We start from the raw sequence: 56,138 nt of genomic DNA, 5'->3' as shown, positions 1-56,138 counted from the left end.
CGCTACAACAAGGCGATGGTCGCGTTCGGCTTGAAGCCGACCAAGCTGAAAAGCTTCGAGATCGATCGCACTGGCTTCTCGCCGCAAGTCGCCGAGGAATGCGGCGACTACAGCTACCTCGATCCGAACGAGGTCAACCGCCGCTTCATCATCCTGACGCCGTCGCAGATCGACCTGCCGGTGGTGCACACGGCATTCTCCAACACTTCGCTGCTGATGTACGAGTTCATGTCCAAGAACCAGCGCGCCATCGATGCGCTGACGATCAAGGACGTCATCTACGGCGAGATCGAGGATTCGGTCCCCAAGGTCGACGACATCGAGGACCTGCTGTCGATCAATCAGGTCGAGTTCAAGGTGTTGTCGGCGGAGGATGTGCTCGGCAAGGCCGCCGAACTCGGCAAGCTGGTCGACCGGCTGAAGCAGGAGCCGGATGCCTGGCGCGACAACGCCATGCTGGCCCACATGGTCGAGCTGGCGAAGATCTGCGGCGACATCCGCGAGAATGCGCTGGTGCCGGACCAGGTGATCTTCCGCCACAATGCCTATTGGACCAGCCATTTCGGCGGGCTCTATGTGTTTGTCGATCCGGACGTGACGACGGTGATCAGCGACCCGGCAGCGCCGGGCTTTCGCCGCTCGCGGCCATGGCAGGTGAGTTACCTTTCGATCCACGACGCCGACAAGGTGTTCAAGTTCCTCGCCTCGACCGGCCGCATCGAGCTGCCGCGCGCCTCATGGATCGAAACCTCCGGTTATCTCGAGCATCGCGCCGAAATGGTGGTGCGCGCGCTGATCCGCGACGCCGATCCCGACCGCAATCTGACCGACGTCGACAAGGTCTGGCTGCAGACCTGGATCCACGGCCATACCGATCTGATCACCAGGGACGGCAATTTTCCCTTCCTCAACGCCGCCAAGCGCGAGATCGCCCAGCTCGGCCATCTCAAGATCGAGGACGTGTTCCCGCAGCAGCGCTTCCTGGTCATCCGCGCCAAGCCGGACCATCCGGACGCCTGGCTGACCAACCAGCTGATCTCGGACTTCGTGCCGCAGGACTTCGTTTCGCGTTACGTCTTCAACAAGCCGGGCTTCTACAGGGACTATGAAGGCTTCAGCGACGCCTGGCGATCGCATGTTGTGGACGTTCTGAAAACCACATATCTGAAGGACAAGGTGGCGTTTCGCACACGCCTCTACGGCTTGACTGACTGAGGGGGTGACATCGCCATGCTTGATCCGATCGTGAATTTCTTCACCCGGATTTTCCAGTGGATTGGCCGCGGCATCGGCCTGCTCATCGGCGCGATCCTGTGGCCGTTCCTGTGGGCGGGGCGCTGGTACACGCAACGCGGCTGGATCCTGAAGGCGGTGCTCGGCCTGGCTGTCCTCGTGCTGATCGGCCTCTATGTCAATTTCTTCTACGCCACCCAGTGGTGGAACAATTTCGACCCGAATTACGTCGACAAATACACGTTCGAAAAACGCAACAGCTCCGCCGGTGAACAGGTTTCCGCCGGCGCCGGCACCGACACGGCCAAGACCTGCGGAAATTCAGCCATTGCCCAGGTTGCGGCCGACCTGACCGACTTCAACGTCAACCAGAATGCCTGGGTGTCGTCGATGATCCTTTACAAGCTCGGCCTGTTCGGCATCGACTGGGACCACACGCCGTTCATGGACAACAAGGCGTCGTTCCAGCGCGGCATCAACCAGGCGGTGCGGCGCACGGCGACCGAGCTTGCCGACAATCTCGGCCGCGTCCGCACCACCTCGCAGATCGACGCCGACCTGCAGGACGCCCGCGGCAATCTGCAGTTCGATGAGGAAACCTGGTATTTCGGCTTGAACCCGTTCGGGCCCAAGACGCCGACGCCGAGCTACTATCGCGATGCGGTGCGCAAGCTGCGTTCCTTCAACGCCCGCCTCGCAGCCTGCCAGGCGACGTTCGATGCCCGCGCCGACAATCTCAAGCAGTATATCGACCGCATTTCGTCCGATATCGGTTCGACCTCGGCGATCCTCAAGGAGCGTGCCGAAAACCACAATAATGGCTGGTTCGACACACGCGCCGACGACCGCTTCTGGTTCGCCTATGGCCAGCTCTATGCCTATTACGGGCTGATGAAGGGCGCACAGGCCGACTTCGAGGACGTCATCAAGGAAAAGCACCTGCAGAACCTGTGGGATACGATGGACGCGCAATTCGTCTCGGCGCTGCGCATCCAGCCCTTCATCATCGCCAATGGCCGCGAGGACGGCTGGCTATTGCCGACACATCTGACGACGATGGGGTTTTACATACTCAGGGTGCGCTCGAACATGGTCGAGATCAGCAACGTGCTGACGCAGTAGCGGATCGTCCCGCACAGCCGGCGCTGGTGAATTTGCGCCGTTGCTTCTGTCGCTTTTCGCGTATTACGCGGCTGTTTTGAGACGGCGGAACCGCGCCTGCTCTGGCTTCTATACGGCGCGGCAACCGGCGCGAAAAGAACCTGTAGCAGGGCAGCCGGCCGCAGAGGCATTTTCTTCGCAGGAAACATAGTTGCATGAAAGTTGACGCCGCGGCAGCGACAGGGGTAGAACATGCCCGCGCCTGCAATGCCGGGCTATTCGTGCGACCACACTAGTCAAATCCGTCCAATTCAGAGGGAAGTCGTCCATGGCCGAAGTGAAGTCCGACATCGAGATCGCGCGCGGCGCCAGGAAGAAGCAGATCCAGGAGATCGGCCAGAAGATTGGCATTCCGAGCGAACATCTTCTGCCCTACGGCCACGACAAGGCGAAGATCTCGGCCGAGTTCATCAAGTCGGTGAAGGGCAACAAGGATGGCAAGCTGATCCTCGTCACCGCCATCAACCCGACACCGGCCGGCGAAGGCAAGACGACGACGACGGTGGGCTTGGGCGATGGCCTCAACCGCCTCGGCAAGAAGGCCATCGTCTGCATCCGTGAGGCTTCACTCGGACCGAATTTCGGCGTCAAGGGCGGTGCCGCCGGCGGCGGCTACGCGCAGGTTGTGCCGATGGAGGACATGAACCTCCACTTCACCGGCGATTTCCACGCCATCACCACCGCCCATAATCTGCTGTCGGCGCTGATCGACAACCACATCTACTGGGGCAACGAGCTCGGCATCGACACCCGCCGTGTCGTCTGGCGCCGCGTCATGGACATGAACGACCGGTCGCTGCGCGAGATCATCTGTTCGCTCGGCGGCGTCGCCAACGGTTTCCCGCGCGAGGCCGGTTTCGACATCACAGTCGCCTCGGAAGTCATGGCCATCCTGTGCCTGTCGACCGACCTGAAGGACCTGGAAAAGCGCCTCGGCGACATCATCGTCGCCTATCGTCGCGACAAGTCGGCCGTCTATGCCCGCGACCTCAAGGCCGACGGTGCGATGGCCGTACTCTTGAAGGACGCCATGCAGCCCAATCTCGTGCAGACGCTGGAGAACAACCCGGCCTTCGTGCATGGCGGCCCCTTCGCCAACATCGCGCATGGCTGCAACTCCGTCGTTGCCACGACGACGGCGCTGAAGCTTGCCGACTACGTCGTCACCGAAGCCGGTTTCGGCGCCGATCTCGGTGCCGAAAAGTTCTTCGACATCAAATGCCGCAAGGCCGGCCTGAGGCCCGCCGCGGCGGTCATCGTCGCCACGGTTCGCGCCATGAAGATGAATGGCGGCGTCAAGAAGGAGGACCTCGGCAAGGAGAACGTCGAGGCGGTCAAGAAGGGATGTGCGAATCTCGGCCGCCACATCGAGAACATCCGCCAGTTCGGTGTGCCGGCTGTGGTCGCCATCAATCATTTCTACTCCGACACAGAGGCCGAGATCCAGGCGATGAAGGACTACGTCGCCTCGATGGGCGAAGAGGCGATCCTGTGCAAGCACTGGGCCCAGGGATCGGCCGGTATCGAGGAACTGGCCAAAAGAGTCGTGGCATTGGCCGAATCCGGCGCGTCGCAATTCGCCCCGCTGTATCCCGACGCCATGCCGCTGTTCGAGAAGATCAACACCATCGTCCAGCGCATCTATCGCGGTTCCGAAGCGATCGCCGACAAATCGGTGCGCGACCAGCTCCACGCCTGGGAGCACGCCGGCTACGGTCATTTGCCGGTCTGCATGGCCAAGACGCAATATTCCTTCTCCACCGATCCGAATCTGCGCGGCGCGCCGACCGGCCACACCGTACCGGTGCGCGAGGTCAGGCTGTCTGCCGGCGCCGGCTTCGTCGTCATCATCTGCGGCGAGGTGATGACCATGCCCGGCCTGCCCAAAGCGCCATCCTCGGAAAAGATTTTCCTGAACGAAATGGGCCAGATCGAAGGCCTGTTTTAGGGATAATCAACGCTTGAACGGCAAAGGGCGCCGCAACGCTGCGGCGTCCTTCTGCCTGTTCGCAACAGTCTCCTACGCCGCGCTTCGCGCCAGCGCGTGCTGGTTGGAGGCATAGGGTGTGTCGTGCTGGGGTACCACGCCGGTCTTCAGGCAATCGATCCACTCGGCGGTTTTGAGAACGGCCGCGAAGCGCGACTGCAATACGATCGTCACGACGCGATGGATTTCCTCCCCCGAAGCGTAGCCGGCGCTGTTGGCGTACGGCAATGACCCCGTTGCGTCCGACAGGAACTCGACCTCGAAGCCCATATGCACGGCGTGGATGACCGTCGACAGATCGCAATTGTGCGTCATGTAGCCGATGACCGTGATCGTATCGATAGAGTTGGCGCGCAGCCACTCCTCAAGGTCTGTGCCGGTGAAGGCGCTGGGCAAGTTCTTTTCGATGTAGTGGTCACGGTTTCGCCTGGCGATTTCCGGGTGCAACTCGGCGCCATGGCTGCCCTTGGCGAAGACCGGTGAGGTTTCCGGCGCCAACTGTTTGATGACCACCACCTTGACGCCTGCCTCGGTGGCCGCATCCATCGCTCGCGCCACATTGACGACGCTGTCGCGGAAGGGCGGATGCTGGATGGCGAGGTTGCCGCCGTCATAGTCGTTTTGAACATCGATGACGATGAGGGCGCGGCGTGGAGCTTTGCCTTTGGCTGGTTGCGACATGGGGTTTTCCTTTCCCGTTGGACATTGATGGGTGCACGATAACCTCGGCACCGGATTGCAAAAAGTGTCCCGATTGACATTATTCAAAAGAATTGGGACAATCGGCCTCACCCGTTGCTGGAGCTCCCATGACCGATCCTGCCGTTGCCGCCATCGCCTTCGATGGCATCAGCCCGTTTCATCTCTCCGTGCCGTGTCTCGTGTTCGGCGCGGATCGCACGGAGCTCGGCCTGCCGCGCTTCGACTTCCGGGTCTGCGCGATTGAGGACGGGCCGATCCGCACCGATGCCGGGCTGACCATCGGCGTCCCGCACGGGCTTTCCGCGCTCGATGACGCCGACATCGTCATCGTGCCAAGCTGGAAGGATCTCGGGAGCTCGCCTCCAGCCGCATTGATCGACGCGTTGCTTGGCGCGCACGAGCGCGGCGCGCTGATCGTCGGACTGTGCTTGGGAACGTTCGCTGTTGCGGCGACCGGACTGCTTTCGGGGCGGCCAGCGGCGACGCACTGGGCCTACGCGGATCAGCTGCAGGAACTCTATCCCGACATTCTCGTTGAACCGGAAGTGCTCTACATCGACAATGGTGATGTCGTGACATCCGCCGGCGTCGCCGCCGGGCTCGACTGCTGCCTGCACGTCGTACGGGCTCGTTACGGCGCGGAGGCGGCACTTCGCCTTGCCCGGCAGATCGTGCTTTCTCCGCACAGGCAGGGCGGGCAGGCGCAATTCATCGAACGTCCCATCGCCAGGACCGGCAATGCGGACCGCTTCACCCAGGCTCTCGAAGCGGTGCGCAAAACCCTGGGTGAGCCGCACTGTCTGGACAGCGTTGCCGGTCACGCCGGCCTCACCCGCCGGACGTTCACGCGCCGTTTCCAGAAAACGATCGGCACCAGTTTCGGCGACTGGCTGACCGACCAGCGCGTCCAGCTGGCGCAACGGCTGCTGGAAGCAACGGAAAAATCGATGGACACGGTTGCGTTCGAGGCCGGCTTCGGCAGCGCTACCTCGCTGCGCCAGCATTTCGCAGCGCGCCTCAGAACCTCGCCGGCGCAGTACCGGCGCGAATTCTCGAGGAATGCTCAGGAGGAGCGCGTGGCGCACATGCCGAGGTGAAATTCGGCTCGCGCTCGATTCCAGGGCAATCGCTTCAGTGCCGACGTTGGACTGCCAGCTGGCCCGAGTAGGCTATCTTTTCTCTCGAAGCGATTGCCCTGCTCTAGATCCTGTCGTGCTTGAAAGGCTTTGCGTCATCTGTCATATATTAAAGCGACAGATGACGCGAAGAGGGCTCGCCGTAGCGATGGCATTGGAAAAGGCTGCGCCAGCAGCAAAAAACAATGAACTTCAGAAGGTAGCGAAATTGCTAGGCGGCAGCCGCATTCTGGCAAGGCGCCTCAGCAGCGCTTTGGATGCCCACGAGTTGCTTCTGCACGGCCTGCCGGCTTCAGCGCTGGACCATCTTATCGGGCAACTCGTCTTCATCCAGAAGACCGATTCGCTGGAGAAGGCCGTCGGCATGAGCCTGCGCACCTACCAGCGCCGCAAGGATGCTCCGTCCAAGCCTCTCAGTCAGGACAAGAGCGGACGAACCTGGAAGTTCGCGGAGATCCTGTCGAAAGCTACCGACGTGTTCGGTTCGCAGGCGGAGGCAGAGCAATGGCTGGAGCGCCCGGCGATTGGGCTCGACCAGCGTCGTCCAATCGACCTTCTGGCGACGCCGGCGGGGATCGAGCTTGTAGAAGACTATCTGGAACGGCTTGAATATGGCGTTTATGCATGACGCCGCTGCCGGCGGCGCTTGGTGGCTCCGACCTCATCGGATGGCGCCTCGATCAAGCCGCGTTTGCGCCTACATGGGACAGTGGCGAGGGCGCATACAGGGTGGGCGGACGCTGGAACAGCAAGGGCGTGCGCGCCGTCTACTGCTCGATCGATCCGTCGACTGCGATCCTCGAGGTTGCGGTTCATAAGGGCTTCAGGGCGCTCGACACGATAGCGCATGTCATGACGGCAGCGATCGTCAGCGATGTCGCGGATGTGCATATCGTCGACCCCGCCGCCGTGCCCAACCCCAACTGGTTGCGCCCGGGCATTCCGAGCTCCGGGCAACAGGCGTTTGGCGACGATCTTCTGCAACGGCACCGGTTCGTGGTGATTCCGAGCGCGGTATCGCAGCGTAGCTGGAACCTGATCTTCGACGCGAGCCTCGCCAGAGGGGCATACGCCATGAAGACCAGGAGGCGTTTGCGCTCGACACACGGTTGCATCCACCTCCGGCCAAGTGACATAGCCGCCCCCATGTCCATCAGAACGAGGACGTGACCGGCGACAGAAGCACGGTGCTCAGTTGTTGCTGATTACCCGTGCCGGATTGCCGACCACCGTGGTGTTCGCCGCCACGTCGCGCGTCACCACAGCACCGGCGCCGACGATGGCGCCATCGCCGATCCTGACTCCGCCGAGGATGACGGCACTGCCGCCGATCCAGGCATTGTCGCCGATCTCGACCGGCTTGGCGATCTCCAGCCCTGTCCGTCGCCCGGCAGCCTCCTTGTGGTGCTCGGCGCAATAGATCTGCACATTCGGGCCGAGCAGCGTTCCCTTGCCGATGCGCACTGGCGCCGTGTCGAGAATGATGCAGCCGGCATTGAGAAAAACGCGGTCGCCGAGAAAGATGTTGAAGCCATAGGCGCAGTGGAACTGCGCCTCGATCCGGGCGCCCTCGCCCGCAGCGCCGAGCAGCGTCCGCAATCCAGGCCCGATATCGCCACGCTGCCGGGGTGGCAGGCTGTTGTGCTCGAACACCGCGTCTCGCGCCGTGATGCGCAACGCCTCCAGTTCCGGATCGAGGCAGCAATACCACTCGCCCGCCGCCATTTTCATGCGTTCGCTTCCGGCCATGGCTGCAACTCCAGTTTCAACTTTGCCAAAGCACAAGTGGTGAAAAAACGGAAGCGCCGGCGGCGACACCACCTCTGGTCAAATACCGGACCTATGGTAGCTTGCCCTCTCGGACCTGTCCCAAGCCGGCCATCGAGGGGATCAATCATGCTGTACATTTTTGCACTCCTGATTGGCATCGTTGCCGGGCTTCGCGCCATGACCGCGCCCGCCGCCGTCGCCTGGGGCGCCTGGCTTGGCTGGTTGCCGGTCGCGGACACCTGGGCGAGCTTCATGGGCCACTGGATCGCCGTCGGCATCTTCACCATCCTGGCCATCGCCGAACTGGTCACCGACCAGCTGCCCTCGGCGCCGAGCCGCAAGGTGCCGCAGCAATTCGGCACGCGTATCGTCTTGGGCGCTTTCACCGGCGCGGTGATCGGCGCCACCGGTGGCGCCATCATCGGCGGCCTGATCGCCGGCGCCGTTGGCGCGGTGATCGGCACGCTGGGCGGCGCCGAGGCGCGTAAACGCCTGGCCGCCGCCTTCGGCAAGGACCCGCCGGCCGCCTTCATCGAGGACGCTGTGGCGATCGTCGGCGGGCTTCTGATCGTGGCGGCGGTGGCATGACGGCAAAGACATTCGACGCCATTATCGTCGGTGCCGGGCAGGCCGGCCCACCGCTCGCCGGCAGGCTGAATGCGGCCGGCATGAGCGTGGCGCTGATCGAGCGAAAGCTGGTCGGCGGCACTTGCGTCAACACCGGCTGCACGCCGACCAAAACGATGGTGGCAAGCGCTTATGCCGCGCATCTCGCCCGCTCCGCCGCGGATTACGGGGTGACGCTATCCGGTCCCGTCGGCGTAAACTACAAGGCGATCAAGGCGCGCAAGGACAAGGTCTCCAACGACGCCCGCGGCAATCTCGAAGACTGGATTGCCGGCATGGACAAATGCACGCTCTATCGCGGCCATGCGCGCTTCGTAAGCGCCAACACGGTGCGCGTCGGCGACGATCTGCTGAGCGCCGAAAAGATATTCCTCAACACCGGCGGCCGCGCCTCGGTGCCCGACCTGCCCGGCATCGACGGCATTTCTTACCTGACCAATTCCTCGATGATGGATCTCGACGTGCTGCCGCGCCATCTCATCGTTGTCGGCGGCAGCTATGTCTCGCTCGAATTCGCGCAGATGTTCCGCCGCTTCGGTTCCGAAGTCACGGTCATCGAAAAAAGCCCGCGTCTGATCGGTCGCGAGGACGAGGATGTCTCGGACGCCATTTTGTCGATCCTCGAAAACGAAGCCATTGCCGTCCATCTCGGCGCCGACGACATCCGCTTCGCCAGGCGAGGCAACGAAATCGCCGTGACCTTCTCGCCAGGCAAGGCGGCTGCGGTCGGCTCGCATGTGCTGCTGGCGCTCGGCCGCACGCCAAACACCGACGATCTCGGCCTCGACAAAGCCGGCGTCGAGGTCGACAAACGCGGCTTCATCGTCGTCGACGACCAGTTGCGCACCAGCGTGCCCGGCATCTGGGCGATGGGCGACTGCAACGGCAAGGGCGCCTTCACCCACACCTCGTACAACGATTACGAGATCGTCGCCGCCAACCTGCTCGACAACGATCCGCGCAAGGTCAGCGACCGCATCGAGGCCTATGCGCTCTATATCGACCCACCACTCGGCCGCTGCGGCATGACCGAAGCCGCGGTAAGGAAATCCGGCCGCCGCGCCTTGGTCGGCCAGCGGCCAATGACCCGCGTCAGCCGTGCAGTCGAAAAAGGTGAGACGCAAGGCTTCATGAAGATCCTGGTCGATGCCGACACCAACGAGATCCTCGGCTGTTCGGTGCTCGGCCCGGGCGGCGACGAGGCGGTGCACTGCGTGCTCGACCTGATGTATGCCAAGGCGCCGGTCAGCACGCTGGCGCGCGCCGTGCACATCCACCCGAATGTCTCGGAGCTTCTGCCGACCATCGCCCAGGAACTCAAGCCGCTGGTGTGACGGCCGGGTAGAATCGTGCGCCCATGGCGGCGCCGGCTGGACCAATCGACAGCCCAGCGGCAAAAGGGCATGTGTTCCGCCTCTTCTCCCGGAGGCATCCCATGCAGAAGTCCATCGAACGCGTCGCCGGCGACAGCGAAGGCGTTTCCTACGAATTCCCCGTCTTCCGCTTCGCCGGAACGGACAAGACGGCGCCTTCCGTCTATCTGCAGGCGGCACTTCATGCCGGCGAATTGCCGGGCGTCGTCGCCATCGACATGCTGATGCCGATGCTCAGCAAGGCGGAAGCCGAAGGCCGCATCACCGGCAATATGACCATCGTGCCCTGGGCTAATCCGATCGGCCGCGCGCAATATCTTTACGGCGACCATCAGGGCCGCTTTCATCTAGGCACGCGCACCAATTTCAATCGCGGCTTTCCGCGGCTCGCCGCGCCCGACCTCACGCTGCTGCCGGCGCACGGCACGGTCGACCAGCGGCTGAAAACGCGGCTGCTGCAGCTCTCCATCGGCCACGACATCGTGCTCGACCTGCATTGCGACGATGAGGGCCTCGCCTATCTTTACGTCCACACCAGCCTGTGGCCGGCCATGGCGGATTGTGCAGCGGCCATAGGCGTCGATGCGGTGATGCTGTGGGACGAAGACCCCGACGGCACCTTCGAAGGCGCCTCGATCATGCCGTATCAGAACGTTCCCGCCGACGTCGCGTGCCTCGACCGGCGCGTCGCCACCACCGTCGAATATCGCGGCATACTCGATGTCGACGGCGCCCACGCCGGCGCCGATGCCGAAGGGCTCTACCGGCTGCTGGTGGCGCGCGGCGTCATCCAGGACCAGGCGCTGCCCGCGCCTGGCAGCTTCGTTGGGCTCGTCGCGCCGCTCGAAAACATCGAGATGATGCCGGCGCCCCGCTCGGGCGCGATCCTTTACGACGTGAAGCCGGGCGACCGCGTCGCCAAGGGTGCGCGCCTTGCCACCATCGTCCACGCGCCCGGCGAGCCCGACGGCCGCACGGAAGTGTTGGCGCCGCAGGCTGGCCTCATCCTGACGCGGCGTTCCCGCCGCATCATCCGCGCCGGCGAAGACCTCTTGAAGCTGGTCGGCGACGGGACGAGCGCCGATGCAAGGTCGGGAACGCTGGACGACTGACGCACCCCGCCAGGCTACCCCGAAATCGCCTGTCGCGCCTTGGCCTCCAGCCATTCGGCCATCTGCCGGTACGGCACCGGACCATGGCTCACGCGGGCGACGCCGAGTTCGGCAAGCCTCTGGCGCGGCGGCACATGCGCCAGGGCAATGATGTTGACCGGCAATGCCGTTGCCTCGCAGAGCGCCTCGATCAGGCCTTCATCGGCAAGCCCAGGCGCAAAGAAGCCATGCGCTCCGGCCCTTTCGTAGGCGTGCGCCCGCTCGATCGCCTGATCGAGAAGAGCCTTGTCGTGCGCACTCGGTTTAGTCTTCAGGAAAATGTCGGTTCGGGTGTTAATGAAGGCCGGAATACCCGACGTCTTCACCGCCGCTGCAGCCGCTTCGATCCGCCTCACCTGTATGGCGATGTCGTGCAGCCCACTGCCGCCGACGATCTGATCCTCGAAATTAAAGCCGACGGCTCCAGCCTGCACGGCGAGCGTCACGCTGCGGGCGACAACCTCCGGAGCGACCCCGTAACCCCCCTCGAGGTCCATGGTTACCGGCACATCCACCGCCGCAACGATGCGTTTGATGTTTTCGAGCGCCAGTTCCAACGGGATTTTCTCGCCATCGGCGAATCCGAAAGCGGCCGCGACCGGCCAGCTTCCGGTGGCGATGGCCTTGGCCCCTGCTTTCTCGATGATCTTGGCGGAGCCTGGGTCCCAGGCATTGTAGAGGACAATCGGGTTTCCCTTGACATGGAGGGAATGGAACGTCCGTGCGCGGTCGAACTGCTGGGTCATTTGATGTTTTCCCGTCTTCCTGCTGTTTGATGCAGAGTCTAGGCAGGACTGCCGGTCTTGGCCATGTGCCATGGGTTGCGAAAGCGGCAGCCACCCCACAGACTTTCAAACCTGTTGCGCATACCGCTTTTCGCGGCTATGGATTTCGCCATGAATATGCGTTCGATCAAGACCATTTGGTGGTGGGCTCGCTGACAGCGGCCTGTTCGAACGCGTTCGCGTGACAATAGAGGGTGGCCGCAGCGGAATGTCCGGGCGGCCATTTGTTTTTTCAAGCCATTCCCGGGTCCGTTGCCCCAAAGACGCTGATGGAGACGGCAATGACGACGAAAATTCTGGAGAATGGCGCCGAGCGCTTCGTCACGGCGGGTGGCGTGGCGATTACCCGCCAGCGCCATGACCGGCCTTACGAGGGGGCGATCGACGGCTATGTCGATGGCCTGAATTCGCGCCGCGGCGCCGTGTTCTCCTCGAATTACGAATATCCTGGCCGCTATACGCGCTGGGATACCGCCATCATCGATCCGCCGCTGGTGATCTCGGCACGCGGCCGCGCCATGCGCATCGAGGCGCTGAACCGCCGCGGCGAGGTGCTTTTGCCGGTGATCGGCACGGTGCTTGCCGGCCTTGACGATGTCACGATCGCCGAGACGTCGAATAAACTCATCCGCCTCGAGGTCGCCAGGCCCGGCCGTGTCTTCACCGAAGAGGAACGCAGCCGCGTTCCCTCCGTCTTCACCGTGCTGCGCGCCATCACCGCTTTGTTCAAGACCGAGGAAGACGCCAATCTCGGCCTCTATGGCGCCTTCGGCTACGATCTCGCCTTCCAGTTCGATCCGGTCGACTACAAGCTCGAGCGCAAGCCAAGCCAGCGCGACCTCGTGCTGTTCCTGCCCGACGAGATCCTCGTCGTCGACCATTATTCGACCAAGGCCTGGACCGACCGCTACGACTATTCCGGCGATGGCTTCTCGACCGAAGGCCTGCCGCGCGACGAAATCGTCGAGCCGTTCAGGACCGCCGACCGCATCCCGCCGCGCGGCGACCACGAGCCCGGCGAATATGCCAAGCTGGTGCGCAAGGCGATGAAGAGCTTCGAGCGCGGCGACCTGTTCGAAGTGGTGCCGGGGCAGATGTTCTACGAACGCTGCGAAACCCAGCCCTCCGAGATTTCCCGCAAGCTGAAGAGCATCAACCCTTCGCCCTATTCCTTCTTCATCAATCTCGGCGAGGGCGAATATCTGATCGGCGCCTCGCCGGAAATGTTCGTGCGCGTCAACGGCCGCCGCGTCGAGACCTGCCCGATCTCCGGTACCATCAAGCGCGGCGACGACGCCATCTCCGACAGCGAGCAGATCCTGAAGCTGCTCAATTCGAAGAAGGACGAATCCGAACTCACCATGTGCTCGGACGTCGACCGCAACGACAAGTCGAGGGTCTGCGAGCCGGGCTCGGTGCGCGTCATCGGCCGCCGCCAGATCGAAATGTACTCCCGCCTGATCCACACCGTCGACCACATCGAGGGGCGGCTGCGCGAAGGCATGGACGCCTTCGACGCCTTTCTGTCGCATGCCTGGGCGGTCACCGTCACCGGCGCGCCGAAATTATGGGCCATGCGCTTCATCGAGCAGAACGAGAAGAGCCCGCGCGCCTGGTATGGCGGGGCGATCGGCATGGTCAATTTCAACGGTGACATGAACACCGGCCTGACGCTTCGCACCATTCGCATCAAGGACGGCATCGCCGAGGTGCGCGCCGGCGCCACGCTGCTCTTCGACAGCATTCCCGAGGAAGAAGAAGCCGAAACCGAACTGAAGGCATCCGCCATGCTCTCCGCCATCCGCGACGCCAAATCAGGCAATGCCGCCAGCACCGAACGCAGCACCGCGCGTGTCGGCGACGGCGTCAACATCCTGCTGGTCGACCACGAGGACAGTTTCGTCCATACGCTCGCCAACTATTTCCGCCAGACCGGCGCCAACGTCTCGACGGTGCGCACGCCGGTGCCGGACGAGATCTTCGACCGGCTGAAGCCAAACCTGGTCGTGCTGTCGCCCGGCCCCGGCACGCCGAAGGACTTCGACTGCGCCGCCACCATCAAGCGGGCCCGTGCGCGCGACCTGCCGATCTTCGGCGTCTGCCTCGGGCTGCAGGCGCTGGCCGAGGCCTATGGCGGCGAGCTGCGCCAACTGCACATCCCGATGCATGGCAAGCCGTCGCGCATCCGCGTGTCGAAGCCGGGCATCATCTTCTCCGGCCTGCCCAAGGAGGTGACGGTCGGCCGCTATCATTCGATCTTTGCAGATCCGGTGCGGCTGCCCGATGGTTTTGTCGTCACCGCCGAGACCGAGGACGGCATCATCATGGCCTTCGAGCACCGCAAGGAGCCGATCGCCGCAGTGCAGTTCCACCCGGAGTCGATCATGACGCTCGGCCACAATGCCGGCATGCGCATCATCGAGAACATTGTCGCGCACCTGCCGCGCAAGGCCAAGGAAAAGGCCGCTTAATTCGAGGGCTCAGCGTTGGGATCTTTTCCCCAGTGACCGCGGCAGAAATCAAAGCCGCCGCCAGGCAGAAGGTCGCCAGCCTCGCCTTCTGGTCGATCGTCGTCGCCTGCGTCGTGCTCGGCCTGAAGCTGGTGGCCTGGTACGTCACCGGTTCGGTCGCGCTTTATTCGGACGCGCTGGAATCGATCGTCAACGTCATTGCCTCGGCCGCCGCCTATTGGGCGATCCAGGTCAGCTACAAGCCAGCCGACCAGGACCATCCGTTCGGCCACCACAAGGCCGAGTATTTCTCGGCCGTCCTCGAAGGCGTGCTGATCGTGCTTGCCGCCTTGCTGATCCTCAATGAGGTCTGGTGGTCCTGGCAGCATCCTGCGCCGCTGGAACAGCCATGGACCGGCCTTGCCGTCAATGGCGTCGCAACGGTCATCAACGCCGTCTGGGCCTTGACGCTGATCCGCACCGGCCGAAGCGAAAAATCGCCGGCTCTCGTTGCCGACGGCAGGCACATCATGACCGACGTGGCGACCTCGGTCGGTGTGTTCATCGGCCTGGTCGGCGCCGTACTGACCGGCTGGCAGGTTCTCGATCCAGCTCTTGCGGTGATCGTGGCGCTGAACATTCTGTGGCAGGGCTGGCACGTCATCGGCTCGTCGATGAACGGGCTGATGGACCGCGCCGTCGACACCCAGGAACATATCCGCATACGCGACATCATCTCGGCCAATTGCAAGGGCGCGCTCGAGGTCCACGACCTGAAGACGCGCATCGCCGGCCGCGCCACCTTCATCGAGTTCCACCTGGTCGTCGACGCCGACATGTCGGTCGGCGCCAGCCACGTCATCTGCGACCGCATCGAGGACGCGCTGCAGGCAGAGATCCCTTCCGTCCGCGTCATCATCCATGTCGAGCCCGACGACGAGGCGAAACTGCCCAAGGGCACGACGGCCGTGCCCTTTGCGTGAGGTGGCGGCGGGACGCCGCCATCCAAAACCTTGAGATCGGCGGGACAGCACCCCCCTCTGTCCTGCCGGACATCTCCCCCTCAAGGGTGGAGATTGGATGTCGCTTTGGCTTTCGCCAATCTTCAAAGAAGAACGCTGTCGGTGAAGCTGCCGATCTCCCCCCTTGAGGGGGAGATGTCCGGCAGGACAGAGGGGGGTGCTGTCTCGCCGGCATCGCGTCTCTGAACTGCTAAAGCCCGCAGGCAGCCTGCGGCATCGGCTCCAGCCGGTAGACCTTGTCGTCGGAGCTGGTGTCGTCCTCCGCCGAGCACAAATCGATGATCGGCAGGCCGCTGTTCGGGTTGGCCAGCATCATCGTGCCGTTGGCGCCGCGGCGAAGGAAGACCTCCTTTTGCGCGATATCGCAGGAGGCAGCACCCGTCTTCGCGCTCGCCGCGCAGCGCCATTGGTCGCCCTCGCCCTGGCAGTTGTAGACCTGCGTGACCTTGGCCGATTTCTGCCGCGTGGTAACCGAAACGGCGATATCGGCGCCGCTTGGCCAATTGGCCGGATCGCCCTCCTTGGCGAAAGACGCCAGCTCGACCGGTCCGCGGAACACCCTGATCGACTGGGTCAGTTGGTCTGGATGCGAGCCGAGATGCGCGGCGTCGTAGTCGCGTCCGTAGCAGAAGGGCTGGTCCGGCTTCAGCCGCTCGCGCAATGGCGGGCCAAGGGCCGGGTCGATCGGGTCGATGCGCGCGAACTCCGCCTTGCAGGTGGCGGCCGGCATCGGGTCGAGCCTGAAGCCGTTGTCGTCCTTGCCCAGCGCCTGCCTTTCGTACTCCGCCTTGCCGAGCTCGTCTTCCGATCCGGCGTCGAGATAGAGGTCGGGCTGCACGTCCGAGACGATCAGCCGGCCTTTGTCGTCGACCTTCAGCGAAGCCATGGTGCGATCGCAGTCCATGCCGCAGCGGATCGGGCCGGTCTTGCCGTCCTCCGACTCATGACTGCACCAGCCGCCGAGCCATTCAGGCGCCTCGGCGCCGCGCACCGTCGTCGCCATGAAGCCATTGTAGGAGGAATCGATGCCGGCGCTTGGCTCCTCGTTTGGCCGGCTGACCGGATCGCGGCCGTAATAGAAGAAGATGCGCGTCACCTTCTGCTGCGGATGCGACTTGAGATGCGCGGCGTCATAGACGCGGCCGAAGCAAGCGTCCTTGCCGTCGGGGCTGAGCTCGGTGAGTTTGAGCGTGTCGTCGGCGAAAGCAGCACCGGCGACGGCGGCAAGCAAGGCAACCCCAACTCCGGCGCCCATCACGGTCCTTGATATCATGCTGGCTCCCCCTGCCCCGACAAGACGTGGCTTCAATTTATGCTAGGATTGAGGCCGAGGCCACGCAATTTGCGCCGGCCGGATAAATGGGAGATGAAGCCATGCGACGCCGCGATATTTTCCGCGTCGGTCTTGCCGGGGCCGCCGGGCTTTTCGGGCTGCGCCCCATCAAGGCCGCAGCTAGTGAAGTCAAGCCGGCGGCTGCCGAAGAGGAAAGGCAAAAGGTCGCCTATCATCTCAGCGACCTCGACAAGGTCAATTTCGTGCTCGGCAACATCAAGAACCACTTCGAAGGCACCGACGGCAAGGTCGACATCGCGCTTGTCGTGCACGGCCCAGCACTTGCCGCCTTCAAGTCGAAGGGCATATCGGCCGCCATTTCCGGGCGGTTCGCCGGCCTTGTCCAGGATGGGCTTAGCCCGCACGCTTGCGCCAACACCATGCACGGCATGGATATCGGCCTGGCCGACCTGCTCGACGGCTTCCATGCAGCCGACAGGGGCGGCGTCGTCAAGCTCGCCGAATTGCAACGCCAGGGCTACGCCTATCTCAGGCCATAAGGCAATTCCAGGAAAAGTGTGAAACGGTTTTCCGTCCGGAATTGCGTCAAGACAAAGAGGGAGCGGTTCGCCGTTTCCGTGAAACGGTGAACCGCTCTAAACTTTTACGGACTTGAACGCGAGGACTGCGAGGGCCTACGAAGAGCAGGCAGAGTCCCCGGAGGAATAGACGTGCCAGCCACCACCACCCTTGTCAGCCCCTCTCTGGTCATCCCCGACCTTGCCGGAAAGGCGGTCCTGGTCACCGGCGCCTCGACGGGCATCGGCGCGGCGCTCGCACTCGCCTACGCCGCGCAGAAATGCCGCGTCGCGCTGCATTACAATTCGAGCCGCGCGGCTGCCGAAAACCTGGCCGCGACCATTCGCAACGGCGGCGGCGACGTGTTCCTCGCCCAGGGCGATTTCTCGATCCCCGCCGATGTCGAGCGCGTCGTCGAGGACAGTGCGCAACATTTCGGCCGGCTCGACGGCCTCGTCAACAATGCCGGCGGCATGCTCGGCCGCGTGCCCTATGCCGGGCAGACCGAGGCGCATTACGACGCGGTGATGGACCTCAACGCGCGTTCCGTGCTGACAGCTTCGCGCAAAGCAATCCCATGGCTGAAGCGGCAGGGCGGCTTCATCGTCAACACCTCCTCGATCGCCGCGCGCAACGGCGCCGGTGGCGGCGCCGGCCTTTACGGCTCGGCCAAGGCCTTCGTCTCCAACGTCACGCGCGGCATGGCCAAGGAGCTGATCGGTTTCAACATCCGCGTCAACGCGGTGGCGCCCGGCACGATCGCGACACCTTTCCACGAGCGCTACTCGACCGACGACCAGATGAAAGGCATGATCGCCACCATCCCGCAGGGCCGCGCCGGCACCGCCGAGGACTGCGTCGGCGCCTATCTGTTCCTCTCCTCCGATCTGTTGAGCGGCTACATCATCGGCCAGGTGATCGAGGTCAATGGCGGCCAGTTGATGCCGTAGGCGACGAACTGCATACTCCTGGTTGCGTCATCTCAACGGAGCAAAGCGAATGTACGGACTGATCGGCAAGATGCGGGCGATGCGCGGCCAGCGTGACGCAATGATGGATATCCTGCTCGCCAGCACCGGCGCCATGCCCGGCTGCCTGAACTACATCATCGCCACCGACCCGGCCGATGCCGACGCGATCTGGGTGACCGAAGTGTGGACCGACGCCGAAAGCCACAAGGCTTCGCTGCAGCTGCCCGAAGTCCAGGCGGCAATCGCCAAGGCACGGCCGATCATCGCCGGCTTCGAGTTCCAGGTGGAGACGCATCCTGTTGGCGGGTTCGGGTTGCCGGCGGTGAAGGCGGGATAGAGGCAGAGGCCGGCAGGACAGCGCCCCCCTCTGGCCTGCCGGCCATCTCCCCCTCAAGTGGGGAGATTGAATGTCACTTCGGCCTTCGCCAATCTTCAAAGAAGAGCGCTGTCGACGAAGCTGCCAATCTCCCCACTCGAGGGGGAGATGTCCGGCAGGACAGAGGGGGGCGCGAAGGATCGCTACGGATGGTTGGTGCCATTACCACCCAAGCCCTTTTCCGCGCAAAAAGGGGTTCGCATTTTTTCGCCACCGGTCTAAGAGCCCCATCTATGGATTCTTCCCCGAACCCGCCGGCCATCGAGCACCTGGCGCGGATCCACAGGGCCTGGCAGTGGCCGGTCCTGGTGGTGGTCTCGGTGCTGTTTGCCGGCGCGCTGGAACTCGCTGCCCTGCCCGCCGCGCTCTTGATCGGACCGATGCTGGCGGCCATCGCTGCCGGCACCAACGGCGCCACGGTGCGCGTGCCGCGGGTTCTGTTCGGCTCAGCCCAGGCGGTCGTCGGCTGCTTGGTCGCCAGTTCCATCTCGGCCGATATCTTTCCCGTCTTCTACAAGGAATGGCCGCTGTTCCTTGGCGTCGTGATGGCGACGGTCGCGGCATCCAGCCTGCTCGGCTGGCTGATTAGCCGCTGGCGCATCCTGCCCGGCACCACCGCGGTCTGGGGCTCGTCGCCGGGCGCCGCCACCGCCATGGTGCTGATGGCCGGTGCCTTCGGCGCCGACCAGCGCCTCGTCGCCTTCATGCTGTATCTGCGCGTCATCTGCGTCTCGATGACGGCAGCCCTGGTGGCCAAGCTTTGGGTCGACACCTCAGGCATCGAGGTGCCGGCCATCGTCTGGTTCCCGCCGGTCGATCCGCAGAGCTTGGCCGCAACATTCGGCGTGGCGCTGGTCGGCGGCCTCGCCGGAAAGCTTTTCCGGCTGCCGTCGCCGTTTTTCCTCGGCACCTTCATTTTCGGCACCGTGATCCATCTCGGGCTCGGCGTGACCATGCAGTTGCCACCCTGGCTGCTTGCCTTGAGCTATACGATGATCGGCTGGAGCATCGGCCTGAATTTCACCAGGGCCATTTTGCGCCACGCGGCCCGCGCGCTGCCGCAGATCGTCGGCTCGATCATTGCCCTGATCGTCTTTTGCGGCGGCCTCGCCTTCCTGATCAGCCGCCTGCTCGGCATCGATCCGCTGACCGCCTATCTGGCAACCAGTCCCGGCGGCATGGACAGCGTCGCCATCATCGCCGCCGCCGCGCAGCATGTCGACATCTCCTTCGTCATGGCGCTGCAATCGGCACGCTTCCTGATCGTGCTTCTGGTCGGCCCAAGCGTGGCGCGGCTGGTGGCGAGAAGCCTCAAACCATAGCAGCTTGCCTCTGCCTGCTTCGCAGCCGGTTTTCCTGAAACCGGGTCGCACTTTGCTGCCGCCGACCGTATCGGGCCAGCACGCGCACGAGCTCAAAAAATAACTTGACTCAAATACTCAGATTTGAGAGCCCCTTTCGTCAATGTACGGAAGAGTGGAGACGAGTTCATGCGGATACGGACGATGACATGGCTCCTGGGGATATCATTGCCGGGCAGCATGGCCCTGCTCGGCCTGTCCGCGCCGGCTCACGCCCAGGACCAGGGCGGCGTCACCGTTCTCAACAAGATCGAGGTCGATGCCGAGAGCGACGAGATCCTCGTGCAAGACGGCTACGTCGCCAAGAAGGACCGTATCGGCACCAAGACCGACACGCCGATAGTCAAGATTCCGCAAGCGGTTTCGGTTGTGACGCAAAAGCAGATCGAGGACCAGAAGCCACGCACGCTGAACGAATCGCTCGGCTATGTCGCCAGCGCCAATCCGAACAGCTTCGGCTTCGACACCCGCTATGATGCCTTCTTCCTGCGCGGCTTCCAGGCCTTTTACAACGGCATGTTCCGCGACGGGCTGCGCCAGTACAACGGCCCCTCGGCCTGGTTCAAGACCGAGCCCTACGGCATCGAAGGCGTCACCATCCTGAAGGGTCCGGCCTCCTCGCTTTACGGCATCAGCGGTCCGGGCGGCATCGTCAATCTGGTCACCAAGCGCCCCAAGGAAGAACAGTTCCGCGAAGTCGAAATGCTGCTCGGCGCACACAATCGCTTCCAGGCCGCACTCGACGCTTCCGGCCCGGTGAACGAAGACGGCAGCATCCTCTATCGCTTCACCAGCCTCGGCCGCACCAGCGATACCGACCTGCCCGGTTATCCCGACGACAAGATCTATCTGGCGCCGGCAGTCACCTTCAAGCCGGATGAGGACACCAAGCTGACCATCCTCGGCGAATATTCGAAATCCGTCACCGGCGGCACCGCTGCCTTCTACAATTCAGGTGGCGCTCTAACGAACCTCTACGAGGGCGATCCCGCCTGGAACGACTTCGACCAGACCCAGGGCCGTATCGGTTACGAGTTCGAGCACCGTTTCAACGACGTGCTGACCGTCCGGCAGAACCTTCGCTACAGCGCCGTCGACGCCGACATCGAATATAGCGGTCATTACCCGGCCGGCGTGGATCTGAAACGCTATTGGGGCCACTACACCGAGACCATGAAGAACTTCGTCGTCGACAACATGGCGCAGTTCGAATTCGATACCGGCCAGGTCAGGCACACCGCGGTAGCCGGCATCGATTACGCCTGGTCGAACTATGACGCCGGCAGCGGTATCTCCTACGTTTCCGTCGACGACATCAAGGCTGCTCCGGTTCCTTACTCTGGCGGGCAGGAGATGAACCAGCTCGGCGCCTATCTGCATGACCAGATGGAGTGGAACGATTTCACCCTGTTCGCCAGCGGTCGCTACGACTGGGCCGACACCACCTCGACCGCCGCCGACTTCACCAAGTCCAAGCAGGACGACAGTGCCCTTTCCGGGCGGCTCGGCCTGTCTTACCAGACCGAATGGGGCATCACGCCCTATATCAACTATTCGACGTCGTTCTCGCCCAATATCGGCTTCGTCTATGACGATGTCAGCAGCCCTGTCGGTCGCGTCGCCCGTCCGACCATTGCGACGCAGAAGGAAATCGGCGTCAAATACGAATTTGCCGATTACAACGCCGCCGTCAGCGCCGCTCTGTTCGACATCGACCAGAAGGATGGCGTCGTCTTCGACGCCTCGACCGGCATCAACAAGCAGCGCCAGCTCGACCTGAACTCGCGCGGCGTCGAGCTGGAAGCCAGCGCTTCGCTCGACAACGGTCTCAGCATACTCGCCTCCTACACCTATCTGCGCGTGAAAATCGAACGCGGCGCCACGGGAACCGCAGGCAAGGAACTGTCGGCAACGCCAAATCACATCCTGTCGCTCTGGGGCCAATACCAGTTCGAGAGCGGGACGCTGCGGGGGCTCGGGCTAGGCAGCGGCGTTCGCGTTGCCGGCTCGAGCTATGGCGACGACACCAACACCTTCAAGAACGACGCGCGCGCCTTCGTCGACGCCTCGCTCTCCTATGATTTCGGCTACCGCAACCCCAAGCTCGAGGGCGTGAAGCTGCAGGTCAACGCCAAGAACCTGTTCGACACTCAAAAATCCATCTGCTCGGCCGGCTATTGCTACCGCGACGAGGGCCGCTCGCTGTTCGCTAGCCTGCGCTACCGCTTCTGATGTCGATCGCCGTTTCCAGCCGGGCATCGACGCCTGTCGCGATCGTCCTGGCGATCGGCGGGCTCTACGTCGCGCAGAGTGTGATCGGCGGCATCACCTGGGCGGGCCTGCCGGCGGTGATGCGCGACCAGGGCCTGCCGCTCGACCGGATCGGCCTGGTTTCGCTGATCGCGCTGCCATGGGCGCTCAAGTTTCTATGGGCGCCGGCCGTCGAGCGCTATCGGCTGCCGCCGGTCGGCAAGAACCGCACCGGCGCGATCGTCGCCGCCGGTGGGCTCGTGTCCATCGCCGGGCTGTGGGCCGTCGGCGCGCTCGGCCCGGAGGCCTGGTGGCCGGTTCTGGCCTGCCTGACCGTCGTCGCCTTCGCCGCCTCGACCGTCGACATTGCCTGCGATGGTTTCGCCGTGCAGAGCCTGGCGAAGGAAAACTACGGCTGGGGCAATGCCGCGCAGGTCGGCGGCGCCTATCTCGGCTCGGCCATCGGCGCCGGCCTGTTTCTGCTTCTGGTCGACGCTTATGGCTGGCGCATCGCCGTTTGGGCGATGGCCTTGCTGCTCCTGCCGCTCGGCCTTCCCTTCCTGCTTGGCGTGGCCAACCGCGCGCGCGAGGAGACGCGCGAGCATGTTCCCAGCCTTCTCGACGCGTTGAAGCGTCCCGAAATTCGGCGCGGCCTGGCAGCGTCGGCCATCTATGTCCTGGCCCAGAAGGCGGCGCTCGCCATGCTCGGACCATTCCTGATCGACGCCGGGCTCGACCTCTCGATGGTCGGGCTTGTCAACGGCGTCGGCAGCATGTTCGTCGGCCTGGCTGCCGCACTCGCCGGCGGCGCTCTCGTCAAATGGTTCGGCCCGCGCAGCGTGCTCGTCCTGGCGCTTGTCCTGCAGGCCGGATCGCTGTTCTTCTTTTCGGTCTTCGATTTTCTTGGTGGCTTCTCGACCACCGCTTTGATGGTCGTCGCGGTACTCAGCTCGTCCGGTTTCATGGCTATCGGTTTCGTCGCGCTTTACGCGCAGTTCATGCGCTGGTCAGATCCAAGACAGGCGGGCGTCGACTTCACGCTGTTCCAGTGCATGGACGCACTGATGAGCATGGCCGGCGGGATCGCGGCCGGCTACGCAGCGCAGTATTTCGGCTATGGCGCGTTCTTCGCAGGCGCCGGCCTCGTCGCGCTGCTGGCCGCCCCGGCGATCGCCTTCGTATCCGACCGCCGGTGACCCCGCCCGCCCTTGTGCAGCAGGGGAATCGCATATGGAAGTTTGGGGCATTTGCCAGGCCGCGTACCCCCACCCCTAACCCCTCCCCACAAGGGGGTGGGGGACGATGCCGCTGCTGTTTCGGCTAGAATCGTCGAAGTTTGCCGCTGAGTGGCGCTGCCGCAAAAGTTCCCCTCCCCCTTGTGGGGAGGGGTTAGGGGTGGGGGTCTTCTTCGCAAGAATCCATATGCGATCCTCTGCCCCCGAGGGGCGGTGCACTATTCTTCGCCGCCGTCCGCCGCTTGCGTCCCGCGGCGCCAGTAGGCGGTGACCAGATGCCGGTCGCGCGGCACACACCATTCCTTGCGGACGATCCTGCGGATCTCGCGGAAATCGCCGAACTCGCATCCGGCCCAGACATAGAGATTGTCGGCAAGCGAGGTCCGGCTCCGCTGCCGCAGCACCGCCGGCAACAGGCTGGCTGTGCCAGCCTCGCGCCCATGCCGATATAGCCAGGTGACGGCAACGGTCTCGCCCGCGGCCAGCGCGATCCGGTCGTCCGGGCCGTCGACCTCAATGAACGCTTCGGCGCGGGTTGACGGCGAAAGCTGCTCCAGCATCCTGCCGATCGCCGGAAGCGCGGTGTCGTCGCCGAGCAGCAACAGGTTTTGCGCCTCGGGCACGCCGCCCCCACCCGGTCCGATCATGCCGATGACCTCGCCGGCAACCGCCTTTTCGGCGAAAGCGGCCGCCGGCGTATCCATACCGGGGTGGAGGACGAAATCGACATCCAGCCAGCCACTTGCGGCGTCCAGCGCCCGGATCGTGTAGACGCGAACGACAAGCGCGTCCTCGCCCGACGGCCAGACCATCAGGCCGTCGGCGCCCATCGACGGCCACACCGGCAGCCTGCCGCGCGGCGGCAGCAGCAGCCGCACATGCAGGCCGCCACGGCCAAAGCGGCCGAGATCGTTGCCGGTGAAGCGGACGCGCTGCATATGCGGAGAAATCCGCGTCGAGGACAGCACCGTGATCTCGCGGAAGAACACCGGCGTGCCGGCATCACTGCCGTCGCCCTGCCAGGCGATGCCCCTGGTCGTGCCGAGATGTTGCGAAAAATGGCCGGCGACCGCCATCTTCATGTAGGACAGGCAGGTTTCATCCTCGGCCGCGACGCGGATCAGCACGTTGTCGTCACCGAGCGTCGCTTTCAACGAGCCGTAGTGCGTGCGAAATTCCCAATGATCGGCAAGGCCGGTATCGATCTCGGATTCGCCGTGCTCGGCGCGCAGCCTGTCCATCACCGACCGGATGACGGCACCGCTGATCCGGGTTTGCGCACTCAATTGCTCCATCGCTCAGCCTTTCGGTGCCATTTGAACCCGAGCTCGCCATACGGCGTCCTCGCCACGCCGGAATGCCACAGCCGGCCCGCTGTTTCCACTAAAAGATGATAAGTATAGTCATGTTTTGAAATCAGGCTGAAGGGAAGTCCATTTGCAGGCCGCATCACCTAAATATCGACATGCTCTAGGTCGTGAACTCGTAAAGCGGGGCGTCGCCAGCGGCAGGGATCGAACCCGCACCTGAGCCAAGAGGCTCAGGATCACTGTGGTGATACGTTTACCAATTCCGTCACGCTGGCACCTGCCTCGTAGCGCAAATTTGCGCGGATCGCCATTCGAGGCTTCTCTTGTGGCGTCCGAGCCGATTCAGCGTCGGCATGAGCCGATACGACCTGCCCGACTTCGAGTGGCGCGTGATCGAGCCGCTCCTGCCCAACAAGCCGCCAGGCGTGCCGCGTGTGGATGACCGCCGCGTGCTGAACGACATCTTCTCAAGGCGACTGTGGCTGCGCTTATGAGTCTACGGCCTAATCCAGCCGGTGCATCAGATCGTCGTCCAGCCAGCGGGCGAAGAAATAGACCAGTTGCTTGTGCCACCACGGCCATTCATGGGCGACATCGCCGCCCCAATAGTCGACCCAGGCCGGAATCGACTTGTCACGCAGGATCTGTTCCAGCGCCTGCGTATCGGCCAGCATCCGTTCCTCCCAGGCACCCTGCCCGCAGCAGAAGATCAGCCGCAGCGCCTTCAGCCTGACGAGCAGCCCCGGATCGACGATACCGGGCAGGTAGTCGAGCGGCGAGTTGAAGAAAATCTGTCCGTCGAGCGCGCTGCCGAAGAAATCGTGGGTCGAGTAAACCCCCGACAGCGCGATGACGCCGCTGGCCAGCTCCGGAAAGCGGAAGACGAAATTCGACGAATGATATCCGCCCATCGAGCAGCCGCAAAACAGCGGCTTCAGCGTACGCCCGCCATTGGCCTCGGCCGCGACAGACAGGAGTTCCGGCAGCGCCTCTTCGCGCACATAGCGGAAATACGCTTCATGCCGGGCGATGCGATGGGCCGGCTCGGCATGGCGGTCGAAGAAGGATTCCGCATCGATGCCGTCCAGCGTGAACAACTGGATGCGACCGGTGTCGACGAACTCGGCGAGAGCCGAGACCGCGCCGGAATCCTCGAACTGGTAGAACCGCCCTTGCGAAGTCGGGAACACAACCACGGGTCGGCCGGCATGGCCGTAGCGCTTGTATTCCATGTCGCGGCCGAGGTTGCGGCCAAAACCCTTGTGGTAGGAAACGTCCATCGCCTCACGCCTTTTCCGCATGGATGTAGTCGACCGCCCGGCGCAGCGCCTTCGGGTCGGTGGAGCGCAGCTGATAGGCGTAGTTTCCCATGGCGCGGCTGAAAACCTCCTCAATGGCGTGATGATGGACGATCATGCCGCCATGGGCGGCCAGCACGTCGGCATGGCTGTGCATATAGTTGAGGTGCCGCTTGCGGCTGGCATAGGCGGTGAAATACTTGCCCCTGTAAGGGCCGCCGGCGGCGTCCTTGACCACCATGTCGGCCCAGGCGGCATAGACATCGATATCGAAGGTGTAATTGATGGCATCGGTCATCCAGGCCCCAGGCGGCCGCATGTTGACCTCCAGCGCGATGACCCGGTCGTCCCTGGTTTCGAACAGCTCGATGTGGAAGAAGCGCTCGCGCACGTCGAACGCCTTGAGGATTTTCCTGCCGGCCTCCTCGACCGCCCGGCTGATCTCGGGAAAACAGACATAGCTCATATGGCGGTCGCGGTTGACCACCTCCATGACGCTCTGGTCGTAGCGGTGGCTGGCGGCCAGCACCACCTCGCCGTCGCGGTTGACCAGCCCGTCATAGGTCACCACCAGCCCTTCGATGAATTGCTCCATGACGAAGCTGACGCCTTCCGGCTTGTCCCTGAAGAAGCTGTCGAGTTCGCCGGCGTTGGAGATTTTGAAAGTGTTCGAGGCGCCGGAGCCGGAATCCGGCTTCACCACCACGGGATAGCCGACACGGCGGATGAAGGTCATGGCGCCGGCGCGGTCGGAGCACTTGCGTTGCGGGATGGTTTCGACGCCGCTCTTGCGGAAGAACGCCCGCATGCGGCTCTTGCGTTTCAAATTCTTCACGAAGTCGAGCTTGGTGCCGAAGATGTTGAAGTCGGTGCGGATATTGGCTTCCAGCTCCAGCCAATGCTCGTTGAGCGATTCGAACCGGTCGACGCGGCCCCATTTGTGGATGAAATGGCCGATCGCCCGGAACACCGGCTCGTACTCCTCCATGTCGTCGATGCGGTAATATTCCGAAAGGGCTGCCTTCAATTTGCCGTCCAGCGCATCGAACGGCGCGTCGCCAATGCCGAGCACGGTGGCGCCGGCCTTCTTCAGCCGGTCGCAGAAATCGGCGCCATTGGCTGGAAAATGCGGCGAGAAGAACACGAAGTTCATGGACGATCCCTCCCGGCGGCGAGCCATCGCACCCCCGCCGACAATCGACTCTGGCGCATTTGCCGGGCTCGGGGAAGAGCAACTGGATCAGGTGAGCGGCTGGGTCCGCGAAAGGTGACGCCAAAACCGTGAAATAAAAAACCCGCCTCGACGGCGGGTCCTCGGCGCCAATCAGCACCATACCGAAATTAGTAGCATAGCTGCCGGCACAAAGCAAGAACAAAGTTGCTGTCGTCAGGAAAAATCGCTTCATGTCGGCGCCGCGCCTTCATTGCAGCTTGGGTTCCTCGCCCCACGAAAGTAGGGAAAGGTGGCTCGGCGAAGCCGAGACGGAGAGGGGACTGCGCCCTACGAAGGCCCCTCTCCGGCCGCGGAGCCTGTCCTCGGGCTTGCCGAAGGCAAGACCCGTGGGCGGCCACCTCTCCCTCGTTTCGCGACGGCGAGGAACCCAGGTCTTGAGGCTGGATCGGCAGCTTCTGCGACAGCGAGGCTCCCACTTGCCTCGCTTTGCCCGCTCCTGTATGAAATCCGCCATGAGCCCGCGCGCCACCTCTTTTGCGTCCCGTCCGACCGGTATTGCCGGCCAGACCGTTCGCGCGCTTGCCTCCACCCTGCTGCTTCTCGGCCTTATCGGCGATCGCCGGGTTCGCTGAAGGAGCGCCCGGCGGTCGAATTCGCCGCTCACGCGCACGCTCCTTGGCCATTCACAAATTGGCACGTCACATCAAGCGAACGAAATTCTGGTAAAGGCGCCGCTCGCCACCAATCCGCCTGAAGCTGGATCCGCGAGCCGCCGGGAGAAAAGACGATGAACGCACGAGAAGATATCCGTCTGAATGTAGAGGAAACCGCCAAGCCCGCGAGGGGCATGCCGGATGCTGCCCGCAAATACCAGCCCTATCCGACCGTCGGTCTTGCCGATCGCACCTGGCCTTCGAAAGTGATCGACAAGGCGCCGATCTGGTGCTCGGTCGACCTGCGCGACGGCAACCAGGCGCTGATCGATCCGATGGGCCAGGAACGCAAGGCGCGCATGTTCGCCCTGCTGCTCGACATGGGCTTCAAGGAGATCGAGATCGGCTTCCCGTCGGCCTCGCAGACCGACTTCGATTTCGCCCGCTGGTGCATCGAACAGGGCAACGTGCCCGCCGACGTCTCGCTGCAGGTGCTGGTGCAGTGCCGGCCGGAACTGATCACCCGCACTTTCGAGGCGCTGAAGGGCTCCACCAACCCGATCGTCCATTTCTACAACTCGACCAGCGAATTGCAGCGCCGCGTCGTCTTTGAGAAGGACGTCGCCGGGATCAAGCGCATCGCCACAGATGCGGCCAAGATGATCACCGACATGGCGGCGAAAGCCGGCGGCGGCTACCGTTTCGAATATTCGCCGGAGAGCTTTACCGGCACCGAGCTCGAAGTGGCGCTGGAGATCTGCAACGCCGTCACCGAGATCGTCAAGCCGACGGCGGAAAACAAGCTGATCATCAACCTGCCCTCTACGGTCGAGATGTCGACGCCCAACATCTATGCCGACCGCATCGAATGGATGTGCCGCAATCTCGACAACCGCGAGAACCTGTTGATCTCGCTGCATCCGCACAATGATCGCGGCACCGGCATCGCCACCACCGAACTCGGCCTGATGGCGGGCGCCGACCGCGTCGAAGGCACGCTGTTCGGCAATGGCGAGCGCACCGGCAATGTCGACATCGTCACGCTGGCGCTCAACATGTACACGCAAGGCGTCGATCCCGGGCTCGACTGCTCCGACATCAACCGCATGAAGGACGTCTACGAATACTCCAACCAGCTGAAGATCCCGGAGCGCCACCCTTATGTCGGCGAGCTCGTCTACACCGCCTTTTCCGGCTCGCACCAGGACGCCATCAACAAGGGCATGAAGGCGCTGCGCAAGGCCAACACGCCGCATTGGGAGGTGCCCTATCTGCCGATCGACCCGGCCGATGTCGGCCGCAGCTACGAAGCCATCATCCGCATCAACTCGCAGTCCGGTAAGGGCGGCATCGCCTATGTGCTGCATGCGGATTACGGCCTCAACCTGCCGCGCAACCTGCAGATCGAGTTCAGCCAGGCTATCCAGGCGATCACCGACGCCGAAGGCAAGGAGGTGCCGGTCAAGCGCATCTACGAGCGCTTTCTCGACACCTATGTCGACCAGCCCGGCGCGCGGCTGAAGTTCCTCGACCACCACACCTATCCCGACACCGAGGTCAAGGGCCGGCGCGTGGTCGAAGCGGTGATCCTCGACAAAGGCAATGAGGTGACCATATCAGGCACCGGCACCGGCCCGATCGACGGCTTCGTCGATGCGCTGTCGCGCCATGTCGGGGTGCCGATGTCGGTGCTGGATTATTCCGAGCATTCCATGCAGCGCGGCTCGAATGCCTCGGCCATTTCCTATGTCGAGATGGAACATCCGGGCGGCAAGCTGTTCGGCGCCGGCATCAACACCAACATCGTCGCCGCCTCGCTAGAAGCCGTGGTTTCGGCCGCCAACCGCATCGTCGGCCGAAAGCGCGGCTAGCCGAAACGGTCAGGCTCCCGCCATCGGCCCACCGGAATTTATCCGGTGGGTACGCTATCGCACCATAAGCACATGCTTGTAAGGCGCCGCCAGCGCGATATGATCGTACCTCAACCTGTGCCGAATTCGAAGGGATCGACACTTGCAGCATACCACGCCTGCCGCCCCCGCAGTGCGCGAAACGTTGGAGCGATTGCTTGCCAGCGAAACGTTCGGACGATCCGAGCGCGCGCGCAAGCTGCTCCGCTACCTGGTCGAGCGCGAGCAGGCAGGCGAAGCCGACAGGCTCAAGGGCTTCTCCATCGCGATGGACGTGTTCGGCAAGGACGGCGATTTCGATCCGTCGACCGATGCGGTGGTGCGGGTGCAGGCCGGCAGGCTGCGCGAGCTTCTGCAGCAGTATTTCGCCAATGAGGGCGTTGCCGAACCGGTCCGCATCGCCATTCCGCGCGGCGGCTATGTTCCGTCCTACGAACTCAACGCCATTCGCTTGCCGGCGGAGGTGGAGCCCAAGGCAGAAAGCAAGCCGGAGCTGGCAACAGAGGAAGCGGCGACGACCGCCCCGCCCGGATCGCTGGAGGACGCCCGCAACCGGGCACATCCGGCTGCATTGCTGAGCATTCCAGCCGTCGCCCCTGCTGCTCCTTCGCTGCAACGCCATTTGCAGTTCTTCTGGCTGGCGATCGCGCTGGTCATCCTCATGCTGGGTGTGCTGATCCTTCGCCAGGGCAGCGTGGTGTTGCTGACCGGCGGCGACACGGCGGTCGAGACTGCGGTGGCGACCGGCAGCATAGCAGCGCCTCCCGTTGAAAACCTCCCCCAGGTCTACATCGCCATCAAGGCCGACAGCGACCTGGCTCGCCGTGTCGCCGCATCGCTGCGCGCCGGCCTCAGCGGCTTCGATACCATCAATTTCATCGGCCGTGATGCCGACAGCCCGCCCGATCCAGTAACCGACGCCGCCAGCTTCGTATTCGATGTCCTGCCCGGGCCGCGTAGCGGCGACATCATGCTCGAGCTGCAAAGCGTGGCGACCGGCCGTGTGCTTCTGTCGCGCAACCTGACCGCCGGCGACAGCGCGAACACCGCCATCGAGGACCAGATCTCCGGCATTTTGAGCTCGGCTCTTCCCGCCTCGGGCACGATCTACAACTACATCGAGCAGAGCGGCATCCAGACCGGGCTGACGGCGTGTCTGGTGCTCAACGGCAAATATTATCTCGACCAGAACGCCCAGACGCACGAAGCCGCTTACCGCTGCCTCGAAGATCTTGCCAACCGGGAGGCGAAGTCGTCGCTCGTCTATTCGGAACTCGCGTCCTTGCATCTCGAAGCGGTCACCGACCACTATCCCTATCCCGCCGACGCGACGATCGACAAAGCGATGACGTTTGCCCATCGCGCCATCCAGATGGGCCCGACCAGCCCCTACGCGCACCGCGCCCTTGGTTATCTCAACTCGCGCATGGGCGATTCCGCGGAATCGATCCGCTGGATGCGCAAGGCCTATGAGCTCAATCCCTACGATCTCGCAATGGCCGCCGCCTATGGCTACGGGCTGGTTTTCGCCGGCAGGTACAGCGAGGGCACCCCGATCATCGCTCACGCGGTGGACATCGCCAGCGCCCATCCGACATGGTGGGATTACGGGCTGTTTGCCGGAGAGTTCATGATGGGCGACATGAACAAGGCCACGCTCGCCAGCGACGGCTTGCGAACGACGGAAATGAAATCGCATTATCTGGCGGCGCGGCTGATCGGCGCCAAGGCTGCCGGCCGCGAGAAGCTGGCGAGCAGGCTGCTGCAGGAACTGACCGCCAAATTCCCGAAATTCGCAGCCGATCCGCGCGCAACTTTCGTCGAACGAAGATATCCCGCCGATCTGACCAACCGGCTGGTGGAAGCCCTGCGCGCCGCCGGCCTTGGCGGCGCCAGCTGACGTCTCCCGGCGCGTGCACGACGTCAGGTGATCGCGAAGATTTTACTGGCCATCCGGACGGCCAAAGCGCAATTCAGACACAATTTGAACCGGCCAATCTGATCCCGCATAGGTCTGATCCCGCATAGACTGATCTCCACATAAGTCTGACCTCCCGCAAAGACTGATCCGCATAAGACCGCCCCCGGCATCCTGACTGATCCCGGCACCAAGCCATAAAGTTTGCATGACCCCATCCCTTTACGCTGCCGAACGGGGCACCGGCCCGACAACGATTGCCTTCCTGCATGGTTTCGGTGGCTGCCACGACGACTGGCGCGATGTGGCCGAGTCTCTGGCGCCCGGCGCGCGGACCCTGGCCTATGATCTGCCGGGACATGGGCTGTCGCTCGATTTTCCGGGCGGCGGTCCGGCCAGGATTGCAGCCAGTGCCGTCCTTGCCGATCTTTCCGCTCGCGGGATAAAGCGGGCTCATCTCGTCGGTCATTCGATGGGCGGCGCCGTGGCCGCCCTGATGGCATTGAGCGAACCGGAAAAGATGGCCTCGCTGACGCTGCTGTCGCCGGGCGGTTTTGGTCCTGAGATCAATGGTCCGCTGCTGCGTCGCTACGCCGCCGCTGCCGGCACGGATGAAATCCGCGCCTGTCTTGCCGCCATGTCGGGACCGCAAAGCCGGCCCTTGCAGCATAGGGTCGATCTCGTCAACGAGATGCGCCGGCGTCCCGGCCAGTCGCGGACACTTGTCGAGTTCGCAGCCGCCATGACCAGGGATGATCGGCAAGGCGTCATTCAGCGCGAACGGCTGGAAACGCTGAACATGCCGGTCATGGTGGTTTGGGGAACCGACGACGCGGTGCTGCCCGTCAGCCAGGCGGACGGCGTGCCGAAGCATTTTCATCTGCACCACGTGCTGGAAGCCGGCCATATGCTGGTCGAGGAAGCGCCCGGCCTGGTCGTCGAGGCCGTCCGTCGCAATATGCGACGCCGCAGCAGGCGGCTTCGTCCGGGATTCGCCGCTGCGGCGAGCTGATCGGTCTTCGCGCAGGCACGGCGGCGGCGCTGGTGCTGCTCCAGCGAACCCTTGCCCGCTCATCGATCTCGCAAGTGCAATTTGCCGGCGGCTGTGTTAATTCGGTGTTAACCAAACCCCGCGAGGCAACGCCGATGAAGGACGCAGGCGAGAACATCACCCAGATCGATCAGTCGCGAAAACTGTCCGATGCCATTCGCGACGTCAAGAACGCCTTCGCCGACCGCGACGACGTCGTCGTCGAGATGCGCGAAGCGCATCGCATGCGGCTCGATCTGCTTGCCGCCGAACTCGCGCCGGTCTTCGGCGACGTACCCACCGATATGGACAGTTTCGACTTCGCCGTCTCGTCCGGCCTGCAGCCACGGCTGTGGATCGACGCCGTCAGCCATGTCGCCATGGGACGCGACCGCCGCACCTACCGCTTTCTCAAGGACACGCGCATCGGCCGCGTCGTGCTCGCCGAGTCGACAGAGATGAAGGTCGTTGCCGACCAGGTGACGCGCTATGTCGCCGAGCGCGTCGTCGAACGCCAGAGGATGATGGAAGGCGGCATCGAGCAAGCCGTCGCCGGCCTGAAACGCGCCCTGGTGGCGGAGGCTGAGCCGCCGCTGCATGTCCCTGGGCGCAGCAACGGCTGGTCGGCGTTCTTCTCGGGCCTCGGCCTGATCGCCGCAGGCGCCCTGGTCGGCCTGGCGATTTCGCTCGTGTTGTTCTGGGACCGCATCGTTGCAATGAAAATCAGCTTCTAGAGCGGTTCAGCGTTTCACGGAAACGCTGAACCGCACTATCTCTTTGTTTTGACCCAATTCCGGACCGAAAACCGTTTCACACTTTTCCTGGAATTGCTCTAGCCATCGAGGCCTCGGCTTCGACGCCAAGCTCCATTGTCTGCAGGTCGCTGGGCGGCAATGCCGGCCCGGTCAGGCCGCGGCGCGTCAGCCTGATCCGCCACTTGTCCTTTTCACCGTCGATGTCGAGCAGATTGTATTGCGCCGGCGCATGCGAACTGCCGGGCGCCTGCCCGGCGGCGGCGACCCCGACCACCGGGATTTTGGTCTTGCGGGCGCCGATGAAGAAGAGCGACGGCACATGCGAATGGCCGTGCAGCACAAGCTCGGCGCCGTGCCGGTGAAGAACCTTGTGGAAGCGCGAGATGCCGAACAGCCGCTTGTTCTGCGAAACGGCGCCGCGCACCGGCGGGTGGTGGATCATGATCACTCGGAACAGGCCCTGCTTGCCCGTGGCGTCGAGGATGCCGCGCAGCCTTTCCGCCTGGCCTTCCAGAAAGAAGCCGTTGGCCATGAAGGGAGCCGTGGCGCGCGCCGTCGAGACGCCGATCAGCGCAACTTCGCCGCGCACCCGCAGATACGGAAAGGTGTTGCGGTCGACCGGCGTATTGACGCCGTCGCCGGTCATCCACGCCGCCCAGGACCGGCAGGTCTTGTCGAAGGCGCCCGGCACATAGGCGTCATGGTTTCCAGGCACCACCGACACGTCGTTGGGCGAGCCCAGCGTCTCCAGCCAGTGCTTGGCCATCTCGAGCTCACCGTCGAGCGCCAGATTGACCAGGTCACCGGTGATGGTGAGATGGTCCGGCCCGCTGGCCTTCATGTCGGCGACGATCGTGTCGATGACGGCATCGTGCATGTAGCGGCGGCGGTTGCGCTGCCAATTGACGTAACCGACCACGCGCTTGGAGGCGAGATCGCGATAGGTTACATCGGGAAGCGGCCCCAGATGGACATCGGAAATATGCGCGAGCCTGAACATCTTTTCTTCATAGGCGAGGCGCGCGCGGCTTTCCACTCACGGTTTCGCGGACGATGACGACGCCGGATCCGGAGCAAGCCCTGCGTCAGACCGGCTGGCCGGGCTTCAGGGCAAGGCTGTTTCACCTGTACTTCGTACTGCGGCGGCCGATGACGCTCGGCGTGCGCGGCTTGATCCACGACCGCCGCTCCAATTCCGTCTTCCTCATCCGCCACACCTATGTCCCGGGCTGGCACCTTCCGGGCGGTGGCGTCGAGTTGGGCGAGACGATGATCGAAGCGCTGACGCGCGAAGTCTTCGAGGAAGGCAACATCGCGCTGACCGGACCGCCGGTGCTGAAATCCCTGCATTTCAACCGCCGCGCCAGCCGACGCGACCATGTCGGCCTCTATCTGGTCGAGGAGTTCGACCAGCCAGCACCCAAGCTGCCCGACCGCGAGATCGCCGAAGCCGGCTTCTTCCCGCTCGACCGCTTGCCCCAGGGCACGACACCGGCGACGCTGCGGCGGATTGCCGAAGTTTTTGAGGGGAATTCGGCATCGCCTTACTGGTAGATCATCTCTTCAACAGCTTTGGCTGCTTCGGTATAGACCGGCAGCATCCATTGTTCTCAGAGAGATACATGCTGAGCGATGAGGAGAAAAAATGCAACACAGCCAAAACGATAGGTTTAGAATCGCGCTCTATGTATCACTTTACACGGGAATTTATGTGATAGCATTTTCTGTGTTAGCCTTAATTTCGACAATAGTTCTTGCGATAGATCCATATATTTTAGCAAAAGTTGGAAGATTCATCCAATTCGCAATACAATTAGTTGCGGCATTCGTGACATATTTCGTTTTTATAAAGCGACATGCTCAGCTTTTTACTCGCACTGAATTCTGGAAAATGGTCGGCTTCTCAACCATGATAGAAATGATTTTGGGAATGGCTGTGCTTCTGCCGTCGGGATTGTTACGCGCAATCCCGCCCCAGATGTCGGTCCTGATCGTCATGATCAGCGGCATCGTTGCGTTCCTGGCAACGTCGCTCGGCTACTCCAATCGATTTGGAAATACCATATTGAAAGCTGAACTCGTTAGAAGGGCAAAGATGGACTCCGAAACCTTCCGCTAGGTCACCGGTCTCACGCCGCCTTCCTGAATCGCGCCCGGTCATGCGGCGCGGCGTAGTCCAGCTCCGGCCCGACCGGCACGATGCGCGTCGGGTTGATCGTCTCGTGGCTGCCGTAATAATGCGACTTGATGTGGTGCAAATTCACCGTGCCGGCGACGCCTGGCACCTGGTAGAGGTCGCGCAGATAATTCGACAGGTTCGGATAGTCGGCGATGCGGCGCAGATTGCACTTGAAATGGCCGACATAGACCGGGTCGAAGCGGACCAGTGTCGTGAACAGCCGCCAGTCCGCCTCGGTGATGCGGCCGCCGACGAGATAGCGCTGCCTTGACAGACGGTCCTCCAGCATGTCGAGCGTCGAGAACAATTCGCCGAACGCCTCCTCGTAGGCCGCCTGCGTGGTGGCGAAGCCGGCGCGGTAAACGCCATTGTTGACCGCGGGATAGACCAGCGCGTTGACCGCATCGATCTCACCGCGCAGCGGTTGCGGATAGAAATCGAGCCTGGCATCGCCCCATTCGTCGAAGGCCGAATTGAGCATGCGGATGATCTCGGAGGATTCGTTCGAAACGATGGTCTGCTCGCGTTTGTCCCACAGCACGGGAACGGTGACCCGGCCCGAATAGCCGGGATCGGCCCTGGTGTAGATCTGGTGCAGGAAATCGAGGCCGTAGAGCGTGTCGCCGGTGGCGCCGTCCTCGGCCAGGAACGTCCAGCCGTCGGCGCCCATGAAATGATGGACGACCGAGATGGAAATCACGTCCTCGAGTTTTTTGAGCACGCGAAAGATCAACGTCCGATGCGCCCACGGGCAGGCGAGCGAGACATAGAGGTGGTAGCGGCCGGGCTCGGCCTTGAAGCCGCGTTTTCGCCCTTCGGCCGGCGCGCCGTCGCGGGTCACCCAGTCGCGCCACTGCGACTGCGCGCGCACGAATTTGCCGCCGCTCTCCCCGCTATCGTACCGGCGGTCCTGCCATTGGCCTTCGACTAGCAATCCCATGCAATATCCTTTCGCGTTCCTGTCCGATGTAGGGCACCAAGCGGCGCCGCGGAAATCCCCGATGCTGAACAGATCGTCAACGGCTGCGTCGTCGAGTGCGGTCGGCTGCGCGGGCCGATTGCGGCGGCTGAAAATTGGTGCTAGCGGACAATCCGCATGTTCGACTTTGCCGTGATCCGGTTCGACCGACGACGAAAGAGCGCCCGCGCTTGATGAAGCGCTGACTGGCGAATGCTGCCGCTTGCAGCAAACCTTTCCTCGCATACCGGAACGCAAAGACCATGAGCCTTGCCGACTTGAAATACCTGGCCGACGTGAAATACCTACCGGAAACTCCGGCGCACGATCCTGAAATCGAAGCCATCAATGACGAGGCCTTCGGGCCGGGCCGTTTCGTGCTTGCCGCCTACAAGATCCGCCAAGGTGGCCCGCACGAACGCGCTTTGTCCTTCGTGGCCGTCGATGGCGCAATCGTCGTCGCCTCGGTACGGATGACGCGCATCGCCGCCGGTGCCGGCCGCGCGCTGATGCTCGGGCCGCTCGCTGTGCGGCCGGCCTTCAAAAATCTCGGCATTGGCCGCAAGCTAGTGGCAATCGCGCTGGAAGCCGCCGCCAAGGCCGGCGCACCGGCGGTGATGCTGGTCGGCGACGAACCCTACTACGGCCCGCTCGGCTTCAGGAGGCTGCCGCGCGGGCAGATCTCGATGCCGCGTCCGGTCGACCCCGACCGGCTTTTGGCGCACGAGATCGTGCCGGGCGCGGTGGCGAGGCTGGCGGGCGAGGTTTGCCACGCCGACCAGGCAAGGATTGCCGCGCACATCGCCGCGATGGCATGACCGTGCCGGTGCTGTCGCACGGTGGCTTGGCGGCATAGTCTGGGCACGGAGGAGGACGTCGAGATGAACCCGAACGGCCAGATTGCGATCGTCACCGGTGGCGGCTCCGGCCTTGGCGAGGCGACGGCGCGCGCTCTTGCCGCCGGCGGCGCCAGGGTTGCCGTCCTCGATCTCGGTATCGAGCGTGCGGCCAAGGTGGCGGCTGACATCGGCGGCATCGCCGTCCGATGCGATGTGAGCGACGCCGAGAGCGGTGCCGCCGCAGTCGCGGAAGCGGCAGAGACGCTCGGCGCACCGCGCATCCTGGTCAATTGCGCCGGCATCGTTGTCGGCATGAAGACGATCGGCAAGGACGGACCGCATCCGCTCGATCAATACCGCAAGGTGATCGAGGTCAATCTGATCGGCACCTTCAACATGATCCGCCTGGTCGCCGACCGGACCGCCAGGCTCGAACCGCTGCAGGGCGGCGAGCGCGGCGTTATTATCAACACCGCATCGGTCGCAGCCTATGACGGCCAGATCGGCCAGGCTGCCTATTCCGCGTCCAAGGCCGGCGTCGTCGGCATGACGCTGCCGGTGGCGCGCGATCTCGCCCGCTCCGGCATTCGCGTCTGCACCATCGCACCCGGCATCTTCAGGACGCCGATGATGGCCGGCATGCCGCAGGAGGTGCAGGATTCGCTCGGCGCCGCTGTGCCCTTCCCTTCCCGTTTGGGCGAGCCTTCGGAATACGCGGCACTTGCCTTGCACATCATCGAGAACCAGATGCTCAACGGCGAGACAATTCGCCTCGACGGCGCTATCCGCATGGCGCCGAAATAAACGCGACGGTGGTGCTTTGGACAAACCAAAAAAGGACGTGATCCGCGCGACCGATCCCGAGGCGATCAGGCTGGCAAAGACGCTGATCCGCAGCGCCCGTTTCGGCGCGTTGGCAGTGCTCGAACCAGGAACCGGTTCGCCGCTGGCCAGCCGGGTCGGCGTCGCCACAGACATCGACGGCACGCCATTGATCCTGGTATCGATGCTGTCCGCCCATACCGGCGCCATCCTTGCCGACCCGCGCTGTTCGTTGCTCGTCGGCGAACCCGGCAAGGGCGATCCGCTGGCGCATCCGCGATTGACGCTCGTCTGCCGCGCCGTGCGGCTGGAACGCGGCTCGAACGAGCACGCCCGCGCCGAGCGGCGCTACCTCAACCGCAATCCCAAGGCAAAACTCTATGCCGGGCTCGGCGACTTCTCGATCTTCCGGCTCGAACCGGAGCGCGCCAGCCTGAACGGCGGCTTCGGCAAGGCCTATCTGCTCGACCGCACCGATCTGGTCGCGACGGGAGCGATCGTCGAAGAGCTTGCCGCCGGCGAGCAATCGGCGCTCGACCACATGAACGCCGACCATCTCGATGCGATTGCCCTCTACGCAAGTCATTTCGGCGGGGCCGAGAGCGACGGCTGGATCGTCACCGGGTTCGACGCCGACGGGATGGATCTCATATCGGGCGACAATGTCTGTCGGGTTTTCTTCCCCGAGCCGCTGAGAGCGGCGCGCGACCTCAGGCCTGTCCTGGTCGACATGGCCAAGGCTGCCCGATCGGCAAAATAATCACAGCCGCACGGTTAATCGGCTTGCATGGAAAGCAAGCCTTGAGATTTGAGCGAAATGTTCTACCTTTGCGAGTGACGCTGAATCGCTGGCGTGCATCTATAGGGAAAGTCTATGGAATCCGACGCTATTGCCCCCATAGCGGCGGATGAGCAAGAAGGCATGGGGGATCTATGGTCTCGAACAAACTAGTCGCCAACGCCGGAACCGCGGCTGCGTTTCTGACGCTGATGGGCAACGAAAAACGTTTGTTGATCATGAGCTATCTAGCCGAGGGCGAGATGTCGGTCGGCGCCATAGCCGAGAAGGTGTCGCTCAGCCAATCCGCCCTGTCACAGCATCTGGCCAAGCTCAGGGCTTCCGACCTTGTCGAGACCCGCCGCGACCGGCAAATGATCTATTATTCCTGCAAGTCCGCGGCGGTGCGCGAATTGCTGCACATGCTGGACGGCATTTTCGGCGAAGGTGAACTGTCGCAGATGGCTCACCGGCTGCGTCGCGCCGGGACCTGAGCGGCCGAGGCGGAGAACGCCCCGCCAAATCCGCTTTGCTGCCAAGTCCGCCTTGCTGCCAAGTCAGCCTTGCTACTGAACGCGCTCGTCGGCGGCCTGCGCAATCTCGTCCTTGAACTCGACCTTCGTGCCCGGCTGCACCATCGAGGCAAGGTCTTCGGCATCCCAATTGGTCAACCGGATGCAGCCATGCGAAAAGGTGGTGCCGATCTTGCCCGGTTCGGGCGCGCCGTGGATGCCATAGCTTTCGATGGAGAGATCTATCCAGATCGATCCCACGGGATTGTTCGGCCCGGCAGCGATGGTGAAGGGCCGCTTGGTCTTGACCCCCTTGAAAGCGAAGTCCGGATCGTAGTGATAGGTAGGGTTGTGCACCACGCGCCTGACCTCCGCCATGCCGCTTGGCGCCGGCTTCTCGTCGCTCCCAATCGAGGCGGGGTAGACCGCCAGCCATTTGCCGGCACGGTCGAGCACACGCACCTGGCGGGCGCCCTTGTCGACCTCGACGGCGGCAACGCCGGCGGGAGGGTCGCCCCTGCTGACATCAGGCACCACCAACGTCCTGCCTGGTTTCCTGAGGCTGGTGCCCGGATTGAGCATTCGCAGCAATTGTTCGCTGACGTGGAAGCGCTCAGCCAACCTCTCCACCGCATTGCGGTAGCCGAGCCGCCGCAAGCGGGCCATCCTCTCCAAGCGAGCCGGAATACGCCTGGTGAAAGGTCCGCGCACATCCTTGCGCATCACCTCATAGGTCACCAGCACCGGCTTGGCGGAGCTTGCGATGAGTTTGCTCCAGGTCTGTGGACTGAGCTTGCCATCGGGCGGAAGTCCGTTTGCCGCCTGAAACGCGGCGACGGCTTTGGCGAAGTTCTGGGAAAGGCGACCGTCGATGAGGCCCGGCGAGAAGCGGGCGCGATCCAGAAGGATCTGCGCCTTCAGCAGCATCGGATCGACACCCGTCGGTTCGCCGATAGTGAATTGGGCCTGATTGACGGTGGTTGGATCGAGCTTGGCCGCGCGAGCCACGCCGCATGCGAGGGCAAGCGTGGCGGCAAAGACGAGGAGGAGCCTGATCATCGATGTCCTCCCAGGACCGCAGCAGGAGCCCGCCTCTATGACGCGGCATGGCCCTGTGTGGTTCCTTCGCCCATCGAAATTCTGCATTGAAGCGGCTTGGCCGAAGAGCCGTGCCGCGGAAATCAAATATCGCCGTGCCGCCAGGAGGCCAGGCAGGGCATCTCCGCCCGGCGCCTAGTGATTGGATTTGACCGTTAGAACGGCGTGCATCCATTTGGACACTGAGATACGGTCAGAGCTTCGGATCCGGCATCATGCCTTCCGAATCCGAATCCCGATTCGCGGCCGACGCCAGGGTCCGCCGAGGAAGCCATGAATCCGATCCGCATAGACGACCCGCAGGATCCTCGCGTCGCCGCCTATCTCTACATCCGAGAACGCGATCTTGCCGGCCGGCAGGGCCGTTTCGTCGCCGAAGGCAAGGTGGTGCTCGACACGCTGCTTGCCGCCCGTCGCTTCGAGGCAGAATCGGTGCTGGTGCTCGAGAACCGGCTGGCCGGCCTCGATGACGTCCTGCGCAAGGCGCCTGCCGGGCTTCCGATCTATGTCGCATCCGGCGAAGTCATGGACAGGATTGCCGGATTCCACATGCATCGCGGCATATTGGCGATCGGCCGCAAGGGCGCGGCCGTCTCCGCTGAAGCTTTGCTCGGCGCACTGCCCGCCCGCGCGCTGATCGTGGTGCTGGTCGGCATCGCCAATCATGACAATATGGGATCGATCTTCCGCAATGCCGCCGCCTTTGGCGCGGATGCCGTGCTTCTCGATCCGACCTGCTGCGATCCGCTGTACCGCAAGGCAATCCGCGTCTCGGTGGGCGCGGCCTTGAAAGTCCCCTTCGCCTGCTTTGCCGATACCGCCGGCTGCACCGCAATGCTCGACCGGCAAGGCTTCAGCCAATTCGCCTTGTCGCCGCGCGGGCAGATCGACATTCGCGATGCCAAGAGAAACGGCCGGCTGGCGCTCTATCTCGGCACCGAGGGCGAAGGCCTGCCGGAAAGCCTGCTTGCCCGCCTGCAGACGCTGCGGATCGGTATGGCGCAAGGTTTCGACAGCCTGAACGTCGCCGCCGCGTCAGCCATCGCACTGCATTATTTTTCCGGAGCCTAATGCATGTCGCGCAAAAGTGTGCAGCGGTTTTGCGATAACGACATGCATCAAACAAGAACTTAAAGCGCGTCGCATTAAGCCGGTCGAACGCGGCGCGCCTTAGAGCCGGGGGTGTGCTGCTCTTGGATCTGCGGAATCTCAGTCGGTCGAAGCGGCCTTCTGCAGCGCCCGCACCCGATCGGCAAGGCTGCGTCCGCCGCTCCCCGGCCGCGTATCCTCAGGCGCTGCAAGCGCCCGGGCGATCGGTGAATCCGGCCCGTCGAGCTTTGCCGTCAAGGCCACGACTTGCGCCGCCAGATCGTTCATCTCTTCGCGCAACGCCGCGCTGGCGCTGCCGGTATCGTCTCCGGCCTGTGATTTCGACGTTTCGACGGCAGCAAGATCTGTCTTCAGCCGCCTGTTCTCGCGTGCCAGCGACGTCAGCCTGGCCTCCAGCCGCTCGCGGTCGGCGTCGAGCTTGGCGGTTGTCTGTTCGACGTCGCCGTTGACGGCCACATTGACCTGACTGCCTGGCACGCCGGCAAGACCCACCGCAGGCGCCCTTTCAGCGCCTTTCGGCTTTTCGCGAAGGCGCACCAGTTCCTTCTCGCGGCGCTCCAGCCTGTCCTCGCGATCGGCCAGCGAGGCGAGCAGGCGTTCGACCTTCTTTTCCAGGTCGCCGGTTCTTTTCTTCTCGGCCTTCAGCGCGTCCCGCAAAACCTTGCTTTCGGCTGCCAATTCCTGGCTGCGCCTGTCCGCCTCCTTGCGCTGGCCGCGCAGCAGCGAAATGTCGCTCGCCAGCTTCTGCAGCTCGGATTCGCGCGCCACCAGCTCGATCTGCCTGCTGCTGGATGAAAAACTGGCGTCGTCATACATGTGCTCCAGTTTCCGCAGTTCGAGCCCGCGCTTTTCGAGGGCGCGCTCGGTCTCCGCAAGCCGTTCCGACAGCTGCTGCAGCTGCTCATCGCGCTTGCGAAGCTCCTCGCCCCTGGCTGTAAGATCGGCGACGACCCGGTTCTTGTCCTGTCGCTCGGCCGCCAATTCCTTCAGGGCTTCGCGGTCGCGGCCGATCTCGACCAGCTGTTCGGCGGCCTTCTCGCGCAATGATTTGACGGTCATTTCAAGCCGGCGCACCGAAACGGCGAACTCGGCGCGAATGCGATCCTTGTCCGCCTGGATCTCGGCCAGCGTCAACGGCATCGAGCCCTCGACGCGCTTGCGCGTCAGCGCCACCGCCCGCCGCCACACGGCCGGAGCAATCATCAGCGCCAGAAAGCCGGCGCAGAGAAAGCCGAGGACAAAGAACAGGATCGACTGGACCAAGATGACTATCCGTTGTGCATGGCAACCGCCAAAGGTCGACTTTGCCATCTTCGCATGACGGAAATCCGGCGCCACGGCAAGAGTATGCCGCGGCAAAGCTCAGACCGTGGGATCACAGGTCCAATCGCAGTGGCGCCATCATGCAGGTCAGAACGGATTCCAGGTCGCGCGCTGGGTGAGCTTGAGGTAGCCGAGATTGACGCCGAGCCGGGCGCCGACGCCGGTACGGATCGGCACGAGCAGCACATTGTTGTTCTTCAGCACGTTGAAGCCGACGCCGGCGACGACATAGGCGGAGCCGGCGACGCCGCCAAAACGATTATAGAGGCTGCTCACATCGTCGAGATTGTAGACCAGCATCATGACGCGCGAGCCCTCGCCGCCGAAATCCCAGCCGAGCGACGGGCCTTGCCAGAACACTTTGTGGTCGCCGGCATTCTTGGTGTAGAGCGTGCCTTCGCCATAGGTCAGGCCACCGATCAGCGCCCCGGACCCCTCTTCGCCGAGCAGATAGCCGTTCGGCAGGCCATAGGTGGCGAAAATCTTCTCGACGACGGTGGCGAGCCCGCCCGATGTAGCGCCGAAGAATTTATGACCGGAATCGACGATCTCCTGCGCCGTGTATTCCTGCGCCCGCGCGGCCGATGCCGAAAAGGCGACAAGGCCGATGAGCGCGATCGTCATTGAGATGACACGGAAAAAAGTCCGGTCGTAGAATCGGGAAACCATGCTTCCAATCTCCGTCAGGGAGCACTTTCGCCGACGCCTCGCACCCGTACGGCTCTTTGGCGGCCGTTAAGGATGACTGTTAGGGGCAAACTATGCCGTAATCCTTTTTCAACCATTAAACTCCCACATGAAGATGGCGGTTCGAAGGCTGTTTTCACATCGCCCGCGCAGCACCCTGCTGCGTGAACACGCCATTTTCGACAATCATGATTTCGGATTTGTTGCTGCACGCACAAGCGCTGTGTATTCAGAATGCTTGGGAGAGAGCGTGATTCGTGTGGACAGGCGTGATCATGATCGCCCGGTCATTGTGTTGTGAAATTTGCAGGGATTTTTGCCGATGGCCGAGCTTTTCACCCTTTCCGCACCCGATCTGGCAGCGCTGCTGTGCAGCCGGGTCTGCCACGACATCATTTCGCCGGTCGGCGCCATAAACAACGGGCTTGAGCTGCTCGACGAGGGCGGCGCCGACGAAGACGCCATGAAGCTGATCCGCCAAAGCGCCAAAAACGCCTCCGCCCGCCTGCAATTCGCCCGCATCGCCTTCGGCGCCGCCGGTTCCGCCGGCATGCTGATCGACACCGGGGACGCCGAGGCCGTGGCCATCGCCTTCCTGAAGAACGAGAAGCCGGAACTGATCTGGAACGGAACCCGCGCACTGTTGCCCAAGAACAAGGTCAAGCTGCTGCTCAATCTCATCCTCGTCGCCAACGCCGCCATTCCGCGCGGCGGCAGGCTGGTGGTCACGCTGGAGAACCTGGAGACCGAGCCGCGCTTTGCGCTCGCGGCGAGCGGCCCGATGCTGCGCGTGCCGCCCAAATTCCTGGAATTGCATTCCGGCCACAGGCCGGAAGAGCCGATCGACGCGCATTCGGTGCAGCCCTATTACACGCTGCTCCTGGCCCGCGAAGCCAACATGACGATTTCGATCCATGCGACCGCCGACGAGATCGTCCTTTCTGCAGTCTGAAGTTCTGCTAAGAGCCGGAAAAGTATTTTTCTCCAAATCATATTTGCGGCGTCGTCTTAACATCTGTGAGACCGGCTTGCAGATTGATTGCGTGAAGCATTGCGAAAGAATATTTCACTAAAAAACACCTTCAGGAAAATTTTACCTAACGGCTTTTCGGCTTCTTTACCAGATCGGCCTATGTTCCCCGGCAGATGCCACGACGCTGTCGGTTTGCCGCATGGCAAAGAGGGTCCGGGAATGAAACGCTGCATGTTCGTCGACAATTCGAGCGTCATCAGGAAGGTTGCAAGGCGTATCCTGGGCGGTTCCGGCATGATGGTGATCGAAGCCGCCAGCGGCCATGAGGCGATCGAGATGTGCGCGGTCGACATGCCTGATATCATCGTCGTCGACGGCGCCTTGCCGGACATGCAGGCGCAGGACCTCATCCGCCGCGTGCGCGCCATGGAAAGCCCGGTAGTGCCGCAAGTTTTGATTTCGCTGGTCGAGGTCGACGTCGGGGCGATCATGCGGGCAAAGCGCGCCGGCGCCCAGGGCTACCTGCTGAAGCCGTTCAACCGGCCGCAACTGCTCGAGTGCTTCCGCGCCTTGAAGATTGCCGCCTGATCAGAGCTGTTCCATTCCGACGAAAATCGAATCGGCTCTATCTTGTTGTTTTGCCGGGTTCTTTTCCGAAAAAAACCGGCGACCATTTTGGGATCACACCCCTAGTTCAGGCGCTGACGCGGATATCTTCGGGCTCACGCAGCACATAGCCGCGGCCCCAGACGGTCTCGATGTAATTCTGCCCGCCAGACGCGGCGTCAAGCTTCTTGCGCAGCTTGCATATGAAGACGTCGATGATCTTCAGCTCCGGCTCGTCCATGCCGCCATAGAGATGGTTGAGGAACATTTCCTTGGTCAGCGTGGTGCCCTTGCGCAGCGAGAGCAGTTCCAGCATCTGATATTCCTTGCCGGTCAGATGCACGCGCTGGCCACCGACCTCAACGGTCTTGGCATCGAGATTGACCACCAGGTCGCCGGTGGTGATGACCGACTGGGCGTGGCCCTTGGAACGCCGCACGATGGCGTGGATGCGGGCGACCAGTTCGTCCTTGTGGAAGGGCTTGGTCATGTAATCGTCGGCGCCGAAGCCGAGGCCGCGCACCTTGTCCTCGATGCCGGCCATGCCGGAGAGGATGAGGATCGGCGTCTTCACCTTGGAAAGGCGAAGTGTTCTCAAAACTTCATAGCCCGACATGTCGGGGAGGTTGAGATCGAGGAGAATGATGTCGTAATCATAAAGCTTGCCTAGATCGACGCCCTCTTCGCCAAGGTCGGTCGTATAGACATTGAAACTTTCCGATTTCAACATCAGCTCGATGCTTTGTGCGGTTGCACTGTCGTCTTCTATCAGCAGAACGCGCATTTCATTCCCCTTTTCTGCTGCCGGACCATTTCACGACCCGTCCAGGACCGGAGCAGTGATTGCCCTGAGCAGAGGCTGCCATCGAATGGTTAATAAAACCTAATTCCCCGTCCGTGACGGTATCAGATTTTTTAACCCCTTTCTACACCTTGTTGAATCCAATAACGAATCACAGCCCCAAACCGTTAATGCGGCACATTAATAAGCCAGACTAAGTGACTCTTCGGACTCGTTGGCCAGGTTTCGCGACGAGAAGCAGAATTTTTACCCGCCCTTAAGTCCTGAGCCGTATGATTAACAATGCCCGTAAACGAATGGTTACCGCCGGCAAAAAACTTTAGGAGTTTGTTTCCCATAGTTCGGGGAAAGCCGGTGGAAACGGGTCAGGCCTGGGCCTTGCCGGGTGAATTGGACGATATGTGCAGGTGTGCGTTTCCGGGAGTACCGAATCATGAAGTCACGTGAAAACCTCGTTCGGCTGAAGCAATTTCAGGTGAGCGAGAAGCGGCGGCAGCTGCTGCAGCTCGACATGATGATCGCCGAATTCGAGCGCATGGCCGTCGAGCTGGAACTTCAGATCGCTGCCGAAGAGAAGAAGGCCGGCATCACCGACATCAATCACTTTGCTTATCCGACCTTCGCCAAGGCGGCACGGCTACGCCGCGACAACCTTAGAAATTCGCAAAGCGACCTCGCCCAGCAGCGAAATGTCGCCGAATCATTGCTGAGCGAAGCCGAAGCGGAGCTTTCCAAGGCCGAGATGCTGGAATCGCGCGACACCAAGGCGCGCGACACGGAAGCCGGCGGCCGCAGCGCCATGATCGGCTGAAAACAAGACTTTAACGCGCGTCGCGCTTGCGCGCTATTGCTGCGCACCGAACTGTGCCCGCCTCAGGCATCCAGATCTTCTTGCTGTTCCGCCGCCCGTGCGCGCGCATTTTTGATGTCGGGCACATGCTGCTCCGACCAGGCTCTGATCTGATTGAGCAGTCCTGCCAGGTTCTGGCCAAGTTCGGTCAGCTCATATTCGACCCGCGGCGGAATGACCGGGAAGATTTCGCGCCGCACAAGCCCGTCGCGTTCCAGGATACGCAGCGTCTGCGTCAGCATTTTCGGCGTGATGCCTTCGAGCTTGCGCGCCAATTCGCCGTTGCGGAGCCGGCCCCGGCGCAGCGCACAGATCACCAGGTGGACCCATTTGCTGGCGAGCGTCTCGAGCACGGCGTGTGACGGGCACGACCGCCGAAAGGCGTCATAGCCGAAAGGGGAAACATCTTCACTATCCATGAGGTGCGTATATATCAAAAAGGTACATACTAGACAAGAGAATATAACTATCCAAATTATAGTGGCACATCAAAACCAGCAGGAGAGCCTTCCATGCGTGCCATTATCCAGAATTCCTTCGGCGGACCCGACGTCCTCGTCATTGCCGATCGCCCCGCGCCATCACCCGAGGCCGGCGAAGTGCTCGTCCGCATCGAGGCGGCCGGCATCAATCCGGTCGATGGTGCGGTGCGCGGCGGCCACTATCCGCTGCTCGGCGAGCCGCCTTTTGTCCTTGGCTGGGACGTTTCGGGAGTTGTCGAGGCGCTGGGCTCCGGCGTCTCCGGCCTCAAGGTCGGCGATGCCGTGTTCGGCATGACGCGCTTTCCCAAACAGGCGGCAGCCTACGCCGAACTCGCCGCTGTCCCGGCTGATGAGCTTGCGCCGAAACCTGAAGGCATAGATCACGCGCAAGCCGCCGCGCTGCCGCTGGCCGGCCTGACGGCCTGGCAAGGCCTTGTCCCCCATGGCCGGCTCGATTCTGGCAAGCGCGTGCTGATCCACGCCGGAGCCGGCGGCGTCGGCCATCTGGCGGTGCAGATCGCCAAGGCGCACGACGCTTACGTCGTCGCGACCGCCAGCCCGGAAAAGCTCGATTTCGTCCGCTCGCTCGGCGCCGACGAGGTGATCGACTACACAAGGGATGATTTCACCGGGAAGGCCCGCGACATCGATCTGGTTCTGGACCCGTTCGGCGGCGTGCATGCGGAGCAATCACTGAAAGTGCTCACGGCCGGCGGCGTTCTGGTGTCGCTGCTCGATGTCAGCGATGCCACCAAGGCAAAGGCCACGACGCGAGGCATCCGCGTCGAGCGCATGTCCGTAGTGCCCGACCGTGCCGCTCTGGTGGAGCTCGGCAAATTGATCGACGCGAAAAAGCTGGCCGTCCACGTGGCAAAGGCGTTTCCGCTCGAACAGGCCGGTGCCGCCCATGCCTTTCTCGCCACCAGGCCGATCGGCAAGGTGGTGCTGACGGTCTGAAATTGCAGATCGTCGCCCCTCGCAAACGTAAGGGCGCTGATCAGCGCCCTTATCGGCCTAATGCCGGTATTGCTGGATGCGCGTGGTGCGCAGGCCGGCAAGGCCGTATTCGTCGATCGACGCTTGCCAGGACAGGAATTCCTCGGTGGTGAGCTTGTAGCGCTGGCATGCCTCTTCGAGGCTCAAAAGCCCGCCACGCACCGCCGCCACCACTTCCGCCTTGCGCCGGATAACCCAGCGACGTGTGTTTGTCGGCGGCAGATCGGCGATGGTAAGTGGGCTGCCGTCTGGCCCGATAACATATTTGACTCGCGGTCTAATTAGATCGGTCATCGTACTCTCTACAAAAAACTCAAAGACCCAATCCCCACCACATTACCGCCACAGCTTTAAAATTTGCCTAAGCAGACCCTAATGGTTAGGTAAGGATCATGAACGCGGCGTTAGCCTTTTCATCGGCATTTGAAACATCTGCCGGCAAGCGCATTGAACCCGGCAGGAAAAATGAGCCGGTCCGGCAAAGCTGGCGCAGCCGAGACGCTTGACCTATATTCCGGCCATTGGCATTGAAGCGCCGCGCAGAACGAAAGAACCATGAACAGCCTCGATCTTCCCGGACGCCCCGAAAACACCCGCGTCGTCGTCGCCATGTCGGGCGGTGTCGATTCGTCGGTCGTTGCCGGCCTCCTGAAGCGCGAGGGCTACGACGTCGTCGGCGTCACGCTGCAGCTTTATGACCACGGCGCGGCGACGCACCGGGCCGGCTCATGCTGCGCCGGCCAGGACATCGACGATGCCCGCCGCGTCTCCGAGACGCTCGGCATCCCGCATTACGTCCTCGATTACGAGGAGCGCTTCCGCAAGGCGGTGATCGACCCGTTCGCCGAGAGCTATGTCGCCGGCGAAACGCCGATCCCTTGCGTTTCCTGCAATCAGACGGTGAAATTCGCCGACCTTCTTGCGACCGCCAAGGAACTCGGCGCCGACGCGCTGGCGACCGGCCACTACATCCGTTCCGGCGCCAATGGCGCCCACCGCGCGCTTTACCGGCCGGTCGACGCCGACCGCGACCAGAGCTACTTCCTGTTCGCCACCACCCAGGCGCAGATCGACTATCTGCGTTTTCCGCTCGGCGGCCTGTCGAAGCCTGAGGTTCGCGCCATCGCCGAGGAGATGGGACTGACGGTTGCGGCCAAGCAGGACAGCCAGGACATCTGCTTCGTGCCGCAGGGCAAATATTCCGACATCATCGCCAAGCTGAAGCCGGCTGCCGCCAATCCGGGCGACATCGTCCATATAGACGGGCGCGTGCTTGGCCGCCACGAGGGCATTTTGCGCTACACCGTCGGTCAGCGCCGCGGCATCGGCATCGCCTCGGGCGAGCCGCTCTACGTCGTTCATCTCGACGCCGACCGGGCCCGCGTCGTCGTCGGCCCGCGCGAGGCGCTGGAGACCCACAAGATCTTCTTGCGCAACATGAACTGGCTGGGCGATGGCCCGCTGACCGCTATCCCGGCGGCCGGGCTTGAGCTTTTCGCCAAGGTGCGCTCGACGCGGCCGCCGCGCCCGGCCGTGCTGCATCACCGCGCCGGTGTCACTTCGGTGGAACTGGTCGACGGCGAATCCGGCATCGCGCCCGGTCAGGCTTGCGTGCTCTATTCCGACGATGGCAACGAGGCGCGCGTGTTCGGCGGCGGCTTCATCGAGCGCTCCGAGCGCGGCGCCGAGGCCGAGGCGATGCTGACGCGGCTTGCCGTCCAGCCGGCGCGGGTTCCCGCCGAATAGACGGCGTTTTCTTTTAGGGCCTTGTATGGGCGGGCCTTGTATGGGCGACGGTGCCGGCGGTCAGGATGCGCAGCACGCGGATGGCCTCCTCGCCGCTGGTGCGCGGTTCGGCCCGCGTCTCGATGCAGTGGATGAAATGCTCCAGCTCGCGCGTCAGCGGCATGCCCTCACCGACCGCGACATAGGACGGCTCGTTGGCGGTGAACGCCCATTGGCCGCTGTCCTGCCACACCGCGTGGCGATAGACGGCAAGCTTGCGCTCCCACGGCTCGACATCGTCGAACACCGCCATCGCCTTGGTGCCGACAACGGTCAGCCGCCGTTCGCGGTAAGGGTTGAGCCGCGAGGCGAACAGATGGCCGCGCAGGCCGTTGGGAAAGCGCATGTGCAGATGCGCAAAGTCGCTGAGATTGTCGAGAAGAGCAGCGCCTTCGCCGCGCACTTCGACCGGTTCGGTGCCGGTGATGGCCAGGATCATCGACAGATCGTGCGGCGCCAGATCCCATAGCGCGTCGTTTTCGGTGTGGAACTTGCCGAGGCCGAGCCGATGCGAATGGATGTAGCGGACTTCGCCGAGTTCGCCATTGTCGATCAGCGCCTTCAGCGTCTCGAAGGCGGGATGAAAGCGCAGCACGTGGCCGACCATGAAGACACGGCCATTATCGGCGGCCGCCTGCACCGAGCGTTCGGCATCGGCCACCGTCAGCGCGATCGGCTTCTCCACCAGCACGTCCTTGCCGCCGAGCACGGCGCGCACCGCCATGTCGGCATGGAACTGCGGCGGCAGCGCCATGACAATGGCGTCGACATCGTCGCGGGCAAACAGCGCCTCCGGCTCTATCGCCAGGCAATCCTGCTCGCTGGCAAAACCCTCCGCACGCGCGGGGTTGACGTCCGAAACCGCATGCAGCGCGCCGAGCGCCTTTAGGGTGCGGATGTGGTTGCTGCCCCAGTATCCGCAACCGAGGACTGCAATGCGCGGTTTCATCAATTCATGACCATGGCTTTCGTGGCCGAGACATAGCGACGTGCCTCGCTGAACTCAACCCCGGCCTGTGCGCCCAAATGTCTGCCCGGCAAAGCTTTAGGCGCCAGCAATATGCCGGCGCGGCAGCCACTTCGATGCTTGACAGGCTTGGCCTCGCAACCTTATATCCGCGCGACCTTGGCGAACGCGCCGATATGCCTGCCGATTTAAGCTGGATTTCGGGCCTTCGCCGCCCTGGCGGGGTAGCTCAGTTGGTTAGAGCACGGGAATCATAATCCTGGGGTCGGGGGTTCAAGTCCCTCTCCCGCTACCAGCCCCTCCCTAAGGGGTTGATATCTCAGCAAGCCGCTGGTTTTTGAACGTCTTTTTTCTCGCAGCTGGTACCTTTCTCTGGTACCTTTTCGAGATGGACGGCATGGCAAAACCTCTTTATCTGGTCGGCAAACCTGGCGATCAAAAATTCAAGCGGAACATCCCAGCACGGCTGCAATCCGTGGCAGGGCAAACTGCCTTCGTGGAAAGAGTGCGCGGCAAAAGCGCAGCCGAAATCAGGCAGCAGGGCAGCTTGTTCGCTGTGATGACAGACGCCCAATTGCAAACATTCGAGGCAAGGCTCGCATCGGGCCTTGGTGTACCTTCTGAAACTGACGCCGAGGTTAGCCTGAACGCAACGACCGCACGCCAGATCGCGGTCTCCTATTTCTTGGAACGTCATCAGGGCAATCTGCTTCGGGGTGATTACTTCGCGCTCCAGGATGATCCTGATTTCCCCGATCTGTTGTCTGATGCAGGAGAAGCAGCTTCCGTTGCGCTACGTGTGGCGTCTGGAGCGGAGGTGACAACCGACCCGAAGGCGCTGGAACTTCTTGTCAGGCATGGCATTGTTTCCCGAGCCCAAGCTGACCGAATTTCGCCAGACAAGTGGCCAAGTAGCCTGGTGCATCACAAATTTTATGCCGCCTCATAGAACGTGCCGATCTAGAACTCGCCAGGCGAAGATACCGTTCGTTGAACCTGGGTACACTGGGTCCGGTTCAAGACGATTTCTTTGCCAATGCCGAGAGTGCTCCGTCACAGCTGAGTCCAGCTCGCAACATCGCACCCACCAAAACCATCGCCGATCTGAAAAGGCTTTTCCTCGAAACCAAAACAGAGGTCACCCGATCACGATCATCTCAATACCGCATCCCCTTCCGTGTTCTCGAAGAGCAAATCGGGCCGCTTCAACTGTCCGATATCAATCGTGAGAGGTGTCGGGAGCTGATGGACTTTCTTCCAAAGGTCCCCTCCCACGCGGCTCAGCAGTATCCGAAGGCAACGCTTAAGGAGGCTGCAGAGCTCTACCGCCTGAAGACAGGCGCCTATTCCCAGCTGGAGCTGGCTTAGTAGTCTTTGGCCGGCGAATATGGGCATTCGCTTAGAGGCTGAGAGCAATACCGAACTCAAATTTCCTATGGTATTTGGATCATGCATTTAAACGCCGATGTCCTGAACAACATGCCTGCATTTCGATCTGAACTCATTAGGCGCTTTACATGGATGATCCATTCGACCCCGGCGTCCAATTTAACGAGCATCCGTCAGCTGGGATTGGTCCCAAACCAGGATGCTCCGCCGTCTCCTGAAGTGCGACAGCGTTTTGGACATGGCAAAATAGTCTGCCTGCATCCTCTAGGTTCCAAATTCTCTCCAAAAGGGGCTGCCAGTACGATCACATTCGAACATGGCCAAGAACTTAAGTTAGTTAGCCTTGCGATTGATACACGCGATCTGCCAAATGACCTCGGTCTCGATTTCTCCTACTCCTGGCAGGACGCAACAAACCATCTCGCGGCCAGTACAAAGTCCGCACACGAAACCGCCGGGGATATCGCGCATATGCTGGGTTCTGTCGTTTCGTTCAACACCATTGCGCCCGACAAAATACGGGTGTTTGCCAATGGCTCCGCGCCTGCGAGCCCCTTAACTTGGCCACCGCTCCTGTGCACCCCCGACAGCGAAGTCATCCGACACTGGTGACAGCGTTCAGGCCGCGCCACCTAATGGGACCTCAGGAGGCAACTGGATTGGCGGTGCTTTCTTTGCTCTGAGTGCGGCCAAATTCAAAGTCAAGGATTGGAGCTGATAGCGAGCAAGCGCTTCAAGCGCGAGCAGCTCGACCAGATACCATCCGACTGAAATAAGAAGGAACAGAGCGATCTCGCAAGTGCTCGCAACCCTCTCCCCACAGAGAGAGACCGCAATGAGGCCAGCGAGGTTGAGGGCTGCGGCGCCGATCGCCGCGAACATGAAAGGAACTAGATTGCGGTTAAGGCTGTCCTTCTTCGACAGCAGGCTTAGACGAAGGTCCTGCATGTCGCGCCGCTTCGTTCTCGCGAACGGGCTGTTGCTACCGTGCATAGCCAAAATTTCGGCGTCCAAGGTTTTAGAAATCCAGGCCAAGCGGAGATCGACGGGCGCTCGGAAGAGAGAAAGGCCTATTCCGACGCCGACACCGAGCTGTAATAGGCTTGAGAAATCACTGTAAATTGCCATAGTAGGTCTCATGGGAGCTATGCCGAACAATCGAGCTTTGCGTGCCGTTCGCGAACAGCGGGGGCTCGCCCTGAAACAAGTAGCAGACTTTGCGGCTATTTCAGTAGACCGTCTAACCGATTTTGAGCGTGGTGATCGCGAACCGTCACGCAAACAAGTCGAGCGACTTGCTGACGCTTACGGCGTCCCGCTTTATTCACTCTTCGGCAGCAGTATTCCAAACCTTGCACCGCTCCCGCAAGATTTTCGAAAAGTGGATCCACAGCCTGCCTCATCTCTAACGCCAAAAGGCGTACGATCACTGCTGTCATCCGAGCGAGTATCTGTTTACGCGAAGCAACTTGCTGTCGAAGTTAAATACAAGCCAAAAGACCTTAACAAAGCCGTTCGCGCCTCGAAAACGACCAAGCTTCGCGCCACCACGATGCGGAATATTTTCGATGAGTGGCATCGTCCTCGCGCTTCACTCTTGGGTTTCTCGGGAACGTTAGAGCAGCGGTTTATGAGTGCTCTGCGCTTGTTTTTCGAAATACAGGGCGGCGTTCTAAACGTTAACGACGCTCCTTTCCAGGATTTCATGGGCTTCTTCGTAGAGCCAGAAGGCGGCCTCCCAACGATCTTTGTCAATCGGTCGGTGTCATCTAAAAAAGCACAACTTTTCACTTTAGCTCATGAGTACTCCCACGCCATTCTCGGCGAAGACGGAATTTCCAATCCCTTTATGCCGAGAAACGCGGTAGAGCGGACGTGCAACGTTTTCGCGGCTGAATTCCTTGCTCCGATGCAGGAGTTCGCTCGAGTTGTCGAAGCGTTGCCCAAGACAACACGCTCCAATCCGGAAACGCTAATCGCGGCTGCATCGGCTAGGTCATTGCTCAGCAGACATGCTGCCGCTATCCGGTTGGTAGAGGGATCCTATATTTCGCAACAAGAGTTGCGAACGTGGCGAAGCAAGTTCGTGGCTAATCCTCGATTTGAGAAAGACGAAGAAAAGGAAACCGTTGGCGGCGGCGGCGGAGTCCCGCATGCGAAGCGCCTTAGCGAGCTTGGTCATCTAGCAGTTGTCCTGTCGAAGCGCGCGTTCGATCTAAGGCTCATCGACAGATTTGACATTGCCAACAGCCTAGGATTGTCACAGTCGCTCCAGGATCGCGCATTTGCACTAGCAACTAAGCGCTTCGAAATTGCGTTGACGTGATGCCGCTGCCACCAGTGCACGGCTGGCTAATCGACTATCGGACAGCACACATCATCTTTGCGTCGAAAAGCAATGTGCGGATTGACCACATCATTGCCCGTTGTCAGGCGGGAAATTTGCACATTTGCCATCGCGAGGAAAGCAAGTTTCGTGCCGACGACCTATTGCTAGGACCATTCATTGATGACCAATGCTGTGTGTACGAGCCTGACGATGATGTCTACGATCGTTGCCCTGCTGTGGAGCATTCTGCAGTGGCTGTCGGCAAGACATTGTTAGTGGGAAGCGAAGCAGCAGTCTTTATGACAGCACTTGCTATCGCTAAGCAGTTTGGCGTGATCTCCGATCATACATCTCCACGCTTTGCTACTGTTCATGACTTGTGTCCAGCATACGGCGTGCCGGTCCTTACGGCGGATCAATACTTTCAATTAATTTGACGAGAAATCGGTGGCTCGAAGCCCAGCAATGGTACATAGTCTTGGTACCTTTCGGTACCTTAGGCGTAGAAAAAATCGCTTAAAATCAGACCTAACCCAGAGAAGGCTCGTTTCCCTCTCCCGCTACCAAATTCCAAAGATAATCAGATACATAGAGATGTACCGGTGCCAGTCGTCTCATTGTAGCGGGTCGCGCGATTTTGCAATTTTGACACCCGGTTTTGCAGCAGGGCGCTTCTCTCAAGACAGGGCGATCCAATACCCCAGTTCAGTTTGACATCAGCTTGCTGCCGGAACGTCTCAATGAGTTTGCAATTGCCTCTGGTGCCGGTGCAGTCGGTCATGTCGAGCCATTGGTGAACCGTATTGAAGTGATGTTAGCTGACGCGAGAATGAAGTCCCTTGTCTCTCCTAGTGAGACTCTAAATCTGGTCGATTGGCTCAACGGCTTCATTGGGGAGAACCATGCTTCTAACGGCCAGGTGACGATTATCGATCTGTCGTTGGTTCCATCCGATGTTGTCCACGTGGCGGTGTCAGTCATAGCCCGACTAACGTTTGAGGCGCTCCAGAGATATCGGAAACGGAATGGAGCGCCGCTTCCAACCATTGTCGTTCTTGAAGAAGCCCACACGTTTGTACGTAAGCGCTGTTGTGGGACCACCTTTCGGGAGTGGTCGCGATCTGTGAGGTTGCCGATCCTGTATTGGGATCGGAGATCGGCTT

General features: G+C 62.2%; 54 protein-coding genes, 2 tRNA genes and 3 pseudogenes (1 of these 59 running past the window's edge). 41 read left to right on the top strand and 18 right to left on the bottom strand.

From position 1 onward, the window contains the following. The 3 genes from NKI70_RS21805 to NKI70_RS21795 all read left to right on the top strand — a co-directional run. Positions 1-1,215: the 3' portion of a DUF6638 family protein gene (locus tag NKI70_RS21805; RefSeq protein ID WP_352568023.1), read on the top strand. The gene continues 90 nt to the left of window position 1, outside the view; only the last 1,215 of its 1,305 coding nucleotides appear in the window; its start codon lies beyond the left edge, outside the window; it ends in the stop codon at positions 1,213-1,215. A gap of 15 nt (positions 1,216-1,230) precedes the next feature. After that, positions 1,231-2,355, top strand: a complete 1,125-nt coding sequence (locus NKI70_RS21800) for a DUF2333 family protein (RefSeq protein ID WP_023679513.1) — start codon at positions 1,231-1,233, stop codon at positions 2,353-2,355. Between the two features lie 307 nt (positions 2,356-2,662). Further along, the gene (locus NKI70_RS21795; protein ID WP_023679514.1) at positions 2,663-4,342 is read left to right on the top strand and encodes a formate--tetrahydrofolate ligase; all 1,680 of its coding nucleotides are present in this window, start codon (positions 2,663-2,665) and stop codon (positions 4,340-4,342) included. Positions 4,343-4,414: 72 nt separating this feature from the next. Here NKI70_RS21795 and NKI70_RS21790 read toward each other — a convergent pair whose 3' ends face one another. Further along, a complete protein-coding gene (locus NKI70_RS21790; RefSeq protein ID WP_352724896.1) occupies positions 4,415-5,062 on the bottom strand; it encodes a cysteine hydrolase family protein in 648 nt (215 codons plus the stop codon). Positions 5,063-5,190: 128 nt separating this feature from the next. Between NKI70_RS21790 and NKI70_RS21785 the strand changes: the two genes are divergently transcribed. The 3 genes and pseudogenes from NKI70_RS21785 (at position 5,191) to NKI70_RS21775 (ending at position 7,352) form a co-directional block, all read left to right on the top strand. Continuing rightward, the gene (locus NKI70_RS21785) at positions 5,191-6,180 is read left to right on the top strand and encodes a helix-turn-helix domain-containing protein (protein WP_352724895.1); all 990 of its coding nucleotides are present in this window, start codon (positions 5,191-5,193) and stop codon (positions 6,178-6,180) included. Between the two features lie 187 nt (positions 6,181-6,367). After that, complete coding sequence (gene parS, locus NKI70_RS21780; RefSeq protein WP_352724894.1) at positions 6,368-6,847, top strand: type II RES/Xre toxin-antitoxin system antitoxin; 480 nt, start codon at positions 6,368-6,370, stop codon at positions 6,845-6,847. Continuing rightward, positions 6,844-7,352 (top strand): annotated as a pseudogene (locus tag NKI70_RS21775) (RES family NAD+ phosphorylase). Before parS ends, NKI70_RS21775 begins: the two are co-directional and overlap by 4 nt. Positions 7,353-7,410: 58 nt before the next feature. Here the strand turns inward: NKI70_RS21775 and NKI70_RS21770 are convergent. Continuing rightward, positions 7,411-7,968: a sugar O-acetyltransferase gene (locus NKI70_RS21770; protein WP_023679519.1), complete on the bottom strand. Its 558-nt coding sequence runs from the start codon at positions 7,966-7,968 to the stop codon at positions 7,411-7,413. A gap of 147 nt (positions 7,969-8,115) precedes the next feature. Here NKI70_RS21770 and NKI70_RS21765 point away from each other — a divergent pair, with 147 nt between their 5' ends. The 3 genes from NKI70_RS21765 (at position 8,116) to NKI70_RS21755 (ending at position 11,101) form a co-directional block, all read left to right on the top strand. After that, positions 8,116-8,577 carry a membrane protein gene (locus NKI70_RS21765; protein WP_023679520.1) on the top strand — a complete coding sequence of 154 codons (462 nt, stop codon included), beginning with the start codon at positions 8,116-8,118 and terminating at the stop codon, positions 8,575-8,577. Continuing rightward, positions 8,574-9,950 (top strand): FAD-containing oxidoreductase, encoded by a 1,377-nt coding sequence (locus NKI70_RS21760; protein WP_352568029.1) that lies wholly within the window; start codon positions 8,574-8,576, stop codon positions 9,948-9,950. Before NKI70_RS21765 ends, NKI70_RS21760 begins: the two co-directional genes overlap by 4 nt. A 101-nt stretch (positions 9,951-10,051) precedes the next feature. Continuing rightward, positions 10,052-11,101 (top strand): M14 family metallopeptidase, encoded by a 1,050-nt coding sequence (locus NKI70_RS21755; protein WP_352724893.1) that lies wholly within the window; start codon positions 10,052-10,054, stop codon positions 11,099-11,101. Positions 11,102-11,115: 14 nt separating this feature from the next. Here the strand turns inward: NKI70_RS21755 and NKI70_RS21750 are convergent, their stop codons facing one another. Continuing rightward, a complete protein-coding gene (locus NKI70_RS21750) occupies positions 11,116-11,886 on the bottom strand; it encodes an isocitrate lyase/PEP mutase family protein (RefSeq protein ID WP_352568032.1) in 771 nt (256 codons plus the stop codon). Positions 11,887-12,206: 320 nt separating this feature from the next. On the opposite strand from NKI70_RS21750, the gene NKI70_RS21745 reads away from it, so the two are divergent. Both NKI70_RS21745 and NKI70_RS21740 read left to right on the top strand, forming a co-directional pair. After that, the gene (locus NKI70_RS21745) at positions 12,207-14,396 is read left to right on the top strand and encodes an anthranilate synthase (RefSeq protein WP_352568033.1); all 2,190 of its coding nucleotides are present in this window, start codon (positions 12,207-12,209) and stop codon (positions 14,394-14,396) included. 32 nt (positions 14,397-14,428) lie between these two features. Beyond that, a complete protein-coding gene (locus tag NKI70_RS21740; protein WP_502894484.1) occupies positions 14,429-15,358 on the top strand; it encodes a cation diffusion facilitator family transporter in 930 nt (309 codons plus the stop codon). A gap of 229 nt (positions 15,359-15,587) precedes the next feature. Here NKI70_RS21740 and NKI70_RS21735 read toward each other — a convergent pair whose 3' ends face one another. Next, complete coding sequence (locus NKI70_RS21735; protein WP_352568034.1) at positions 15,588-16,670, bottom strand: hypothetical protein; 1,083 nt, start codon at positions 16,668-16,670, stop codon at positions 15,588-15,590. 101 nt (positions 16,671-16,771) lie between these two features. Here NKI70_RS21735 and NKI70_RS21730 point away from each other — a divergent pair, with 101 nt between their 5' ends. The 6 genes from NKI70_RS21730 to NKI70_RS21705 all read left to right on the top strand — a co-directional run bounded on the left by NKI70_RS21730 (position 16,772) and on the right by NKI70_RS21705 (position 23,403). Next, positions 16,772-17,230, top strand: coding sequence for a DsrE family protein (locus NKI70_RS21730; protein ID WP_352456435.1), 459 nt, complete (start codon positions 16,772-16,774; stop codon positions 17,228-17,230). Positions 17,231-17,401: 171 nt separating this feature from the next. Further along, the gene (locus tag NKI70_RS21725) at positions 17,402-18,199 is read left to right on the top strand and encodes an SDR family NAD(P)-dependent oxidoreductase (protein WP_352568035.1); all 798 of its coding nucleotides are present in this window, start codon (positions 17,402-17,404) and stop codon (positions 18,197-18,199) included. A 49-nt stretch (positions 18,200-18,248) separates the two neighbouring features. After that, positions 18,249-18,557 (top strand): putative quinol monooxygenase, encoded by a 309-nt coding sequence (locus tag NKI70_RS21720; protein WP_352450553.1) that lies wholly within the window; start codon positions 18,249-18,251, stop codon positions 18,555-18,557. Between the two features lie 272 nt (positions 18,558-18,829). Continuing rightward, positions 18,830-19,918, top strand: coding sequence for an AbrB family transcriptional regulator (locus NKI70_RS21715; protein ID WP_352568036.1), 1,089 nt, complete (start codon positions 18,830-18,832; stop codon positions 19,916-19,918). A gap of 183 nt (positions 19,919-20,101) precedes the next feature. After that, entirely contained in the window at positions 20,102-22,189 is a 2,088-nt protein-coding gene (locus tag NKI70_RS21710) for a TonB-dependent siderophore receptor (RefSeq protein ID WP_352724892.1), read from the top strand. Next, positions 22,189-23,403 carry an MFS transporter gene (locus NKI70_RS21705; RefSeq protein ID WP_352724891.1) on the top strand — a complete coding sequence of 405 codons (1,215 nt, stop codon included), beginning with the start codon at positions 22,189-22,191 and terminating at the stop codon, positions 23,401-23,403. Before NKI70_RS21710 ends, NKI70_RS21705 begins: the two co-directional genes overlap by 1 nt. Positions 23,404-23,660: 257 nt before the next feature. Here NKI70_RS21705 and NKI70_RS21700 read toward each other — a convergent pair whose 3' ends face one another. Both NKI70_RS21700 and NKI70_RS21695 read right to left on the bottom strand, forming a co-directional pair. Next, positions 23,661-24,737 (bottom strand): siderophore-interacting protein, encoded by a 1,077-nt coding sequence (locus NKI70_RS21700; protein ID WP_352568039.1) that lies wholly within the window; start codon positions 24,735-24,737, stop codon positions 23,661-23,663. 204 nt (positions 24,738-24,941) lie between these two features. Next, positions 24,942-25,027, bottom strand: a tRNA-OTHER gene (locus tag NKI70_RS21695). A gap of 78 nt (positions 25,028-25,105) precedes the next feature. On the opposite strand from NKI70_RS21695, the pseudogene NKI70_RS21690 reads away from it, so the two are divergent. Continuing rightward, positions 25,106-25,225 (top strand): annotated as a pseudogene (locus tag NKI70_RS21690) (IS5/IS1182 family transposase); the annotation flags it as partial. A 30-nt stretch (positions 25,226-25,255) separates the two neighbouring features. Here NKI70_RS21690 and NKI70_RS21685 read toward each other — a convergent pair. Together NKI70_RS21685 and NKI70_RS21680 are read right to left on the bottom strand one after the other, a co-directional pair. Then, a complete protein-coding gene (locus tag NKI70_RS21685) occupies positions 25,256-26,032 on the bottom strand; it encodes an esterase family protein (protein ID WP_352568040.1) in 777 nt (258 codons plus the stop codon). Between the two features lie 4 nt (positions 26,033-26,036). Next, on the bottom strand, positions 26,037-27,203 hold the full coding sequence (locus NKI70_RS21680; protein WP_352568041.1) for an ATP-grasp domain-containing protein: 1,167 nt from the start codon (positions 27,201-27,203) through the stop codon (positions 26,037-26,039). An 808-nt stretch (positions 27,204-28,011) separates the two neighbouring features. Between NKI70_RS21680 and leuA the strand changes: the two genes are divergently transcribed. The 4 genes from leuA to NKI70_RS21660 all read left to right on the top strand — a co-directional run bounded on the left by leuA (position 28,012) and on the right by NKI70_RS21660 (position 33,469). Further along, the gene (leuA, locus tag NKI70_RS21675; protein WP_352697511.1) at positions 28,012-29,748 is read left to right on the top strand and encodes a 2-isopropylmalate synthase; all 1,737 of its coding nucleotides are present in this window, start codon (positions 28,012-28,014) and stop codon (positions 29,746-29,748) included. Positions 29,749-29,890: 142 nt separating this feature from the next. After that, a complete protein-coding gene (locus tag NKI70_RS21670) occupies positions 29,891-31,687 on the top strand; it encodes a tetratricopeptide repeat protein (protein WP_352697509.1) in 1,797 nt (598 codons plus the stop codon). Positions 31,688-31,913: 226 nt separating this feature from the next. Next, on the top strand, positions 31,914-32,717 hold the full coding sequence (locus NKI70_RS21665) for an alpha/beta fold hydrolase (RefSeq protein ID WP_352680920.1): 804 nt from the start codon (positions 31,914-31,916) through the stop codon (positions 32,715-32,717). Positions 32,718-32,851: 134 nt separating this feature from the next. Next, a complete protein-coding gene (locus NKI70_RS21660; protein ID WP_352690557.1) occupies positions 32,852-33,469 on the top strand; it encodes a hypothetical protein in 618 nt (205 codons plus the stop codon). Positions 33,470-33,545: 76 nt separating this feature from the next. On the opposite strand, the gene NKI70_RS21655 is transcribed toward NKI70_RS21660, so the two are convergent. Further along, entirely contained in the window at positions 33,546-34,490 is a 945-nt protein-coding gene (locus NKI70_RS21655; RefSeq protein ID WP_352586933.1) for a metallophosphoesterase family protein, read from the bottom strand. A gap of 53 nt (positions 34,491-34,543) precedes the next feature. Here NKI70_RS21655 and NKI70_RS21650 point away from each other — a divergent pair, with 53 nt between their 5' ends. Continuing rightward, positions 34,544-35,044: an NUDIX domain-containing protein gene (locus tag NKI70_RS21650; protein WP_352690555.1), complete on the top strand. Its 501-nt coding sequence runs from the start codon at positions 34,544-34,546 to the stop codon at positions 35,042-35,044. A 91-nt stretch (positions 35,045-35,135) separates the two neighbouring features. Then, positions 35,136-35,609: a hypothetical protein gene (locus tag NKI70_RS21645; protein WP_352697507.1), complete on the top strand. Its 474-nt coding sequence runs from the start codon at positions 35,136-35,138 to the stop codon at positions 35,607-35,609. 10 nt (positions 35,610-35,619) lie between these two features. Here NKI70_RS21645 and NKI70_RS21640 read toward each other — a convergent pair whose 3' ends face one another. Beyond that, on the bottom strand, positions 35,620-36,609 hold the full coding sequence (locus NKI70_RS21640; protein WP_352690551.1) for a glutathione S-transferase family protein: 990 nt from the start codon (positions 36,607-36,609) through the stop codon (positions 35,620-35,622). Positions 36,610-36,890: 281 nt separating this feature from the next. Here NKI70_RS21640 and NKI70_RS21635 point away from each other — a divergent pair, with 281 nt between their 5' ends. The 4 genes from NKI70_RS21635 (at position 36,891) to NKI70_RS21620 (ending at position 39,560) form a co-directional block, all read left to right on the top strand. Further along, positions 36,891-37,445 carry a GNAT family N-acetyltransferase gene (locus NKI70_RS21635; RefSeq protein ID WP_352690549.1) on the top strand — a complete coding sequence of 185 codons (555 nt, stop codon included), beginning with the start codon at positions 36,891-36,893 and terminating at the stop codon, positions 37,443-37,445. Positions 37,446-37,508: 63 nt separating this feature from the next. Then, positions 37,509-38,270: a 3-hydroxyacyl-CoA dehydrogenase gene (locus NKI70_RS21630; protein ID WP_023679551.1), complete on the top strand. Its 762-nt coding sequence runs from the start codon at positions 37,509-37,511 to the stop codon at positions 38,268-38,270. Positions 38,271-38,286: 16 nt separating this feature from the next. Next, positions 38,287-39,048 carry a HugZ family pyridoxamine 5'-phosphate oxidase gene (locus NKI70_RS21625; RefSeq protein ID WP_352690547.1) on the top strand — a complete coding sequence of 254 codons (762 nt, stop codon included), beginning with the start codon at positions 38,287-38,289 and terminating at the stop codon, positions 39,046-39,048. Between the two features lie 173 nt (positions 39,049-39,221). After that, positions 39,222-39,560 (top strand): ArsR/SmtB family transcription factor, encoded by a 339-nt coding sequence (locus NKI70_RS21620; RefSeq protein WP_023679553.1) that lies wholly within the window; start codon positions 39,222-39,224, stop codon positions 39,558-39,560. Between the two features lie 72 nt (positions 39,561-39,632). Here NKI70_RS21620 and NKI70_RS21615 read toward each other — a convergent pair whose 3' ends face one another. Then, entirely contained in the window at positions 39,633-40,637 is a 1,005-nt protein-coding gene (locus NKI70_RS21615) for a L,D-transpeptidase (RefSeq protein ID WP_352690545.1), read from the bottom strand. A 312-nt stretch (positions 40,638-40,949) separates the two neighbouring features. Here NKI70_RS21615 and NKI70_RS21610 point away from each other — a divergent pair, with 312 nt between their 5' ends. Continuing rightward, positions 40,950-41,747 (top strand): TrmH family RNA methyltransferase, encoded by a 798-nt coding sequence (locus NKI70_RS21610; RefSeq protein ID WP_352690543.1) that lies wholly within the window; start codon positions 40,950-40,952, stop codon positions 41,745-41,747. 138 nt (positions 41,748-41,885) lie between these two features. On the opposite strand, the gene NKI70_RS21605 is transcribed toward NKI70_RS21610, so the two are convergent. After that, positions 41,886-43,049, bottom strand: coding sequence for a coiled-coil domain-containing protein (locus NKI70_RS21605; RefSeq protein WP_352517004.1), 1,164 nt, complete (start codon positions 43,047-43,049; stop codon positions 41,886-41,888). 147 nt (positions 43,050-43,196) lie between these two features. Then, positions 43,197-43,778 carry a DUF1134 domain-containing protein gene (locus tag NKI70_RS21600; RefSeq protein ID WP_023679557.1) on the bottom strand — a complete coding sequence of 194 codons (582 nt, stop codon included), beginning with the start codon at positions 43,776-43,778 and terminating at the stop codon, positions 43,197-43,199. Between the two features lie 340 nt (positions 43,779-44,118). Here NKI70_RS21600 and chpT point away from each other — a divergent pair, with 340 nt between their 5' ends. Next, positions 44,119-44,748 carry a histidine phosphotransferase ChpT gene (chpT, locus tag NKI70_RS21595; RefSeq protein WP_023679558.1) on the top strand — a complete coding sequence of 210 codons (630 nt, stop codon included), beginning with the start codon at positions 44,119-44,121 and terminating at the stop codon, positions 44,746-44,748. A 240-nt stretch (positions 44,749-44,988) separates the two neighbouring features. Further along, positions 44,989-45,357, top strand: a complete 369-nt coding sequence (locus tag NKI70_RS21590; protein WP_023679559.1) for a response regulator — start codon at positions 44,989-44,991, stop codon at positions 45,355-45,357. 106 nt (positions 45,358-45,463) lie between these two features. On the opposite strand, the gene ctrA is transcribed toward NKI70_RS21590, so the two are convergent. Next, complete coding sequence (gene ctrA, locus NKI70_RS21585; protein WP_006203583.1) at positions 45,464-46,159, bottom strand: response regulator transcription factor CtrA; 696 nt, start codon at positions 46,157-46,159, stop codon at positions 45,464-45,466. 451 nt (positions 46,160-46,610) lie between these two features. Between ctrA and NKI70_RS21580 the strand changes: the two genes are divergently transcribed. Next, positions 46,611-46,988, top strand: coding sequence for a flagellar export protein FliJ (locus NKI70_RS21580; RefSeq protein WP_023719275.1), 378 nt, complete (start codon positions 46,611-46,613; stop codon positions 46,986-46,988). Positions 46,989-47,050: 62 nt separating this feature from the next. Here NKI70_RS21580 and NKI70_RS21575 read toward each other — a convergent pair whose 3' ends face one another. Continuing rightward, positions 47,051-47,446 carry a winged helix-turn-helix transcriptional regulator gene (locus NKI70_RS21575; RefSeq protein ID WP_352697503.1) on the bottom strand — a complete coding sequence of 132 codons (396 nt, stop codon included), beginning with the start codon at positions 47,444-47,446 and terminating at the stop codon, positions 47,051-47,053. Between the two features lie 93 nt (positions 47,447-47,539). Between NKI70_RS21575 and NKI70_RS21570 the strand changes: the two genes are divergently transcribed. Next, entirely contained in the window at positions 47,540-48,466 is a 927-nt protein-coding gene (locus NKI70_RS21570) for an NADP-dependent oxidoreductase (protein ID WP_352724889.1), read from the top strand. A 57-nt stretch (positions 48,467-48,523) separates the two neighbouring features. Here NKI70_RS21570 and sciP read toward each other — a convergent pair whose 3' ends face one another. After that, a complete protein-coding gene (sciP, locus tag NKI70_RS21565) occupies positions 48,524-48,799 on the bottom strand; it encodes a CtrA inhibitor SciP (RefSeq protein WP_023679563.1) in 276 nt (91 codons plus the stop codon). Between the two features lie 261 nt (positions 48,800-49,060). On the opposite strand from sciP, the gene mnmA reads away from it, so the two are divergent. After that, positions 49,061-50,251, top strand: a complete 1,191-nt coding sequence (mnmA, locus tag NKI70_RS21560; RefSeq protein ID WP_023679564.1) for a tRNA 2-thiouridine(34) synthase MnmA — start codon at positions 49,061-49,063, stop codon at positions 50,249-50,251. A gap of 13 nt (positions 50,252-50,264) precedes the next feature. Here mnmA and NKI70_RS21555 read toward each other — a convergent pair whose 3' ends face one another. Next, a complete protein-coding gene (locus tag NKI70_RS21555; protein ID WP_352452922.1) occupies positions 50,265-51,239 on the bottom strand; it encodes a Gfo/Idh/MocA family protein in 975 nt (324 codons plus the stop codon). A gap of 236 nt (positions 51,240-51,475) precedes the next feature. On the opposite strand from NKI70_RS21555, the gene NKI70_RS21550 reads away from it, so the two are divergent. The 4 genes from NKI70_RS21550 (at position 51,476) to NKI70_RS21535 (ending at position 53,258) form a co-directional block, all read left to right on the top strand. After that, positions 51,476-51,552: transfer RNA gene (locus NKI70_RS21550), tRNA-Met, on the top strand. A 102-nt stretch (positions 51,553-51,654) separates the two neighbouring features. Next, positions 51,655-52,206 carry a hypothetical protein gene (locus NKI70_RS21545; protein WP_352724888.1) on the top strand — a complete coding sequence of 184 codons (552 nt, stop codon included), beginning with the start codon at positions 51,655-51,657 and terminating at the stop codon, positions 52,204-52,206. A 41-nt stretch (positions 52,207-52,247) separates the two neighbouring features. After that, the gene (locus tag NKI70_RS21540; RefSeq protein ID WP_352724886.1) at positions 52,248-52,625 is read left to right on the top strand and encodes a hypothetical protein; all 378 of its coding nucleotides are present in this window, start codon (positions 52,248-52,250) and stop codon (positions 52,623-52,625) included. A gap of 81 nt (positions 52,626-52,706) precedes the next feature. Beyond that, complete coding sequence (locus NKI70_RS21535; protein WP_352724885.1) at positions 52,707-53,258, top strand: hypothetical protein; 552 nt, start codon at positions 52,707-52,709, stop codon at positions 53,256-53,258. A gap of 6 nt (positions 53,259-53,264) precedes the next feature. Here the strand turns inward: NKI70_RS21535 and NKI70_RS21530 are convergent, their stop codons facing one another. Further along, a complete protein-coding gene (locus NKI70_RS21530; RefSeq protein ID WP_352724884.1) occupies positions 53,265-53,774 on the bottom strand; it encodes a hypothetical protein in 510 nt (169 codons plus the stop codon). 19 nt (positions 53,775-53,793) lie between these two features. Between NKI70_RS21530 and NKI70_RS21525 the strand changes: the two genes are divergently transcribed. The 3 genes and pseudogenes from NKI70_RS21525 to NKI70_RS21515 all read left to right on the top strand — a co-directional run. Further along, entirely contained in the window at positions 53,794-54,972 is a 1,179-nt protein-coding gene (locus tag NKI70_RS21525; protein ID WP_352724883.1) for a helix-turn-helix domain-containing protein, read from the top strand. Then, on the top strand, positions 54,969-55,412 hold the full coding sequence (locus tag NKI70_RS21520) for a hypothetical protein (protein ID WP_352724882.1): 444 nt from the start codon (positions 54,969-54,971) through the stop codon (positions 55,410-55,412). The genes NKI70_RS21525 and NKI70_RS21520 overlap by 4 nt, the downstream gene beginning before the upstream one ends. A 284-nt stretch (positions 55,413-55,696) precedes the next feature. Further along, a pseudogene (locus NKI70_RS21515) lies at positions 55,697-56,138 on the top strand (hypothetical protein); the annotation flags it as partial.

The organism is Mesorhizobium sp. M0500, from assembly GCF_040321165.1.
GTDB lineage: Bacteria > Pseudomonadota > Alphaproteobacteria > Rhizobiales > Rhizobiaceae > Mesorhizobium.
Note: the sequence above shows the minus strand (reverse complement) of the source record. Positions and strands in the feature narration are given on the sequence as shown.

Coding starts and splice junctions, on each gene's coding strand:
- NKI70_RS21800 (WP_023679513.1), top strand. CDS start 1,231: ATGCTTGATCCGATCGTGAATTTCTTCACCCGGATTTTCCAGTGGATT.
- NKI70_RS21795 (WP_023679514.1), top strand. CDS start 2,663: ATGGCCGAAGTGAAGTCCGACATCGAGATCGCGCGCGGCGCCAGGAAG.
- NKI70_RS21790 (WP_352724896.1), bottom strand. CDS start 5,062: ATGTCGCAACCAGCCAAAGGCAAAGCTCCACGCCGCGCCCTCATCGTC.
- NKI70_RS21785 (WP_352724895.1), top strand. CDS start 5,191: ATGACCGATCCTGCCGTTGCCGCCATCGCCTTCGATGGCATCAGCCCG.
- parS (WP_352724894.1), top strand. CDS start 6,368: ATGGCATTGGAAAAGGCTGCGCCAGCAGCAAAAAACAATGAACTTCAG.
- NKI70_RS21770 (WP_023679519.1), bottom strand. CDS start 7,968: ATGGCCGGAAGCGAACGCATGAAAATGGCGGCGGGCGAGTGGTATTGC.
- NKI70_RS21765 (WP_023679520.1), top strand. CDS start 8,116: ATGCTGTACATTTTTGCACTCCTGATTGGCATCGTTGCCGGGCTTCGC.
- NKI70_RS21760 (WP_352568029.1), top strand. CDS start 8,574: ATGACGGCAAAGACATTCGACGCCATTATCGTCGGTGCCGGGCAGGCC.
- NKI70_RS21755 (WP_352724893.1), top strand. CDS start 10,052: ATGCAGAAGTCCATCGAACGCGTCGCCGGCGACAGCGAAGGCGTTTCC.
- NKI70_RS21750 (WP_352568032.1), bottom strand. CDS start 11,886: ATGACCCAGCAGTTCGACCGCGCACGGACGTTCCATTCCCTCCATGTC.
- NKI70_RS21745 (WP_352568033.1), top strand. CDS start 12,207: ATGACGACGAAAATTCTGGAGAATGGCGCCGAGCGCTTCGTCACGGCG.
- NKI70_RS21735 (WP_352568034.1), bottom strand. CDS start 16,670: ATGATATCAAGGACCGTGATGGGCGCCGGAGTTGGGGTTGCCTTGCTT.
- NKI70_RS21730 (WP_352456435.1), top strand. CDS start 16,772: ATGCGACGCCGCGATATTTTCCGCGTCGGTCTTGCCGGGGCCGCCGGG.
- NKI70_RS21720 (WP_352450553.1), top strand. CDS start 18,249: ATGTACGGACTGATCGGCAAGATGCGGGCGATGCGCGGCCAGCGTGAC.
- NKI70_RS21715 (WP_352568036.1), top strand. CDS start 18,830: ATGGATTCTTCCCCGAACCCGCCGGCCATCGAGCACCTGGCGCGGATC.
- NKI70_RS21710 (WP_352724892.1), top strand. CDS start 20,102: ATGACATGGCTCCTGGGGATATCATTGCCGGGCAGCATGGCCCTGCTC.
- NKI70_RS21705 (WP_352724891.1), top strand. CDS start 22,189: ATGTCGATCGCCGTTTCCAGCCGGGCATCGACGCCTGTCGCGATCGTC.
- NKI70_RS21700 (WP_352568039.1), bottom strand. CDS start 24,737: ATGGAGCAATTGAGTGCGCAAACCCGGATCAGCGGTGCCGTCATCCGG.
- NKI70_RS21685 (WP_352568040.1), bottom strand. CDS start 26,032: ATGGACGTTTCCTACCACAAGGGTTTTGGCCGCAACCTCGGCCGCGAC.
- NKI70_RS21680 (WP_352568041.1), bottom strand. CDS start 27,203: ATGAACTTCGTGTTCTTCTCGCCGCATTTTCCAGCCAATGGCGCCGAT.
- leuA (WP_352697511.1), top strand. CDS start 28,012: ATGAACGCACGAGAAGATATCCGTCTGAATGTAGAGGAAACCGCCAAG.
- NKI70_RS21665 (WP_352680920.1), top strand. CDS start 31,914: ATGACCCCATCCCTTTACGCTGCCGAACGGGGCACCGGCCCGACAACG.
- NKI70_RS21660 (WP_352690557.1), top strand. CDS start 32,852: ATGAAGGACGCAGGCGAGAACATCACCCAGATCGATCAGTCGCGAAAA.
- NKI70_RS21655 (WP_352586933.1), bottom strand. CDS start 34,490: ATGTTCAGGCTCGCGCATATTTCCGATGTCCATCTGGGGCCGCTTCCC.
- NKI70_RS21650 (WP_352690555.1), top strand. CDS start 34,544: ATGACGACGCCGGATCCGGAGCAAGCCCTGCGTCAGACCGGCTGGCCG.
- NKI70_RS21645 (WP_352697507.1), top strand. CDS start 35,136: ATGCAACACAGCCAAAACGATAGGTTTAGAATCGCGCTCTATGTATCA.
- NKI70_RS21640 (WP_352690551.1), bottom strand. CDS start 36,609: ATGGGATTGCTAGTCGAAGGCCAATGGCAGGACCGCCGGTACGATAGC.
- NKI70_RS21635 (WP_352690549.1), top strand. CDS start 36,891: ATGAGCCTTGCCGACTTGAAATACCTGGCCGACGTGAAATACCTACCG.
- NKI70_RS21630 (WP_023679551.1), top strand. CDS start 37,509: ATGAACCCGAACGGCCAGATTGCGATCGTCACCGGTGGCGGCTCCGGC.
- NKI70_RS21620 (WP_023679553.1), top strand. CDS start 39,222: ATGGTCTCGAACAAACTAGTCGCCAACGCCGGAACCGCGGCTGCGTTT.
- NKI70_RS21615 (WP_352690545.1), bottom strand. CDS start 40,637: ATGATCAGGCTCCTCCTCGTCTTTGCCGCCACGCTTGCCCTCGCATGC.
- NKI70_RS21610 (WP_352690543.1), top strand. CDS start 40,950: ATGAATCCGATCCGCATAGACGACCCGCAGGATCCTCGCGTCGCCGCC.
- NKI70_RS21600 (WP_023679557.1), bottom strand. CDS start 43,778: ATGGTTTCCCGATTCTACGACCGGACTTTTTTCCGTGTCATCTCAATG.
- chpT (WP_023679558.1), top strand. CDS start 44,119: ATGGCCGAGCTTTTCACCCTTTCCGCACCCGATCTGGCAGCGCTGCTG.
- NKI70_RS21590 (WP_023679559.1), top strand. CDS start 44,989: ATGAAACGCTGCATGTTCGTCGACAATTCGAGCGTCATCAGGAAGGTT.
- ctrA (WP_006203583.1), bottom strand. CDS start 46,159: ATGCGCGTTCTGCTGATAGAAGACGACAGTGCAACCGCACAAAGCATC.
- NKI70_RS21580 (WP_023719275.1), top strand. CDS start 46,611: ATGAAGTCACGTGAAAACCTCGTTCGGCTGAAGCAATTTCAGGTGAGC.
- NKI70_RS21575 (WP_352697503.1), bottom strand. CDS start 47,446: ATGGATAGTGAAGATGTTTCCCCTTTCGGCTATGACGCCTTTCGGCGG.
- NKI70_RS21570 (WP_352724889.1), top strand. CDS start 47,540: ATGCGTGCCATTATCCAGAATTCCTTCGGCGGACCCGACGTCCTCGTC.
- sciP (WP_023679563.1), bottom strand. CDS start 48,799: ATGACCGATCTAATTAGACCGCGAGTCAAATATGTTATCGGGCCAGAC.
- mnmA (WP_023679564.1), top strand. CDS start 49,061: ATGAACAGCCTCGATCTTCCCGGACGCCCCGAAAACACCCGCGTCGTC.
- NKI70_RS21555 (WP_352452922.1), bottom strand. CDS start 51,239: ATGAAACCGCGCATTGCAGTCCTCGGTTGCGGATACTGGGGCAGCAAC.
- NKI70_RS21545 (WP_352724888.1), top strand. CDS start 51,655: ATGGCAAAACCTCTTTATCTGGTCGGCAAACCTGGCGATCAAAAATTC.
- NKI70_RS21535 (WP_352724885.1), top strand. CDS start 52,707: ATGCATTTAAACGCCGATGTCCTGAACAACATGCCTGCATTTCGATCT.
- NKI70_RS21530 (WP_352724884.1), bottom strand. CDS start 53,774: ATGGCAATTTACAGTGATTTCTCAAGCCTATTACAGCTCGGTGTCGGC.
- NKI70_RS21525 (WP_352724883.1), top strand. CDS start 53,794: ATGCCGAACAATCGAGCTTTGCGTGCCGTTCGCGAACAGCGGGGGCTC.